The sequence below is a fragment of the Amphritea balenae genome, assembly GCF_003858655.1.
GTDB classification, from domain to species: Bacteria; Pseudomonadota; Gammaproteobacteria; order Pseudomonadales; family Balneatricaceae; genus Amphritea; species Amphritea balenae.
Genome location: NZ_RQXV01000019.1, coordinates 1 through 41867 on the forward strand (window position 1 = coordinate 1; position 41867 = coordinate 41867).

The 41867-nt window shown below is 47.5% G+C and carries 35 protein-coding genes; 12 read left to right on the forward strand and 23 right to left on the reverse strand.

From position 1 onward, the window contains the following. Window positions 1-124 precede the first annotated feature (124 nt). On the forward strand, window positions 125-1642 hold the full coding sequence (ilvA, locus tag EHS89_RS20650) for a threonine ammonia-lyase, biosynthetic (protein ID WP_124928070.1): 1518 nt from the start codon (window positions 125-127) through the stop codon (window positions 1640-1642). A 71-nt stretch (window positions 1643-1713) separates the two neighbouring features. On the opposite strand, the gene EHS89_RS20655 is transcribed toward ilvA, so the two are convergent. The 11 genes from EHS89_RS20655 to EHS89_RS20705 all read right to left on the reverse strand — a co-directional run bounded on the left by EHS89_RS20655 (window position 1714) and on the right by EHS89_RS20705 (window position 12907). Then, window positions 1714-2217, reverse strand: coding sequence for a hypothetical protein (locus tag EHS89_RS20655; protein ID WP_229753788.1), 504 nt, complete (start codon window positions 2215-2217; stop codon window positions 1714-1716). Window positions 2218-2314: 97 nt separating this feature from the next. Beyond that, window positions 2315-3550 (reverse strand): transporter, encoded by a 1236-nt coding sequence (locus tag EHS89_RS20660; protein ID WP_124928071.1) that lies wholly within the window; start codon window positions 3548-3550, stop codon window positions 2315-2317. Between the two features lie 99 nt (window positions 3551-3649). Then, window positions 3650-4468, reverse strand: a complete 819-nt coding sequence (locus tag EHS89_RS20665) for a hypothetical protein (protein WP_124928072.1) — start codon at window positions 4466-4468, stop codon at window positions 3650-3652. A 24-nt stretch (window positions 4469-4492) separates the two neighbouring features. Then, window positions 4493-5221 carry a C39 family peptidase gene (locus EHS89_RS20670; RefSeq protein WP_124928073.1) on the reverse strand — a complete coding sequence of 243 codons (729 nt, stop codon included), beginning with the start codon at window positions 5219-5221 and terminating at the stop codon, window positions 4493-4495. A 60-nt stretch (window positions 5222-5281) separates the two neighbouring features. Beyond that, entirely contained in the window at window positions 5282-6625 is a 1344-nt protein-coding gene (locus tag EHS89_RS20675; protein ID WP_124928074.1) for a hypothetical protein, read from the reverse strand. A 55-nt stretch (window positions 6626-6680) separates the two neighbouring features. After that, entirely contained in the window at window positions 6681-7316 is a 636-nt protein-coding gene (locus tag EHS89_RS20680) for a hypothetical protein (protein ID WP_124928075.1), read from the reverse strand. Window position 7317: 1 nt separating this feature from the next. Continuing rightward, window positions 7318-7674 carry a hypothetical protein gene (locus EHS89_RS20685; RefSeq protein WP_124928076.1) on the reverse strand — a complete coding sequence of 119 codons (357 nt, stop codon included), beginning with the start codon at window positions 7672-7674 and terminating at the stop codon, window positions 7318-7320. Window positions 7675-7962: 288 nt separating this feature from the next. Next, on the reverse strand, window positions 7963-9327 hold the full coding sequence (locus tag EHS89_RS20690) for a sigma-54-dependent transcriptional regulator (RefSeq protein ID WP_124928103.1): 1365 nt from the start codon (window positions 9325-9327) through the stop codon (window positions 7963-7965). A 253-nt stretch (window positions 9328-9580) separates the two neighbouring features. Then, window positions 9581-10978, reverse strand: a complete 1398-nt coding sequence (locus EHS89_RS20695; protein WP_124928077.1) for a TRAP transporter large permease — start codon at window positions 10976-10978, stop codon at window positions 9581-9583. Beyond that, complete coding sequence (locus EHS89_RS20700; protein WP_124928078.1) at window positions 10975-11565, reverse strand: TRAP transporter small permease; 591 nt, start codon at window positions 11563-11565, stop codon at window positions 10975-10977. Before EHS89_RS20700 ends, EHS89_RS20695 begins: the two co-directional genes overlap by 4 nt. 358 nt (window positions 11566-11923) lie before the next feature. After that, entirely contained in the window at window positions 11924-12907 is a 984-nt protein-coding gene (locus tag EHS89_RS20705) for a TRAP transporter substrate-binding protein (RefSeq protein WP_124928079.1), read from the reverse strand. Window positions 12908-13310: 403 nt separating this feature from the next. Between EHS89_RS20705 and EHS89_RS20710 the strand changes: the two genes are divergently transcribed. Further along, a complete protein-coding gene (locus EHS89_RS20710) occupies window positions 13311-14906 on the forward strand; it encodes a methyl-accepting chemotaxis protein (RefSeq protein ID WP_124928080.1) in 1596 nt (531 codons plus the stop codon). Between the two features lie 40 nt (window positions 14907-14946). Here EHS89_RS20710 and EHS89_RS20715 read toward each other — a convergent pair whose 3' ends face one another. Continuing rightward, the gene (locus EHS89_RS20715; RefSeq protein WP_124928081.1) at window positions 14947-16323 is read right to left on the reverse strand and encodes a sigma-54-dependent transcriptional regulator; all 1377 of its coding nucleotides are present in this window, start codon (window positions 16321-16323) and stop codon (window positions 14947-14949) included. Between the two features lie 30 nt (window positions 16324-16353). Further along, entirely contained in the window at window positions 16354-18597 is a 2244-nt protein-coding gene (locus EHS89_RS20720) for an ATP-binding protein (RefSeq protein WP_124928082.1), read from the reverse strand. 161 nt (window positions 18598-18758) lie between these two features. Here EHS89_RS20720 and pyk point away from each other — a divergent pair, with 161 nt between their 5' ends. Beyond that, complete coding sequence (gene pyk, locus EHS89_RS20725) at window positions 18759-20195, forward strand: pyruvate kinase (RefSeq protein WP_124928083.1); 1437 nt, start codon at window positions 18759-18761, stop codon at window positions 20193-20195. A gap of 78 nt (window positions 20196-20273) precedes the next feature. Here pyk and EHS89_RS20730 read toward each other — a convergent pair whose 3' ends face one another. Further along, entirely contained in the window at window positions 20274-20495 is a 222-nt protein-coding gene (locus EHS89_RS20730) for a hypothetical protein (RefSeq protein WP_124928084.1), read from the reverse strand. Between the two features lie 76 nt (window positions 20496-20571). Here EHS89_RS20730 and EHS89_RS20735 point away from each other — a divergent pair, with 76 nt between their 5' ends. Further along, the gene (locus EHS89_RS20735; protein ID WP_124928085.1) at window positions 20572-22722 is read left to right on the forward strand and encodes a Tex family protein; all 2151 of its coding nucleotides are present in this window, start codon (window positions 20572-20574) and stop codon (window positions 22720-22722) included. A gap of 138 nt (window positions 22723-22860) precedes the next feature. Next, entirely contained in the window at window positions 22861-24426 is a 1566-nt protein-coding gene (gene gshA / locus EHS89_RS20740; protein WP_124928086.1) for a glutamate--cysteine ligase, read from the forward strand. Window positions 24427-24505: 79 nt separating this feature from the next. On the opposite strand, the gene EHS89_RS20745 is transcribed toward gshA, so the two are convergent. After that, window positions 24506-24913 carry a flagellar basal body-associated FliL family protein gene (locus EHS89_RS20745; protein WP_124928087.1) on the reverse strand — a complete coding sequence of 136 codons (408 nt, stop codon included), beginning with the start codon at window positions 24911-24913 and terminating at the stop codon, window positions 24506-24508. A 260-nt stretch (window positions 24914-25173) separates the two neighbouring features. On the opposite strand from EHS89_RS20745, the gene rsd reads away from it, so the two are divergent. After that, window positions 25174-25656, forward strand: coding sequence for a sigma D regulator (gene rsd, locus EHS89_RS20750; RefSeq protein ID WP_124928088.1), 483 nt, complete (start codon window positions 25174-25176; stop codon window positions 25654-25656). Window positions 25657-25700: 44 nt separating this feature from the next. Beyond that, on the forward strand, window positions 25701-26681 hold the full coding sequence (locus EHS89_RS20755) for a WD40 repeat domain-containing protein (protein ID WP_124928089.1): 981 nt from the start codon (window positions 25701-25703) through the stop codon (window positions 26679-26681). Window positions 26682-26792: 111 nt separating this feature from the next. Here EHS89_RS20755 and EHS89_RS20760 read toward each other — a convergent pair whose 3' ends face one another. From EHS89_RS20760 to EHS89_RS20785, 6 genes are all read right to left on the reverse strand, one after another. Continuing rightward, entirely contained in the window at window positions 26793-27554 is a 762-nt protein-coding gene (locus EHS89_RS20760; protein WP_124928090.1) for an amino acid ABC transporter ATP-binding protein, read from the reverse strand. Window positions 27555-27573: 19 nt separating this feature from the next. Beyond that, entirely contained in the window at window positions 27574-28674 is a 1101-nt protein-coding gene (locus tag EHS89_RS20765; RefSeq protein WP_124928091.1) for an amino acid ABC transporter permease, read from the reverse strand. Between the two features lie 11 nt (window positions 28675-28685). Further along, window positions 28686-29912 (reverse strand): amino acid ABC transporter permease, encoded by a 1227-nt coding sequence (locus EHS89_RS20770; RefSeq protein ID WP_211340389.1) that lies wholly within the window; start codon window positions 29910-29912, stop codon window positions 28686-28688. A 92-nt stretch (window positions 29913-30004) separates the two neighbouring features. Continuing rightward, the gene (locus tag EHS89_RS20775) at window positions 30005-31018 is read right to left on the reverse strand and encodes an amino acid ABC transporter substrate-binding protein (RefSeq protein ID WP_211340390.1); all 1014 of its coding nucleotides are present in this window, start codon (window positions 31016-31018) and stop codon (window positions 30005-30007) included. Window positions 31019-31362: 344 nt separating this feature from the next. After that, on the reverse strand, window positions 31363-32088 hold the full coding sequence (locus tag EHS89_RS20780) for a BamJ family beta-barrel-assembly machinery protein (protein WP_124928093.1): 726 nt from the start codon (window positions 32086-32088) through the stop codon (window positions 31363-31365). A gap of 141 nt (window positions 32089-32229) precedes the next feature. Continuing rightward, complete coding sequence (locus EHS89_RS20785) at window positions 32230-32739, reverse strand: TIGR02444 family protein (RefSeq protein ID WP_124928094.1); 510 nt, start codon at window positions 32737-32739, stop codon at window positions 32230-32232. Window positions 32740-32759: 20 nt separating this feature from the next. On the opposite strand from EHS89_RS20785, the gene EHS89_RS20790 reads away from it, so the two are divergent. Further along, window positions 32760-34673: an ATP-binding cassette domain-containing protein gene (locus EHS89_RS20790; RefSeq protein WP_124928095.1), complete on the forward strand. Its 1914-nt coding sequence runs from the start codon at window positions 32760-32762 to the stop codon at window positions 34671-34673. A gap of 35 nt (window positions 34674-34708) precedes the next feature. On the opposite strand, the gene EHS89_RS20795 is transcribed toward EHS89_RS20790, so the two are convergent. Beyond that, on the reverse strand, window positions 34709-36031 hold the full coding sequence (locus tag EHS89_RS20795) for an aminoacyl-tRNA deacylase and HDOD domain-containing protein (RefSeq protein ID WP_124928096.1): 1323 nt from the start codon (window positions 36029-36031) through the stop codon (window positions 34709-34711). A gap of 295 nt (window positions 36032-36326) precedes the next feature. Between EHS89_RS20795 and ggt the strand changes: the two genes are divergently transcribed. Continuing rightward, on the forward strand, window positions 36327-38075 hold the full coding sequence (gene ggt, locus EHS89_RS20800; protein WP_124928097.1) for a gamma-glutamyltransferase: 1749 nt from the start codon (window positions 36327-36329) through the stop codon (window positions 38073-38075). Window positions 38076-38113: 38 nt separating this feature from the next. On the opposite strand, the gene EHS89_RS20805 is transcribed toward ggt, so the two are convergent. Then, window positions 38114-38380 (reverse strand): DksA/TraR family C4-type zinc finger protein, encoded by a 267-nt coding sequence (locus EHS89_RS20805; RefSeq protein WP_124928098.1) that lies wholly within the window; start codon window positions 38378-38380, stop codon window positions 38114-38116. 334 nt (window positions 38381-38714) lie between these two features. Between EHS89_RS20805 and fabI the strand changes: the two genes are divergently transcribed. The 3 genes from fabI (at window position 38715) to moaA (ending at window position 41407) form a co-directional block, all read left to right on the forward strand. After that, window positions 38715-39485 carry an enoyl-ACP reductase FabI gene (fabI, locus tag EHS89_RS20810; protein WP_124928099.1) on the forward strand — a complete coding sequence of 257 codons (771 nt, stop codon included), beginning with the start codon at window positions 38715-38717 and terminating at the stop codon, window positions 39483-39485. A 225-nt stretch (window positions 39486-39710) separates the two neighbouring features. Continuing rightward, the gene (locus tag EHS89_RS20815; RefSeq protein WP_124928100.1) at window positions 39711-40406 is read left to right on the forward strand and encodes a Crp/Fnr family transcriptional regulator; all 696 of its coding nucleotides are present in this window, start codon (window positions 39711-39713) and stop codon (window positions 40404-40406) included. Then, complete coding sequence (moaA, locus tag EHS89_RS20820) at window positions 40403-41407, forward strand: GTP 3',8-cyclase MoaA (protein ID WP_124928101.1); 1005 nt, start codon at window positions 40403-40405, stop codon at window positions 41405-41407. The genes EHS89_RS20815 and moaA overlap by 4 nt, the downstream gene beginning before the upstream one ends. Window positions 41408-41867 lie beyond the last annotated feature (460 nt).

A 41867-nucleotide genomic window follows, 5' to 3' on the forward strand; every position in this document is an offset into this window, starting at 1 on the left:
CAGGCAGAGATTATACGCCTTATCATCGATATCTTATAGACGAAAACCGTCTCAGCGATTACCATTTGTTGTTTAATTCACACTGTTGTTCATCTTAACAACGACAACCAACTGAAAGCATCCGATGGCACACCGATATATAAAGAAAATTCTTGATGCCCGCGTTTATGATGCAGCAATCGAAACCCCGCTGGACGAGGCAACAAGCCTGAGCAAGCGGCTGGATAATCGCGTGTTGCTCAAACGGGAAGATCTACAACCGGTGTTCTCCTTCAAGCTGCGTGGCGCCTACAACAAAATGGCTCAGCTGTCTGAAGCAGAACGTCAGCGCGGTGTTATTGCCGCTTCCGCCGGTAACCACGCTCAGGGCCTGGCGCTGTCGGCTAAAATTCTGGGAGTGCAGGCGACCATCGTAATGCCTAAAACCACTCCCGACATTAAGATCAATAATGTCCGGGCGCTGGGGGCCGAAGTCATACTGCATGGTACCGCCTTCGATGACGCGGCAGCTCACTCTCGTAAGCTAGTTAAAGAACAAGGTATGACCTATGTTCACCCTTACGATGATGTTGACGTTATCGCCGGTCAGGGCACGATTGCGATGGAACTATTGCGTCAGGAAAGCAACCCAATCGATGCGGTCTTTGTACCGGTCGGCGGCGGTGGTCTGATCGCCGGTATCTCTGTGTATATCAAGTATCTGCGCCCGGAAACTAAAATTATAGGTGTAGAATCTGAAGACTCTGCCTGCCTGAAAGCAGCCTTAGAAGCTGGTGAGCGGGTTATCCTGCCTCAAGTCGGCATCTTTGCCGATGGTGTCGCCGTTGCACAGATTGGAGAGAATACCTTTGACCTTTGCCGTCAGTATGTCGATGAAGTGATCACGGTCACCACCGATGAGATCTGTGCTGCAATCAAAGACATCTTTGAAGATACCCGTTCAATTACTGAACCCGCCGGTGCCTTAGCGGTTGCTGGCCTGAAAAAATATGTGGCGCGCGATGAGATTAAAGATGAGACGCTGATCGCAATCGATAGCGGTGCAAACGTCAATTTTGACCGGTTACGCCATATTGCTGAACGCTCCGAGCTGGGCGAAAACCGTGAAGCGATCATTGCGGTAAAGATTCCTGAAAAGCCAGGCAGCTTTAAACAGTTTTGTAATGATCTGGGCAACCGTAACATTACCGAGTTTAATTACCGCTATGCCGATGATGAAGACGCGCAGATATTTGTCGGTGTTCAACTACGTACGGGTGATGACGGTCGCAAAGAACTGATTGATGAGCTGAAGCATGAAGCTTATAAAGTGATCGATCTGTCCGATAACGAGATGGCTAAACTCCATGTTCGTTATATGGTGGGCGGCCGGGCACCGGAGTCGGTAACCAATGAAATTCTGTATCGCTTCGAGTTTCCTGAAAGGCCTGGCGCGTTGATGAATTTCCTGAAGAAGCTGGGTGGACGCTGGAATATCTCAATGTTCCACTACCGTAACCACGGTGCAGCTTATGGCCGGGTATTAGTTGGTATGCAGGTCCCGGAACTGGAACGTCCTTTAGTTTCAGAATTTCTCAATGATATCGGGTACAACTATTGGGAAGAGACTGACAACCCGGCTTACAAACTGTTTCTTGGCTAACAGAAACCATTTGCCTATATATCAAAAAACGCACCTAAAGGTGCGTTTTTCATTCTATAGTGCCGTATGAATTACCTTGTAGGCATTTCCGGAGAGTGCTCAAACTTATCAGTGAAGAATGCTTTTAAAGTAAAGAGTACGATAGAGATGCTCCCCCAGGTAAGGCCGACCACCACCCCCAGATCAACGATACCCCGCCAGGGCTGATCCAGCAGATGAACTAATTGCACCAGCACCAGAATACCGCCTAACAGGCAGTAGCTTACAATCATACGTTTACGCTGAATATCAAAGAATCCCATACAAAACAGTGGCGCAAGAATTATCCGTATCGGTGTTGCGTTATTTTTTAAAAATAACAGACGCGCAGCTACACGGGGTGCATAGCCCTGCTGAAAACCACGATAACCTTCAGAAAACCCCATAAACAGGACGCTCACAACCAGAGCCAGCCAGTGCAACCAACTCAACGGGTATGAGAAAGTATCAAAACCGATTTCACCTAAACGCAGAATCGCATTGCCAAAGATAAAACTGATACCGAAAAAGCCCCAGATAACCGCCAATAATCCCAAAATTAAATCCACTCAAAAAAACAGGAGGCAGAATTATAGTGGATTACTGCGCCAGAAAGAATATCCGGGCAGTTAACTGCCCGGATATTTGCTTAGCTTAAAAACGGTAAGGGAACTTGATTCCAATACTGAAATCAGGCGCATCAGGTGTTAAGCCGATCCCCAGGGAAGTGGACATAGACAGGTTTTCAGTTAGCGCATAGGTCAGGCCGGTATTGAAAGTAGCCGCATTACCATCACTACCGATGATTTTACTCCAGCTTTCACCATCCAGACGGGTTTGGCTTTTCTGACTGATTCGCTGAGAAAGCGAAAAGCTCATACTCATCCGCTCGCTCATGGCAAAAGCCATACCCAGACCGTAGAAAATCGAATCACCTAACTGTACATCCCCGGGCTGATTACCATCAGAAGCACTAATATCTCTAAAGCTTCCTTCGACATTGTAGGTATAACCCAGATTGGCAAACAAAATTGCAGGATCTGCTGTTTTAACAAATGACAGACTATTACTGATACTCCATAAACCACTGCCTGTAGGTAATTCTTCAGGATATGTTAACTGTTCTGAGGTATCCGGATCCGTTATGGTGATTGTAGGGGTACCGTAAGGATCACTACCCGTCGGTGCCTTAATACTAAGATTCCATACGATATCCGGACGATTTTCAGTTTCTGAGAAAAGCTTATATGCAGAAGTAAGGCCAATATCACCAATATTTGCCTCCTCTACTCTTTCCTCTAAACCCGAGTTAACATTACGCTGAAAGTTAGATGTGCGATAAACAAAAGGTAATGTCGCTCCTAGCTGCCACCTATCATTAACGTTATAGCGCCCTGTTGCTTCAAAGGTAAAAATATCCGCTGATATATCATCAACCGAAATATCTCCCAGAAAAATCGCATCCAATGCAAGAAAGCCTTCTAATACTAAATCCTTGCGATCGTAATGGCTGTAATTCATCCCTAGTTCAAGGGTGAATTTATCGCTAAACAACGCATGTTCTTCCTGCAAGATATTTTCAACACTTGAGCTGGGCGCAGCCTCTTTAACTACCTCTCCACCGCCGCTAGCAACGGTTTGCTGCTGAGGCACAGGTTTTGGCTGAGCCTGCGGCTTACCTCGCTCAAGGCTATACAGACGACGTTCCATCTGCCGAAGTGTTTGTGACTGACGTTCATTAATCAGTTTTAGCTGTTGTATCTCAAACTTAAGCTGCTCTGCTTCACTAACCGTAGCGGGCTCTGCCCCCCAAACAACCTGACTGATAGCAAGGCTTAATACACTTATAGATATGCCAGAGCATCCAAGCATGTACCTTTTATTAAACATTATCCTTCCCCTGTTCCCAGATATAACTACAGAACCATTTGCAGGCGGCTCTGCAGGCCCGCACCATTAAATGTAGCAACTGTCTGACGGGCTGCAGTATTAAAGCCCCCGCAGATTATCCAGAGTCCGGTGGAACCGCTCTAACCTGATACCAGATATTGCCGGACTTAATTCCACAGTTAGTCCGATCCGATTCAGTACCTGATTCAGGTCACTATTCAACTGGGTACTTTGTAAAATATTGCCCCCAGAAAATTGCGAACGAGTAATCTGTTGCGTAACGGTTCCTACGTCAGGTATATCAATCTGATAACCAATACCCTCAGATTCCACAGCAACCTGAGTGTTAACACCGTCATCACTGGTATGATTCTGGGTACCTACACTAACCAGTTCAACCAAACCTTCTATTTCTATTTCGGTTTCGGATTCAGTCGGTTGATCAGTAACCGTCCACTCCACTCCGTTATGTACAGTATTACTGTCACCCGCAACCTGAATATTCTGAACAACGCCAGAGACACTTTCTAAAGAAGCAGCGTCACTCACATTATCCAAAGTAGAAGTAGATGAGGTCTCAGAGAGGTCTCCTATATGACGACTGCGATACATCGTCATCTGAGGACGATAGCGGCTCTTTGAGAGATCAAAATTAACTTTCATCTCCATATCAAACGGGTCACTATTTTTACGTAACCATTTCGTTTGCATTTTGATACCAAAAAACATCACTTTGCGACCTTCAACAAAGCGCCCTCGCATTTCTGCCAGTTCAGCATCGCTGACTACATTACCTTGTAGTCCAAAAGGCCCCTGAGTAACGGCTGCACTTAAAACAGCTGGCGCTCCCCCAAGCACCCCGATTAAAGCAAGGCTGGTTGTTATACCAGTCGGCTTGATCCATCGCCGGATATTCATGACTCACTCCTCCCTTTCGGGAAGTCAGAACAGTTCAGCATGGTTAAAACCATGCTCGAGTAACTGCGCATTTGTCAGGGGCGCAAAGGTATTATTCAAAGTTCTTGCGGTTAACTGCCGTTGAGGCCTGATCAGAACAGAATTACGATCAAAACCTCTGCCGATCACGGCAAATACAATACCGTTCCAGCTGGCTAGAAAATCTTCCATTGGCATAATTTTATTGCCTAAGGCCGGATCAGCCAGGTACACCTGATCAGCCTCAGTTTTTTTAAGAACTACAAAGTGCTTATACCCTTTCAGATCCAATAAAACGATGGTTGGAATCTTAATTTCTTTTAGGGTATCAGGCTCAACATTGTAGCCTCGACCACGCAAACCCATACGCTCGACATAATGCTTAATATTTAATAAGGAAAAGCCCTGACGTTGCACCAGTTCAGGATCACTTACCGCAAAAAGTCCATCCAGAATGTCTTCTTCTGCCACTTTATAACCGTAGGCATAACGTAATACCGTTGCTAAAGCAGCAGCTCCACAGCTGAAATCTGTTTGTTGTCGAATAAGATGAAGATAACGTTGCTCCCGCATACTGATAACAGACTTATTAACAACTGTTATTCCGGGAATGACATTAGTAAAACCGATATTTGCAGCATGCAAAACAGGGCTAACAAGTATCAACAGAGAAACCAGACTGCAAAGCAGCCCGGTTACTCCGCTATTGATAAGACGCTTTATCCATAAACTCATAGCTAAACCTTCGAAAATAGCCGGTGATGCAGCTCTCCTGCATCACCATTAAGGAATAGTCTATTCATTACCAACAGGCGGCTCAGGCATCGTATCCAGAGCATCAATCTTGGTCATAGCCAGACTGTTGTTCTGGAGATTGCTGGTCCCTGCTGTTACGTTAACGCCGATATTACCTTTAGCACCACGTAGCGCGTTGTCACCCAGAGAAGCATTATTTTCATGACGAACATAACGGGTTATCAGGTGTTCAACACTGCCTGTGAAGGTACCACTGAGTGACTGTGTACCTGCTTCAGAGAAATTAAGAGTACCTCTCTCTGTGCTCCTGCCGATACGACCACTCTCACGATGAGCACCAACAACACCGCCTTCTGATGAGCCTGAGATAGTACCGCTTTCGTCAAACTCAAAGCGACCAGGGTCATCATTTGCACCACCAGGTGAGACATTATCGTTATCATAATCAATATGCCCCCAGTAAGAGGCGCCACCCTGCTCATGACCGGAACCATTAATCCAGACTTCCGGATAAACATCGTTACTCTGACTGGATGTTCCTGAATAAGTGGCAGGGCCATTCCTACCGCTATATCGAGCAGCATGGTTAACACCGCTATAGCCAGCACCATAATTCGTGCCACTGTAGCTGCCATTACCATTACCGCTATAGCCACCACTCATACCACCACTCATGGTTACCCGGGTAGTAATTACCTCATAGGTCTCTTCAGGCAGGTTATGAACCATATTGTTTTCAGTTTCCTGTTTTACAGATACGGTTGCTTCACCCATAGAGCCGGATGCTACTGACGCAGCAAAGGAGTTAGCCTGCACGTTACTGCTACCAGCCGTTACGTTAACACCGATATTACCTTTAGCGCCGCGTAAAGCATCATCACCGAAATCGGCATTATTAATGGTACCCCAGTTGAAAGCGACGTTATCCTCAGCGTTCTGATCCATAAAGATTTCAGCATCGGCAGAACCAAACACAAAGCTGGCATCCGCAGCTGAAAGAGCAGCCGCATTACTCTGAACGTTATGATCACCTGCACTCACGTTAATACCCATATTACCTTTAGAGTCCCGAAGCGCATTACCATCTAGAGTGGCATTGTTATCCACCCGATCATTAATTGTCAGATTGCCATCGCTATCCTGTTCCTGATCAATAACCGACATACCTAATGAATTAACCCGGATCCGTCCATCAATAGCAACGTCACCTTTGTATTCAACTTTTTTACTGACATGCACGTGTTTACTCAGATGAGCACCATCTCTGTGATGTTTCCGTGGGCCATCATTAGACGGGCCATCAGAACCCGCAATGGCTACGCCAGATAAACTTAATGCGGCAACTGCAACTGCCAACGGAGCAAGTTTAAATACCTGTTTCATGATCCTTCTCCTTATTTTTATAATTATCAGACAGACCTCTGGACAGCCTGACACTTTATTCTTCAGCGCCCAGTGAAACACTGAGACCAAAACTGTTATTGGTTACATTTCCTGAACCTGCCAACTGATTAATCTGGACTACCCCGCTGGCTCCGCTAAATGCCCCCTCACCAATACCGACCTCGCGATGTTGTATGGCATCGCTAGTGGCTATCTGGCTGACAGGTTGTCCGGTTACTGTGAGGCTTAACTCACTTTCAGAAACCGCAATCCCACCCAGGGCAAAGCCGATCGTAATATCGTTTAACTGAGCATTTCCGGAACCACTGGCGTGGTTAATAGAGATAAGGCCTGATGCATTTGAAAATGCATTACCTTCAATCAGACTGACAGCTGAATCAACCTCCCCCCCAGAAAGGCCAACATGTTGTGAAGCTTTGATCCTTGCCGTTGCCCCCAGTCCCTGACCTATACTCACAGCAAGAGCACGAGCATTTAGCTGGGCATTAGAATCTCCGGCAACAATGTTTACACCGATAATTCCGCGACTACCTTCAAGAACAAAGTCACTAATAACTGCCTGAGCACTATATCCCAATCGATCTGCTGCCTGCGGCGCTTCGGCAGCGATGTGTGTTGCCGCAGACAAAAACAAAAGACCAATTGAAAGCCGGGTACAGAGAGTGCTCATATCAGCGCCCCCCCATTCGAATCTGAACAGTTACTATTGAATTGCCCTGACCCGAACCTTTATGGCCGCCAGAACTACTTTCACCCTCATCCCAGAGAATAATTCCGAGCTCTTTTGGCATTGTTGGCAGTGAAATCGCAGCTCCCTGGCCTCGTACAGACTCAAGTTGCTGATCAGTAACAGGCTGCTCTTTCGCCAGCTCTGTTGTCATTGCCAATTCAAGTGCAGATGAAGACCAGTCTGAAAGATTCATACTTTCATCTGCATGAGCGACAGGCACCAAAAACAACACAGCAACAATCAGTGACATAAGCACTGAACGTTTTTGCATTAATATAAGATGTTTACTGCGACTCATTCTGATCTCCAAAGCGTATTTTCTACACCATGGGACAACGCAAACTTCAGACCAGAATTATTAAGAATTTGATTCTTAAGACTATTTTATAAACAGGCGAGCTAGAGAAGAGATATCGATGAATCAAACTGTTACAACACTGAAACAAGTAACCTACACAGAGCACAATACTTATTCAATATCAGTAGTTTAGATGACAAGTCAGAACTGTTAATTAAGTGAATCACTATTTTCTAAAAGTAAAAAAAAACCGCCTATTGCGATTTAACTAACTGTATTAATTATAATTTATCTGTCATCTGGTATTTTTCCTAACTGATACTTTTCGATCATCCGATATAAAGTAACCCTGGAAACCCCCAGTACTTTAGCTGATTTAGTCATATTGTTTCGGCAATAGCGCAAAGCAGAGATAATTGCATTCTGCTCGGCATCTTGCCTGGCCTGATCCAGAGAGATCACAGAACAGGAGTCAGGCGGACCTGAATTTCCCAGTCCTAAATCAGTTGTGCTGATCATACGACCTTCAGACATAACGATCGCTCTTCGAATACGATTAATAAGTTCCCGCACATTACCAGGCCACTGGTACTGCTCTATCGCTATCAGCGCACTATTTGAAAAACCTTTAAGTCGGTTATTACCTTCCGGTTTAAAACGATTAAAGAAAAACCGGGCCAAGAGTTCAATATCCTGCTCTCTTTCACGTAGCGCTGGTGATTGCACCTGCAGCACATTAAGGCGATATAGAAGATCTTCCCTGAAGCGCCCCTCACTCACCGCTAAATCAAGATCAACATGGGTCGCGGCTAATACCCTGACATTAACACCGATCTCTGACGTTGCTCCTACTCGTTGAATGGCTTGTTCTTGCAAAAAACGAAGTAAATTCACCTGTAGAGTGAGAGGTAGATCACCGATCTCATCAAGTAACAGAGTCCCCCCATCAGCGGCTTCAATCTGTCCTATTTTTAACTGATGAGCACCAGTGAAAGCGCCTTTCTCATGACCAAACAGTTCTGACTGAATCAGATTTTCAGGAATAGCCCCGCAATTAACAGCAATAAAAAGCTCATTATTCCGTGCTGAACGTTCATGAATAGCTCTGGCTATAAGTTCTTTACCAGTACCACTTTCTCCGGTAATAAGCACTGAAGCATCGACCGATGCTACTTTTCGAATTGAAGCAAACAGGCTCAGCATCTGCTGGCTGGTACCCACCATTTCGTAATCATCATAACTTTCAATGGTGTTTTCAGAGTTAAGAGAGGCCATTCCATAGGCATGACCCAGAGTGGACTGCAGGCTGCTTTCAGCGGTTGAATTAAATGGCAGGGTATAGAAATCGTAACAACCTTCACGAATCAGTTTACAAAATTTATGCTGTTTTAGGCATTCATTATTAGTGAGCAAAACCCACTCAATCGCGCTGTTTTCATGAATCAACGCTTCTGCATCACTGATCCCATTTCCATCTGATTGTTCAAGATGAATCAGGCCTACATTATATTTATTTTCTTTAATAGTTCGTCTGGCATTCTGAATACCATCAACAGCATTAACACTCCATCCCTTTAAAAAACTAACCTGATCAGAATGGTTCTCACAATTTTCTGCGCTCACAAAAAGCACCGGACGGGGATTAGATGTCATCCCTAATTGATTCACATTAGTACCTCCTTATCCGGTAACCATAGCTCCTCCCTAAACTAAGACTTTCGTTTAGCACATAAAAAGCATGCTGCAAGAATTGAGAATAGTTTAAAAAATGAACAAATCTACCGAAATGAGATCTATGAATCGAATACTGCTTGACAATATTTCATACAAAAAAAGGCCGCTAGATGCGGCCCTGAAGAATGCTTATCCCGATTGGGAGGGATAAACGACTGACAAACAAAGATATTTAATAACCATTCAACTGATCGATATACTCCGGCAAGAACAGCGATATCTGCGGGATATAGGTGATCAGAATCAGGAAGAACAACAGTAACGACAACCAGGGCAGGCAGGCCTTAATTACCCAGATCATATTCTTGCCGGTGATACCCGCCGTAACAAAGAGATTGAGCCCTACTGGCGGTGTCAGCATGCCTATCTCCATATTCACCACCATGATAATACCCAGGTGAATCGGGTCGATACCCAGCTGGGTGGCGATAGGGAACAGGATCGGCGCCATGATCAGAATAATCGCTGAAGGCTCCATAAAGTTACCCGCAATTAACAGCAGGATATTTACTACGATCAGGAAACCCCAGGCTGGCAGGCCCCAGTTCACAATCACTTCGGCAATCGAATGTGGAATTCGCTCGGTCGTCAGTACATGGGCAAATAGCATTGCGTTGGCGATGATGAACAGCAACATCAGAGAGACTTTAGAGGCGTCCAGAATGACTTTTCTGACTTCCGGATGACGTATTGACTGCGGCATCGCCCACAACATCTGCATTATATTACGCATTGTCGCGGCGCCCGTTCCTTCACCCTCTTTACGCCAAAGCACACCCTTCATAGGACCAATATCCCGATAGCCCAGCACAGAAACCAGATATGCATACACCGCAGCTACGGCTGCAGCCTCAGTCGGACTGGCAATACCTCCATAGATAGAACCCAGTACGATGATAATCAGCATCAAGCCGCCCAGGGCAATAATGAAAGATTTACCCAAGTGACGGAAACCAGGAAATGGCTCGGCTGGTAATTTCATTATCCGCGCCGCTATATAGATAGCGATCATCAGAATACCGCCCATCATCAAACCCGGAAGAAAGCCGGCCATGAACATACGTGAAGCCGACACTTCAGTCGCCGCCGCATATACCAGCATAACGATCGAAGGCGGAATCAGGATACCCAGAGTACCGGCATTGGCAATAACGCCGGCAGCAAATGATTCCGGATAACCGGAGCGCACCATACCGGCAATAACAATAGTACCGATCGCCGCTACGGTTGCCGGCGAAGAGCCAGAGACCGCTGCAAATAACATGCAGGCCATAACCGATGCCATCGCCAGCCCACCACGGACATGACCGACACTATCAACCGCAAAGTTGATCAGCCGCTTAGCCACGCCACCGGTCGATAAGAATGCCGAAGACAAGATAAAGAAGGGGATAGCTAATAAGGTGTAGTGCTCAGAAGTCGCCTCAAAAAACTTCAATGCAACAGAAGCCAACGAATCATTTGAGAACAGCAGGATCGTCGTCACGCTGGACAGGCCCAGCGCAATCGCGATCGGCATGCCCATAAACATACAGGCAAACAGGATTATAAATAGCGCAGCAGTAGTCATGAGCGGTCCTCCTTATCTGAGTCCTTACGATCTTTCTCCAGCTTTTCCTGCTCTTCCATGGCTTTCAGCTCTTTAGCTATCTCCATGCTTTCTTCAGCTTCATCGGTCATGCCAAAGCCTTCCGCCTGATTGGTGAGCACTTTCCAGCCCAGCTGCAGAAAACGTACAATCAGCATGGCAAAGCCGATCACCAGAATACTCATCGCCGTCCACTTAGGAATTGGCATATCTTCCAGTTCGATACCGATCATTTTCATCTTGCTCAGGTAGATCCATGATCCGTAAAGCAGCAAACCGCTATAAACCAGGCAAAGTGCAATTGCCACCAGCGTAAAGAAACGATGAGCATTGCGCGGCAGCAATTTAACAAACACATCAACACCGATATGGGCTCCCACTTTAATCCCGTACGAAGCACCATAAAGTACAAACCATGCGGCCAGCAGCAGAGTCATCTCCTGTGCCCAGTGAATGCCTGAATTGAAGCCAAAGCGCATTATCACTTCAGCAAATACCAGTAGCGTCATTGCCACCAGCAGCAGGGAGAGAAACGTCTCTTCCAGCTTTGTCACCAGATTTCGAACCATAACGGCCCCCTTAATAACAACGGCACATTTCAGTACCTTGTTATTGTGTTTACAGGTGCTTCACAGGGCAGCCTTACAGACCAGAAAGCCGAACCGAAGGGCTCTCCTGTGAAACATAAATAGATATTTTCTTTCCAGAGGGTGCTGCGACGGGACCTATACTCCCGTCGTAGCGATCGTGCTCAAAGGTCCCGTACAGACCTTTGATAAACCAGAACTAAAACAGCTGCATCATTCGGTCAGACGATTAAGAGCAAGGCTAACCTCTTAGAAAAAGCACAATTTACTGTAGTAACTGAGCATTTTGATAAGAGGTTTAACGCTGCCATCGAGCGTCTGAACAATTATGCCGTTGTTTTTACTGGTTAGACGCTTCAGCGGCCTTAATCAGGTCAGCACCGATATCATCGGAGAACTTAGCCCATACCGGCTTCATAGCAGCAACCCACAACGCGCGCTCTTCTGCTGATATCTCAACCACTTCTGAACGCTTAGAATCGATGATCGCCTGCTTATCACTATTCGCTTTTTCAGCAGCAATGTTGTTACCGTAAGCGATCGCTTCATCCAGTGCCGCTTTCACTTCAGAACGCAGATCAGCATCCAGGCCACCCCAGAACTCAGCAGAAGTCACGATCATGTAGTCCAGAACGCCATGGTTAGACTCGGTAATAAATGGCTGAACTTCAAAGAACTTCTTGGAATAGATGTTCGACCAGGTATTTTCCTGTCCGTCGATCGCTTTAGTTTGCAACAGGGTAAATACTTCAGAGAAAGGCTTCTTCAAAGGTACCGCATCAACCGCTTCAAACTGTGCCTGCAGTACGTCAGAAGTCATGATGCGGAACTTCTTACCGTTGGCATCGGCAGGAACACGCAATACATCACTGGCAGACAGCTGCTTCATACCATTATGCAAGTAACCCAAACCAACCAGACCCTTAGACTCCAGCGAAGTCAGCATCTTCTGACCATCAGCACTACCCTGAAAGCGCTCTACCGCAGCCATATCCTTAAAAAGGAACGGTAGATCAAACAACTGCAGGGTTGGGGTATATTTCTGGAACTTAGACAGAGAAGGCGCTGCCATCTGTACATCACCCAGCAGCATCGCTTCTAAAACTTTGTTATCGCCAAACAGCTGGGAGCTTGGGAAAACATTAACTTCCACTTTACCCGCCAAACGTTCTTCGACCAGCTCAGCAAATTTATTGGCCATCTGGCCTTTTGGGGTGTTCTCAGCAACTACATGGGAAAATTTGATTTCAATGGGTGCCGCCATTGCGGAAGTTGCACCTAAGGTCAGGGCCATTGTTGTAACAGCAGCAGTAAGTAAACGCATAACGCTTCTCCAGTATTGTAATTATTCAGGCGTTTTGTTTGGACTTATTCGGGAAGCCCACACAGAATTTATTTGCGTTATGTATTTGCAAGAGACAGACCAAGAGCGAACTAATCAAATATAAATATTATTTCCTTTTCAGTTTCAAACGGTTACCAGCACTGCCTTTGCAACTATGGTTTTTACTCTTTTTAAATAATGGGTGTATGCCCACCCATTCAGGCGACTCAGGCCGAGGGATATCCACCCAAAATTCGCTCAGAGGCCCTGCTTATGGCGCATTCAGATTCAACTTATTCAAACTAGGACTACCCAAAATGAAGATTCATAGCATCGCTCGTATGGAGGAACAGGCGTATATTTGTAGCACTTAAATAGCCATCTACAGATTGCGACCCCGATTATGCCAATCAAAACCAAAGTTAATCTCAGCCTGGCATTTGTTCTGCTTCTGGTTCTTATCGCCTCAGTCTCTTTAATCTACAAAAGCGAAACAAACCTTTCCGCAGAGATTGCCTTACAAAACACCCAGAATACCGCCGACGCTTACTTCGACAGCATCAATATAATGATGCTCAGCGGCGCTATGGCTAACCGGCAAACCCTGCAAGCCAAAATCACCAGCAACCCTGAACTATCAGAAGCACGGATAATTCGCGGCAAAGCGGTCACAGATATGTATGGCGCAGGTACCCCGGATTCCGCTATCGCTGATGAATACGACCGTCAGGCGATGGCTGGTGAGACGATCGCGGTAGAGCTTAATGATGAACAGGGGCATCGCCTGACCGTCGTCCGCCCTATGCGCGCTAGCGCCGATTACAAAGGGACTAATTGTCTGGGTTGTCATCAGGTTCCGGAGGGAACCGTATTGGGTGCGGTGAGAGTCACCTACGACTTTGAAAAAATGGATCAGCAGATCGTCAGTAATATCATCAATATCGCTCTGATAGAGCTTGCACTGTTTATCTCAGCGCTGATTCTGGTTAGCTGGATGATTCATCGCATCATATTAAAGCCGATTCACCGAATGCATCAGACCATCAAAACTATCGAAGAGAGCTCTGATCTGACCCAACAACTCGAGATCCATTCAAATGATGAAATTGGCCAGATGTCGGCCTCTTTTAACAGTATGTTGAAAAACTTTCATGGCAGCATTCATCAGGTAGTCGAATCGATCGATATGTTAGGAAAATGCAGTCAGCATATTGTTGAGGTTTCTAATAATGCGACTAACGGCACCGAAAAGCAGCTAAATAGAGCAGAAGCGGTAACCAATGCCATGATCTCTATGGATGGCGCTACACAAAACGTTGCTGCGATCGCTGCTGCAACCGTTAGCGCATCGGATAAAGCGCTGGAAGAGACATCTAACGGTGTGAATATCACTTCAGCTACTGTCGGCAAAATTGAAGGCCTGCAACAACAGATTCAACACGCAACTGATGTGATTGTTCAATTAGAACAGCAAAGCTATAACATCGATGAAGTATTGGGCGTTATTCAGGGAATTGCTGAACAAACTAATCTGCTGGCATTGAATGCTGCTATAGAGGCTGCCCGTGCAGGCGAACAGGGACGTGGTTTTGCCGTCGTTGCTGATGAAGTCCGCTCCCTTTCACAACGCACCCAAAATGCAACGGTCGAGATCAATGGTATTATCAGTGCGCTACAGCAGAACGCTAAAGGGGCTGCTGAAGTAATGGGTCAGGCCAGTACCGCTACTGAAGCTAACGTTAAAGAGATTCAGCAAACCTCTGCCGTACTGGATAATATTCAAACTGAGATGCAATCAATTGCTGAGATAAACCGCAGTATTTCCGATTCAGTGAAGCAAAGCACTGAAGCTACCGGTGAAATAGAAAGTGCCGTTAGCGAGATCAACGATGGCAGCGAGCAAGCCAAAGACAGGGTAAAACGCCTGTCCGAGATTTCGACCCAGATTAATCAATTAGCCGAACAACTGGAACAACGGGCAAGACAGTTTAAGCTTTAAGCGATTTTGATAAAAAGGCACTGCGCAGGCGGTGCCTTTTTTATTTGTAATCGCGCTTGTCTAGCTCATATTTTTTCATCTTGTCGTACAAGGTTTTGCGGGGCAGACCTAAAGCTTCCTGGGTAAGCTTTAGTGAACCATTATTGCGGGACAACTCTTCTTCAAGCACGACTTTTTCAAACTGTTCAACCTGATCGGGTAGCGTCATTTTCCGATCAGAAAGCGTACTCTCCTGTTGACCTATATCGAAATTATAAGCATTGCCCAATAGCACGTATCGCTCCGCAATATTTCGCAATTCACGCACATTGCCGGGCCAGTTATGTGCTACTAATGCACGCATTTTATCGGTACTGAGCTGCGGTACTTCTTTCTGATACTGAGCCGACGCTATCAGGGCAAAGTGGTGGAATAACATAGGGATATCTTCACGTCGTTCTCTCAACGCAGGAATATCAAGACTGACAACGTTCAGACGATAGTACAGGTCTTCACGGTAGTCGCCCTGCTCACTTAACGCTTTAAGGTCAACTTTGGTGGCGGCGATAACTCTGATATCCAACGGAATCAACTCATTAGAGCCCAGTCGTTCGATAGCCCGTTCTTCTAACACCCGCAGCAATTTAATCTGCAAAGAAAGCGGCATACTTTCAATTTCATCAAGAAACAAAGTGCCGCCATTGGCATGTTCAAACTTACCGATACGCCGACTCTTCGCATCAGTGAATGCGCCTTTCTCATGGCCGAACAGTTCACTCTCTATAAGATGCTCAGGTACAGCACCACAGTTAATGGCGACAAAGTTCTTTTCCCGCCGGTTACTGTGTTCGTGAATATACCTGGCCACCAGGTCTTTACCCGAGCCGGTTTCAGCCTGAATCAGGATATCTGCCGGTGTATCTGCTATATGCTGAATCATGCTTCGCAGCTGCTGGATACCCGCTGAGTTCCCCATAATCCGTGGACCCAGGCCGCCCTGTTCTTCCAACGCTTTACGTAGCTCGCGGTTCTCCAGCGTCAGACTACGCTTTTCAGCAGCCCGGCGTACTACATCATTCAATAGCTCAGACGAAAAGGGTTTCTCAATGAAGTCGTAAGCGCCATCGCGCATAGCACCTACCGCCATTGAAATGTCGCCATGCCCGGTGATCAGAATCACCGGCAGGTCCTGATCGATCTCTTTAATACGCTGCATCATCTCCAGACCATCGATACCCGGCATATTAATATCGCTGACAACAATGCCCGACCAGTCTTTATCTAACACCTTTAACGCTTGTTCCGCGCTTTCCGCCGTCTTAACCTCATAGCCGGCTAACTCCAGTGTTTGCCCGACCGCAAGACGAATGTGCTGTTCATCATCAACCAATAACACCTGATATGCAGCATTCTGTTTAGCAGAAAGTTCAGCGCTCATTAAACACCCAGTCTTCAGAAAATTTACAGATTATTTTAACCCCAGTTCACCTTCAGGCGCATCGGACTTTGGCAAATCAATAGTAAAAACTGCCCCACCGTAAGGGTGATTCTTAACACTGAGTCGCCCTTTCATACTTTCAATAATGCGATGCGATATAGACAGGCCTAAACCTAACCCCTGTCCCACTTTTTTGGTGGTATAGAAGGGCTCAAATACCTTCCCCAGCTCCGTTTGAGGAATACCGGGACCATGGTCCCTGAAGGAAAGACAGATACGATCCCCCGCCGTATTTAACTCGACCTCAATCCATTTATCGGGCTGATTTTCCATCGCCTGTAACGCATTACTGATCAGGTTCACTACGACCTGCTCAAGTCTGAGCATATCCCCCATCACAAATCGTTGGTTAAGATCAGCCGGCCACTCTATACGGGCGCAGGCTTTATCAAGTCGGCCATACATGATCGACATGGCTCCGTCCTTCACTGACTTCAGGCTCACCGGTGCGGTTTGCCCGGAGGTTTTACGGGAAAACTCTTTCAGGGGCGATATGATTTTCGCCATACGCTCAGTCAACCCACTAATTTGCTCAAGGTTAGTGGCTACCGGCTCCTGTTTACCTAGCTTCAAAAACGAAGCCGCATTATCTGCGTAGCTTCTAATCGCGGTAAGAGGCTGATTAAGCTCATGGTTAATGCCCGCAGACATCTGTCCTATCACGGCCAGTTTCGCAGTCTGGATCAGTTGATTCTGGGTATTCTTATGTTCTTCTACCTCATGGACTAAACGATCATTTGCGAGGGTAAGATCCTGAGTCCGCTCAACAACCCGTTGCTCGAGCTGATCTCTGGCCTGCTTTAGCTTTTCCTCATTCTCTTTACGCTCAGTAACATCATGAATTGTCGCAACGAAACGGCTGGCATAACTATCAGACATCCTGCCTATAGTTAACTCTATAGGAAACAGTGAGCCGTCGATCCGCACCCCTGAAACCTCAACCATTAATTCTTTAAACTGATCTGACTGTTGTTCCTGGGTAATATGCTGCCAGCATACCGTTCGATCCTGCTGTGCTATGAGTTTGCTGAAATACTCACCGGCGATCTGCTCAGAGCTGAAGCCGAATAACTTCTCAGCAGTCGGATTAAACGACTCAATAACACCCTGATCATTTAAAGTAATCAGACCCGCATGGGTGTTATCAATAATGGCCCGGATTCTGGCCTCATTACGTTCTAATACCAGAGTCTGCTGCTGTTTGAAGCGAAACCGCTCCTGAGTGATTCTTCTGCGAGCCTGCAAAAACAGCAACAGCAATACTGTAGAGCCATAAATAAAGCCAACTAACATAAGATTGTTCAGCACCCGCTTTTCAACCGGTTTGAGGCTGGCCAGTATGGAGACGTTAAACCCCGCCTCTGGTACTCGCCGTAACTGCTGCAGATACCGTTGAGGCTCAACACCATCCAGTGCCGTGTTATCTATCCGTTCCCCTTCTAACAACGTTATCAGGTGATGACTGCCAAAGGGTTTACGTTCAACGACCGGTAATGATCGCAACGCCTGATCCCCATAGCGCAGACTTGAAACGATACGTTGAAGATCCTCCTGCACTAGCGGCTCCAGAGTGCGGAACTTCCAGTCAGAACGGGTGCTGATAAAAACCACCCCATCATCATCAGTGACCAGAATATCGGTCAGCGGATCATTCCAGTCGGTCTCTATATCATTAAGGTCAATCTTCACAACGATGACACCTAACACCGTACCCCGATACTGCAACGGATAAGAGAAGAAGTAGCCCCGCTTTTTAGATGTGCTGCCTAAGGCGAAATAACGGCCGGGCTTACCCGCAATCGCATCCCGGTAGTAAGGCCTGAAAGAGAAGTTTCGGCCAACGAACGTTCGCTCCTGTGACCAGTTGCTGGCGGCAAGCGTGGTGCCTTCAACATCCATCAGATAGGTATCAGAGGCTCCAATGGTATTATTCACTTTCTCCAGATACAGGTTCGCCCGGTATACCGCATCCCGGCCGGGTAGCAATAGTAAGTTAACCAGTTCTGAGTGGCTGGAGAGCAGTTTGGGCAGATCTTTATAGCGATTCAGTTCTTGCTGCAGGCTGAGCACATAACGATTCAGATCCGCCATTGAGTTCTGCTGCAACTCTTGCATCCCACTACTACGACTTATGCTTGCGGTCTGATACATAACCAGAGCAAACAGCGCCACTAGTAACAGCAAAATATATGGACGAAATCTCGTTTTAATCACTCTGTTCCTTGCGGTTAACTCAAAGATCTGTGAATAACCCTGATAGTTATGGGCATCTACGGGGTTGAAAAACTCATGACACAATCATACCTTGTAATAGATAGCGCACCTAAAGTCTAACAGGTCAGTACCTGTTTCATCGTCAACTGGATATCTGAATCATGCAGAAACGTACCAAAATCGTCGCCACACTGGGACCTTCAACTGATAAACCCGGGGTACTGGAACAGTTAATTCGCTGCGGTGTAAATGTTGTGCGACTGAATTTCTCCCATGGCAGCGCTGCAGATCATCGCCGCCGAGCGGATGAAGTACGGGATCTGTCACAAAAGTTAGCCATTCCGGTTGCCGTACTAGGCGATCTTCAGGGCCCTAAAATTCGTATCTCCCGCTTCAGCAATGACAAAATTCAACTTACTGTAGGTGATAAATTTGCTCTGGACTCATCATTAGATACCAATGCTGGCGATCAGACCCAGGTCGGTATCGATTACAAAGAGTTGCCAGAAGATAGTAAAGTCGGAGATGTACTATTACTCGATGATGGCCGGGTACAGCTGAAGGTAACCAGTGTTGAAGGCAGCCGCATCAATTGTGAAGTGACTATCGGCGGCCCACTATCGAACAATAAAGGCATAAACCGTCAGGGCGGCGGGCTTTCCGCTGCGGCGCTAACAGATAAAGACAAGCGTGATATCCAAACCGCCGCAGAGATCGATATGGATTATATTGCCGTATCCTTTCCCCGCTCGTCTGCTGATTTGATCGAAGCCCGCCAACTGCTGGACGACGCCGGTAGCAACTCTGAAATCATTGCCAAGGTAGAGCGCGCTGAAACCGTTAGCTCAAATGAAGCACTGGACGACATCATTATGGCCTGCGATGGCGTGATGGTTGCCCGGGGCGATCTGGGTGTCGAAATTGGCGATGCCGAACTGATTGGCGTTCAAAAGCATATGATCAACCGGGCTCGCGAGCTTAACCGGGTTGTCATTACCGCCACACAGATGATGGAAACGATGATTCAAAACCCTATGCCAACCCGGGCGGAGGTGTTTGATGTAGCCAATGCTATTCTGGATGGCACCGATGCGGTGATGTTATCGGCCGAAACCGCGGCCGGAGACTTCCCGGTAGAAGTGGTACAGGCGATGACTAAAATTTGCCTGGGTGCCGAAAAGCATCAGCTATCCCGTCCCGCACCAACCGGTATCACCAAACGTTGCGAACATATCGACGAAACTATCGCCCGCTCAGCAATGTATACCGCCAATCACCTGGTGGGGGTCAAGGCGATCATATGTCTGACAGAAACCGGATCTACACCGCGCTGGATGTCCCGTATTCGTTCCGGACTGCCGATCTATGCGTTAACCCGTAACGAACGCACTATGCGTCGTATGGCGTTATTCCGTGGCGTTCAGTCGATGCTATTTGATGCCACCAAGCTGGAAGATACCGAGGTTAATTCACAGGTGTTGGAAGGATTAAAAGCCAAAGACTTTCTTGAAAGCGGCGATCTGGTCATACTCACCCGGGGTGCAGTAATCGGTAGTGGAAAAGGCACCAATTCGATGCAGGTACTCCAGGTACCCTGATCTGCGCTAAAGCGGAAAAGGGGCTATTTCGAAGCAGGTACTCCAGGTACCCTGATCTGCGCCAAAGCGGAAAAGGGGCTATTGCAATGCAGGTACTCCAGATACCCTGATCTGCGCCAAAGCGGAAAAGGGGCTATTGCAATGCAGGTACTCCAGATACCCTGATCTGCGCCAAAGCGGAAAAGGGGCTATTGCAATGCAGGTGCTCCAGGTACCCTGATCTGCGCCAAAGCGGAAAGGGGCTATTTCGATGCAGGTACTCCAGGTACCCTGATCTGCATACATAAAAGAATTGGTCATAACTGCTATTATCAGCGCTACTTACAGCCCGGAACTCCCCAGGATTCCGGGTTTTGTTTTTTTCAGAGAGAGACCGATGTCTAACCTTTCACAACAGATTGCCAATCAACTCAATATCAAACAGGCTCAGGTAAGCGCCACTATTGGACTGCTTGACGAAGGCTCTACCGTGCCCTTCATCGCCCGATACCGAAAGGAGGCTACCGGAGGGCTGGATGATACTCAGCTTCGGCAACTGGCTGAAAAATTAAATTATCTGCGTGAACTGGATCAGCGTCGCCAAACAATTATTAAGAGCATCCGTGAACAAGGTTTACTCTCTGATATTTTGTTAGATTCGATCAATAAGAGCGATAGCAAAAGTCGAATTGAAGACCTGTACCTGCCCTACCGTCCTAAACGTAACAGTAAAGCCCTGGCGGCCAAAAAAGCAGGGCTCGGGCCGCTGGCGGAACAACTACTTAATACCCGGGAAAAGCCCGAACATCTGGCAATAACCTTTATCAATCCAGAACTAGAGATTAACAATGCTGAAGACGCATTAAACGGCGCGCGCGCTATTCTTATGGAGCGCTTTTCAGAACAGGCTGATCTGTTAGAAGAGCTACGTGAATGGCTCTGGCGCAGAGCTGAACTCAGCACCAAAGTTATCAAAGGCAAGCAGGAATCCGGCAGTAAATTTTCTGATTATTTTGAGTTTTCAGAACCCCTGCGCCGTATCCCCTCACACCGTGCCCTGGCAATTTTCAGAGCAGTAAAAGAGGAAGTAATACGGCACAAAATAAGACCGCTGTCAGAAGACGCCGACCGGCCTCAGCAGATAATTCAACGCTATTTTCGCTTAACGCTAAACCACTCTGCCGCCGGCCTCTGGTTGACTGAAACAGTACAGCAGAGTTGGAAACAGAAACTATTGCCTCAACTGGAAACAAGTCTGCTGAAACAATTAAAAAGCAGCGCTGACGATGAAGCGATCAAGGTGTTCTCCCGTAACCTTAAAGACCTCCTGCTGGCATCCCCAGCCGGTATGAAGGCCACCATGGGCCTGGACCCGGGCCTGCGTACCGGTGTAAAAATCGCCGTTATCGATAATACCGGAAAAGTAATTGATCATGGTGCCATCTTCCCTCATCCGCCAAAAAACCAATGGGATCAGTCGATCCATACTTTAGCTAAACTGTGCCGCAAACACTCGGTAGAGCTAATCAGCATCGGTAATGGCACCGCATCAAGGGAAACCGAAAAACTGGTCAAAGAATTGATCCAACAACAGCCTGAACTATCGCTGCAGCCAGTTGTGGTCAGCGAGTCGGGGGCATCAATTTACTCCGCCTCAGAAGCGGCCAGCAAAGAACTCCCTGATCTGGATGTAACCATTCGGGGTGCCGTTTCTATTGCCCGACGCCTGCAAGACCCACTCGCCGAGCTGGTAAAAATTGAACCTAAAGCGATCGGCGTCGGGCAATATCAGCACGATGTCGATCAAAACCAGTTGAACCGCTCGCTGGAGCATTGCGTGGAAGACTGCGTGAACCATGTAGGCGTAGACCTGAATACCGCATCGGCGGAATTACTGGCTCATATCTCCGGACTCAACAGTACATCCGCGAACAATATCGTAAGCTTTCGGGATCAGAATGGCCGCTTCCGTAACCGTAAGCAACTGCTTAAAGTGCCTCGGCTCGGGCCAAAGGCTTTCCAGCAGAGCGCCGGTTTCCTTAGGATCAATGCCGGTGATAACCCATTAGACAGCTCAGCCGTACACCCGGAAGCGTATCCCCTGATAGAGAAAATAGCCCGGCATCTAAAATGTAGTATCAGCGGGCTAATCGGCAATAAAGAACAACTTTCTGCGCTTAACCCACAGCAGTATGCTAACCAGGATTTTGGCCTCTACACAGTTCGTGATGCGCTGCAGGAATTAGAAAAACCCGGACGGGATCCCCGCCCTGAATTCAGAACCGCGCAGTTCTCAGATGCGATAGAAAAACCGTCTGACCTGATCGCAGGCATGAAGCTTGAGGGGGTGATTACTAATGTCACTAATTTCGGAGCTTTCGTCGATATTGGCGTGCACCAGGATGGCTTAGTACATATCTCACAACTGGCTGATCGGTTCGTTAAGGATCCTCACAGTCTGGTTAAAACCGGCGATATAGTCCAAACCACTGTATTGGATGTAGACCTCAAACGACAACGAATTGCTCTGTCTATGAAACAAAAATAACAGGACATCTCACCTCAACAAGGTAACAAAACGGGTAGATGGTCGCTTATGTGTATAATCCTGCGCTTTTCATAGGGTTATGTTTAGCCATCTCTGCGCTATAATGGCGCTCTTTTTCTCCGGCAAAGGTATGGAGCTGTGTCTGCTACACTGGAACAGAATCTTAAATTATTAACCGAATCAGGCCAGGTACTGGCGCTGGACGGTATTCTTCACGGCATCGAAAAAGAGGGCCTGCGAGTAGACCCTATGGCATCAATCAGTCAGACAGGGCACCCTGCTGAGCTGGGTTCTGCGCTGACTCATAGCCATATCACGACCGATTACTCCGAAGCATTAATGGAGTTCATTACCCCGGCATTTAAAGCCTCCGGCGATGCGCTTAGCTTCCTTGAGCAACTCCATAGCTATACTTTTCAGAAGCTGGGAGATGAGCAACTCTGGTCTGCCAGCATGCCTTGCCATATCGATAACGAAGATGCGATTCAGATTGCCCGTTACGGTAGTTCAAATGTCGGGCGGTTGAAATATATTTATCGTATCGGGCTTGAGCACCGTTACGGAAAAATGATGCAGGCAATTGCCGGTATCCACTATAACTTTTCCTTACCCGAAACCCTCTGGCCGGTACTGCAAGAACTGCAGGGCAATAAAGATGATCTGCAGCAATTCCGATCGTCCGGTTACTTTAAACTGATCCGTAACTTCCGCCGCTACTCCTGGTTACTGCTTTATCTGTTTGGCGCATCACCAGCGCTGTCCAGCAGCTTTCTCTGCGGCCGTCAGCATGATCTGGACCTATGGGACGATCAGACGCTTTACCGACCATACGCAACCTCACTGCGAATGAGTGACCTTGGCTATTCCAACAAGGCACAGGCGGACCTGAGTATCTGTTTCAACCATCTTGATACTTATATCAAGACCCTGACTAATGCGATCAATACACCCTACCCGGCTTATCAGGAGTTAGGCGTAAAAACCGATCAGGGCTATAAACAGTTAAACAGTAATGTACTGCAGATTGAAAATGAATATTACAGTGATATCCGACCAAAACGGGTAGCGCAGTCCGGAGAAAAACCGGTGCATGCTCTACAGGATCGTGGCGTCGAGTATATCGAAGTGCGCAATACAGATATCAATCCGTTACTGCCACTGGGTATTGATCAGGAACAAGCAGACTTTCTCGATGCTTTTCTGGTTACCTGCTTACTGTCAGATCCCAGCGAAGTATCTGATCATGAGTGTGAGCTGATCAATCAGAACAACAACCTGATCGTTAACCGGGGCCGCGAGCCGGGTCTGACATTAACCCTGAATGATACCCAGGTTAGTGTTCCGGAATGGGGTAAAAACATCCTGACTGATGTTAACAAAACCGCTGAGCTGTTAAATCAGATCAGTGGCGACCAGCGTTACTCTGACGCAGTAAACGCACAGCAGCTTAAACTGGACAACGCGGATCTAACGCCTTCGGCACAGATTCTGGCGCAAATGAAAGCTGAGAACCTGAGTTACGAAGCATTCATTTTGCAACAGAGCAAAACTCATCGCGAGGCTCTCAGCCGCAATACCTTGTCGCCTGAGCAACAAAGTTACCTGGAACATATGAGTATTAGTTCAATGGAAGAACAGGTCCAGATCGAGCAAGCGGACAATCAAAGCTTTGATCAGTATCTTGCAGACTATCTGGCACAATAATTTTCATCTTAGAAAGCGCTAGTGAATAAAAAAGCCCCGCATGGCGGGGCTTTTTTGTATCTGATTGGCTGTCGAAATATTACTGAATAACAAAGCTGGTAAAAAACAGGTCCGCTACAAACGCTTCGCCTTCCTCAGCTAGCAACACCTTTTGCACTTTCTCTAATGCCTCTTGCCCCAGCACATGCTGAGCATCGACTGTTTTCAACTGATCTTCCCCTTTCGAACTCAGCAACATGAGCAGTTCATGACGGATCTCAGGCTTATGATAGTTCACCGCATGGTGTGCCTCAGGGCTGGTTACCTGGATAGTAATCTCACATTTCAGGAAACGTAGCTTACCCGGGCTGATAAAGTTAGAGACGAAAGGTTTCAACTCTATATAGTTTACATAATCATCAGCAGCTGCATCCGCGTCTTCATCTGCAGCCCAGGCAGGCTGTAGCAACGCCCCCAGAAACAAAACTAATAAAAAACGCTTCAGCATCTTTCTGTTTCCCTATCCAGTAATCGAAGGTTAAAACTAAGGAAGGTGCGAACAAGCCCCTAAGGTTTTAGACCATGAAAGAATTAAAAATCATATAGTTATCCGTAGTTGTAGCATCTTTAGCAAAAAAGATCAGCGCTGATATCCTCAGTTTAGTGACCTGTAGCCAAAATTTTCATGAACTATTGCTACTGTTACGACGTTAGGATTAGTATGGAAAGCATGCAATCTGAATGTGCTGACAGAGAAGGAGGCCTGCTATGCTAGAAAAATGCCGTAACGCCCAGGAACGCTGGGGTGGTGTAAGCGAAATTATTGATAACTGGTTAGAAGAAAGACAGCAGCTGATCAGTATCTTTGTCGCCCTGCCACAGCAGAGCGTACACGAAGGACTCACTGATCGTATTCAAGAGTTCTGCCAGGTGATGATGGATTACATATCCTCGGGGCACTTTGAAGTGTACGAGCAGCTATTGAAAGAAGGCAGCGAGTTTAATGATGGCAGTCTGGAAAAAGCTCAGGCGCTATTTCCACAAATTCAGGACAGCACCGATGCCGCTCTGGATTTTAATGACAGCTACTCAAATTTCGCCGGCCAGACGCTACATGAGATGCATGAACTTACCGTTCAGCTATCAAGCTTAGGTGAAGCACTGGAAGAGCGCTTTTCACTCGAAGATACGATGATCGAAATACTCCATACTGCCCATCGTGACCAGGTTTTCACTGAAGCGCCGGTATAAAGCGATATACTGACTCTCAGAAAGAGTATTAGTAGGATTAGTCTATGCCTATCAGGTTTGGCGCGCCAGGATGCGCCCTTATTCTCTCAGTAGTATTAACTGGCTGCGGTAGTGGTGATAGTCCTGAGAAACACGTCGAATACGCTCTGCAAGGTGCCTATTCCGCAACGATTTCACCCCAGGCTAAATATGCTGCAATAGGCTCTTTTAACCATGGTGGCAGCCTTTGGGATATTACCCAGCACGAGCGGCTCTATAACTGGAATCATAAGGCCGGTGATTTTAGTATCATCGCAGCCAGTGCTTTCTCTCCAGATGAGCTTTATGCCAGCACGGCCAATCAACAGGATCTGGTATTGTGGAACCTGAGCAATGGTCAGCCGGAAGGGTTCTGGAGTTCCCCCGCAGAAATTCTGGATATGGATCTTTCGCCCAATGGCGATTACGCCCTGCTAGGCTTAGCCGATCACACGGCGGTCTATTTTGATGTAAAGAATGGCGGCGTAATTCAAACCTTTCGTCATGATGCCAGGGTAAAATCGGTCGACCTGAGTGATGATGCATTGCTGGCTCTGACTGGCGACGACGCCTATAACGCCACGCTCTGGGATGTTCAGGGTAACCGTATTCTGCACAGCATAAAGCTGGGTAATATCGTTGATACCGTCGCATTATCACCTGATAAGCAACTGATATTCAGCTCCGGCAGTCTGGATAAAGCCGTAATCTGGAGTGCTCAGGACGGTAAAGTTCTGCACACCCTATCGGATAACAAAGACCTGTTTGGTAAGCGTTTGAGTTTTACATCAGCCCAGTTTTCATCGGACAACAGCAAGCTACTGACCGGAACAGCCTCCGGCTCCGTTCAATTATGGAATACGACTGACGGCAAGATGCTGCGAAACTGGGGAGTGCATAAACGCGATCCCTACGGCCCTAACAGCACCGGCGTTTATGCGGTTGGCTTTGGTCAGGGCAAATATTTTGCGGTTGGCTCTAACGGCATAATTAATGAGCTGAAATAAATCTTTGATTCAAAACATCGCTATGCGACGAAGTTAAAAACCGCCTTTCGGCGGTTTTTAACTTTTTCTACTAGCCGGGCAACGCCCGGCAATCGCCCCACAGGAACAACCTTAGTGTTGAAGTATCTGACTCAGGAACAGCTGGGTTCGTTCATGCTGTGGATTTTCAAAGAACTCGTGAGGTTCATTCTCCTCAACAATCTGTCCACCATCCATAAAGATAACCCGGTCCGCTACTGTTTTGGCAAAACCCATCTCGTGGGTCACACAGAGCATGGTCATACCTTCATGCGCCAGCTCGACCATTACATCCAGCACCTCTTTGATCATCTCGGGATCAAGTGCCGAAGTAGGCTCATCAAACAGCATCACATCAGGATTCATACAGAGTGAACGGGCAATGGCCACCCGCTGCTGCTGACCGCCGGAAAGCTGACCCGGATACTTCAGCGCCTGATCAGGAATTTTTACCCGCTCAAGCAACTCCATCGCCTGCTTTTCAGCTTCCTTACGCGGCAACTTTTTCACCCAGATCGGTGCCAGTACACAGTTTTCCAGTACCGTTAGGTGAGGGAAAAGATTAAAGTGCTGAAACACCATACCCACATCTTTTCGTACCAGCTCGATATTTTTCAGATCCTCAGTCAGAGGTACATCGTTTACAATAATATCCCCTTTCTGATGTTCCTCAAGCCGATTGATACAGCGAATCATGGTTGATTTACCCGACCCCGAAGGACCACATATAACAATCTTTTCACCCTGTTTGACCTGCAGATTGATATTTTTTAATACATGAAACTCGCCGTACCATTTATTTACGTCGCGTAGTTCCACCATCAGATGATCTGTAACAGCTTGTGGATTACTCATAATTAAAGTCTCTCTGTAATCAGGCACGGTTGCTATGGCCAGTATGTAATTTATGTTCCAGATGCATCGAATAACGAGACATACTGAAGCAGAAGACCCAGAACATCAGCGCAACAAATATATAACTTTCAGTGGAATAACCGATCCATTTCGGATCCTGATTCGCCGCCTGGCCTATCGCCAGCAGATCAAACAGACCGATAATCAGGACCAGACTGGTATCTTTGAACAACGCAATAAAGGTGTTCACTATTCCAGGAATCATCAGCTTCAGCGCCTGCGGCATAATGATCAGTATCATCTTCTGCCAATACCCCAACCCTAATGCATCAGCCGCCTCATACTGCCCCTTAGGGATCGCCTGAAGGCCACCACGAATAACTTCGGCCATATAAGCTGACTGGAACAGAGTGATACCGATCAGTGCTCGCAACAGTTTGTCGAAGCTCATATCCTCAGGAAAAAACAGCGGCAACATCACCGACGCCATAAACAACACAGTAATCAGCGGAACACCCCGCCAGATTTCGATGAAGATAATACAGACCGACCGTACTATCGGCATTTCCGATTGCCGCCCCAGCGCCAACAATATCCCCAGCGGCAGCGACGCAACTATACCGACTACAGCCAAAACCAGAGTCAGACTTAACCCTCCCCACAGATGCGTTTCCACTTGCATCAGACCGAAGCTGTTGCCATACAGCAAGAAGTAAGCGATGACCGGGAAAACCACCAACAAGAAGAGGGCCATCCACCCCTTAAATGGGGTTCTGGGTAGAACCAACCAGATAATCGAGCCGATGAGCAGCACAAACGCCAAATTGAGACGCCAGTATTCCTCAGCCGGATAAAAGCCGTACAGGAATTGGTTCAGGCGTACATTAATAAACACCCAGCAGGCACCGCCGCTGGTACAAGCATCCCGTGATTCACCGAACAGATCGGCATCAAGAATAGTCCACTGAATAATCGGAATCAGCCAACTAATCAGAAAATAACCAAGAACAATGGTCGCTACAGAGCTAATCGGACCGTTAAACAGATGCTTACGCATCCAGGCGACGACACCGATGGTGTTCGACGGCGCAGGTAGTGTTGGTTGTAAGTCATATTTCATTGCATCCCCTCCTAGCGCTCAGTTAACTGAATTCTGGCGTTATACCAGTTCATAAACATCGAAGTGACCAGACTCAACGTCAGATACACCGCCATAGTCATCGCTATCACCTCGATCGCCTGTCCCGTCTGGTTCAGGGTAGTCCCGGCAAACACGTTAACCAGGTCCGGATAACCGATAGCCGTCGCCAGAGAGGAGTTTTTAGTCAGGTTAAGGTATTGACTGGTCAAAGGAGGAATAATGACCCGTAGCGCTTGAGGAATAACGATAAAGCGCAATGTTTTTGCTTTAGGTAAGCCTAGCGCAGATGCCGCTTCCGTCTGTCCATGGGAGACGGCCAGAATGCCCGCCCGAACAGTTTCGGCGATAAAAGCAGCGGTATAGATACTCAATGCTAACCACAAGGCGATCAGTTCAGGAATAACCGTAATACCACCACGGAAGTTAAATCCTTTCAGTTCAGGATGTTCCAGCACCATCGGCATGCCAGAGACCAGGAATAACAACAATGGTACCCCAAGAATCAAACCAACACTGGCCCAGAATATAGGAAACTGTTGGCCGGTATCTTCTTGTCGCTTTTTAGCCCAGCGGGACATAAACCAGCTGCCAACTAATGCCGCAAAAAAGCCAAAAATGACAATACCAAAACCATCTTCCGCAACCGGTGCCGGAACGATCAGCCCCCGGTTATTCAGAAAAGAACTGAAAAACTCGATACTCTGACGCGGATGAGGCAATGTTCGCAGCACCGCAAAGTACCAGAAGAATATCTGTAACAGCAGAGGTATATTTCGAAAAATTTCAATGTACACAGCTGAAATCTTAGAGATCAGCCAGTTATCCGATAGCCGGGCAATCCCGATCAGAAAGCCTAGTATAGTTGCCGCGATGATACCCATCGCAGCAATAAGAACAGTATTCAGTAAACCAACAAAAAAAGTAGCGCCATAACTTGAGGCTTCAGTGTATTCGATGAGACTCATCGCAATACCAAATCCAGCTTCCTGGGTCAGGAAATCAAAACCGGTGGTAATACCACGTTGTTCAAGATTGGTAAGGGTGTTATCGACAACACTGTAGAAGAAGTAACCCAGTACAGCTAATAACAGGGTTTGAAATAGTAACGACCGTTTCTTGGGGTCGTTCCAGAATTTTGGCTGGTTCGCTGGTGGCGCTTTTGGCTGCGCGGAACCACCATCAGGCTTGTGACCTGAATTCGACATGTCAGAGGACATTGTAAACTCCAGAGATCAGTACACAGATCATTCTGCTTACACACAAGCAGAAACTACAACGGCCAGCCCTATGGCTGGCCGTTGACCGGTGTTTAACGCATTGGAGGCGCGTACTGCAAACCTCCCTGGTTCCACAGCGCGTTGATGCCACGATCAAGACCCAGAGGCGAATCCTTACCTACGTTACGCTCATAAGCTTCAGAGTAGTTACCGACCTGCTTAACGACCTGGAATGCCCAGTCATCAGCCAGTCCCAGTCCTTTACCTTTTGGCCCATCCAGACCCAGCAGACGCTTAACGTTCGGATCACTGCTTTCAGCTTTCATCTTATCGGCATTACCTGAGCTCACACCCAGTTCTTCAGCGTTCAACATTGCATTATGGGTCCACTTCACAATATTGAACCATTGATCATCACCCTGACGTACAACCGGACCCAGAGGCTCTTTAGAGATAACTTCTGGCAATGCTCCTACAGCAGAAGGATCCTGCATACGGGTACGCAAACCAGCAGCCTGCGACAGGTCCGTGGTAAAGGAATCACAACGACCGCTATCAAATGCCTGAGCCGCCTGATCATTAGTATCAAATACTACAGGCGTGTAACTGATACCGTGGGTACGGAAGTAATCCGCCATATTCAGCTCAGTGGTAGTACCAGACTGTACACAAACCGTTGCACCGTCGAGCTCTTTAACGCTTTTCAGGCCCAGCTCTTTTTTCACCAGGAAGCCCTGGCCGTCGTAATAGTTTACCCCCGCAAAATTGATACCCAACTGAGTATCACGGGTCTGAGTCCAGGTGGTTACCCGGGACAACATATCTACCTCACCGGATACTAGTGCGGTAAAGCGTTCTTTAGCATTCAGAGGCACAAATTTTACTTTAGTAGCATCGCCCAGCACTGCTGCGGCAACGGCACGACAGAGATCCACATCCAGGCCTTTCCAGTTACCTTTATCATCAGGCACTGAGAAACCCGGCACACCACCGGTTACACCACACTGTACTGCGCCACGTTCCTGCACAGTTTCCAGAGTACCGGCCATAGCCGTTCCAGACATTGCAACCATCAGGGCCGTAGCTGAGATTAGGTTTTTCTTCATCGGATGTTTCCTCTTCATATGTCACGCATTAATTAAAAAAGCGGGCCAATTTAATGACTTATATACATGAGTGAGGCTCTGCAAAGAGCATTCCACTTTTTTATTTTTGTTATCAGTTTAGTTAACTTCGCAAGTTCTCAGTGTAGCAAGTGATTTACACCTGTACAGAAAACCGCTTATTAATCTTTGTCTTGCAGCTTTCAATAATGTTGAAATCGATTCACAAATGAACTGTCATATTCGTTCATTGTTACTAACAAAAACGCTCACGCGTATTCTTTTCAATAAATAGCGCCCAAAAAAAAGCCATCCTCATGGATGGCTTTTTATTCTGTGCCAGTGCATCACTCAGCCGGATTCACTTCAAGTAGCTCTATCTCAAATACCAGGGTCGCATTCGGGCCAATGACTTCACCCCGACCACCCGGTCCATAGGCAAGATCAGCGGGTATTACTAAACGCGCTTTTCCACCCGGCTTCATCAGTTGCAGACCTTCGGTCCAGCCAGGGATAACGCCATTCAGAGGGAAAGATACCGGCTCATTACGGCTATAAGAGCTATCGAAATCGGTACCGTTAGTCAGATGACCACGGTAATGTACTTTAACGGTATCTGTCGCGGTTGGGTTCTCACCCTCACCGGCGGTCATCTCTTCGTACTGAAGACCAGACTCGGTAGTAGTGACACCCTCTTTCTTAGCATTCTCAGCCATATATTCCTGGCCTGCTTTCAGGTTATCGTCAGCCAGAGTCTCAAACGCTGCCTGCTGCTCCTGAACTTTCTTCTGCTGGAAAGCCATCATAGTCGCTTCCACCTCTTCAGGTGTTAGCAACGGATCTGTACCCGCGTAGACAGATTCAACCGCACGGCTCAGCGCATCAATGTCCAGCTCGCTAACATCGGATTTCAGGCGCTCGCCTAACATCAGGCCCAGGCTATAACCCAGTTTCTGCTCATCTGTTTCCAGGGTATAAGGCTTTTCAGCCGGTGCGACCGGTTGCTCTTTATCTGAGCCACAGCCCACCAGCATCACACTTGCTACGGCAACAGCCACCAGCGTTTTTTTCATTATCATTCCTTAATCATCATGATCAGTTAACAGCAGTAAGGAAGCTGAAGCCCTAATTAAATAGCGCACGGCACCTTGCATCTGCGAGCTTCAGGACTTGTTCGCAGGCTCCTTAGTATGCTATTAAACTTAAAAGTTCCGTCAATTACTACTACCTGCCCCGGCTTTATCAACTAACTTAAGGACTAAAGCGGATAATTCACTATTTATCTGCCCTTCGGGATTAACCACCAGGGACAGATTTTGATACGCCAGGCCTGACCCAGTAGCATTAGTCGAACCATTTATAGTGTTGCTTTCGGCACAGCACTCCAAGAGTTGGTACAACAATTCAATTTCTACCTTTTCAGCCGCCAGCTCAGCTTTTTTCAATGACTGATAACACTGTTTTTGTGTTGTAGAAGCTGAATATTGACGTGCCTGATATCTTAATTGCCTTAATGGTTCTAAATGTTCAGTACGCCACTTCCTTGCCTTACCGTCATCCAGATTAGCCGGCAGTAAACGCCCCTGCTGCGCCAGCCAAAGTGCAAACAATAACTGGTTTACACTGAGCCCATACCGGTTTTGCAGTGTCAGACAAAGCTCCGCTACTCCCGGTTCAGAATAGATCCTGACCGCATAATTCCAAAAGGCATTTTCTTCAGACATCTGTGCTAAAATCCGCCGCCATGATTCAGTTAAACCAGCTTAGCTTACAACGAGGACACCTGCGTCTGCTAGAAAAGGCGCAGTTGACCATTCACGCCAATCAAAAAGTCGGTATTGTCGGAGCCAATGGTGTCGGCAAATCGTCGCTTTTCAAACTCATTCTGGGTCAGTTACAACCCGATGAGGGAGACCTGCAACTGCCTGGCAATCTGACCATCGCCCACATGGCACAGGAAGTAGCCGACAGTGACCGGCGTGCCATCGATTACGTACTCGACGGCGATCAACGATTACGTGAAATCCAACAGGCACTAGCCACTGCAGAACAAAATGGTGATCACCATCGTACCGGTGAAATTCATGCAGAATTAGATGCTGTTGGCGGCTATACCGCTGAATCCCGCGCTCACCAGCTGCTCAATGGTTTAAGCTTCAGTACTGCAGATGCCGAACGTCCGGTAAATACTTTTTCCGGTGGTTGGCGTATCCGGCTGAACCTGGCCCAGGCACTGATGTGTCATTCTGATATTTTATTGCTGGATGAGCCGACCAACCACCTGGATCTGGATGCGACTATCTGGTTGGAACAATGGTTGCGAAGCTATCCTGGCACCCTACTGTTGATATCCCATGACCGGGACTTTATCGACTCTGTTGCCAGCCATGTTGTTCATATGCATCAGCAGAAAACCGAACTGTATAAAGGCGGTTACAGCGACTTTGAAGTACGCCGGGCTGAACGGCTGGCACAACAGCAGTCGCAGTTTGAGAAACAACAGGTTCGTATCGCCGAGATCGAAAGCTTTGTTCGCCGCTTTAAAGCCAAAGCGACTAAAGCTAAACAGGCGCAGAGCCGGGTAAAAGAGCTTGAGCGCATGGAGATGATTGCGCCTGCCCATGTCGACAGCCCTTTCAGCTTTAGCTTTCAGGCATCCGATAAGATTTCATTCCCGCTGTTGAGCTTAGAAAAATGTAACCTGGGATATAACGACCCCATACTGAACAGCGTCAACCTGATACTGTCACCCGGCGATCGAATTGGTCTGTTAGGCCCAAACGGTGCCGGTAAATCGACCCTGATTAAAAGCCTGACAGCAGATCTGCCCCTACTGAATGGTGTATATAAGGCCGGAGAGCATCTCAAAATAGGCTATTTTGCTCAGCATCAGCTTGAAGCTCTCGATCTTGAGGCATCGCCGGCACTGCATATACAACGGATCTCACCGAAAGCCACCGAGCAGGAGATACGCAATTACCTCGGCAGCTTTGACTTTAACGGCGATCGGGCTCTGGAGCCTGTAAAACTATTTTCCGGCGGCGAAAAGGCCCGGGTTGCGCTGGCATTGATCGCCTGGCAGAAACCTAACCTGTTACTGCTTGATGAACCAACTAACCACCTCGACCTTGAAGTGCGCCATGCGCTAACGCTGGCGTTACAAAGCTTTGAGGGTGCTCTGATTCTGGTATCCCACGATCGCCACCTGCTGCGTAATACCGTGGATCAGTTTGTCCTGGTTGCCAACGGCGCCGTTAAAGTATTCGACGGCGATATGGATGACTATCAACAATGGCTCAGCTCCCAACGCCGGCAACAAAACCAATCGCAGCAACCTGAACGGGAAAACCGCTCTCTCAGTGCGACCGAAAAGAAAGAACAGAAGCGACTCGAAGCGGAGCGCCGAAGCGCTTTACGTCCATTGAAAAAAGCGATTGAAAAGCTCGAATCTCAGTTAGATAAAATTACCGCATCCCTGACAGATGTCGAAGCACAACTGGCAGATATCAGTCTTTACGAAGATGCCAACAAAGGTAAATTAAAACAGCTACTGCAAACCCAGGGTGAGTTGCAGCAAAGCGCTGATAACACAGAGATGGAGTGGCTGGATAAACTGGAAGAGCTAGAAGAACTGGAAACCGCTACCACCGCTCCATAACGGAGCGGTGACATGCAAAAGCTGATTACATTGACTCAGATCGCCTGAGCATGTGTGATCGTGTGAACCAGGGAGTCCAACTCTCCGCGGCATTCCATGACAGTACTCAGCGCCCCATCAATATCCTGCTGCGACAGTTTTAACTCATCTAATACCCAATCAGGTATCTCCTCTATTGGCCCATCAGCCAGATTTTGAGTTCGCAGTGCCCGATTAGCCACATAAAGCAGCCTGACTGCCTGCGCAAATTCACCATCGTATTCCAGATCATTATGAAACCGTACGGTATCAACAACGGCCTCAGGCAAAGACCAGTTTTCCAATAACCAGGCGCCTACCTGTTCACGGGTTACACTCAGCACCTGCTTCTCGACATACTCCAGCGCCATATGGGGATTGGCTTCCAGATAACGGGATAGCAGTGAAAAGTGCGGCGGAAACAGATGTCCAAGTACCAGATAACCGAAGTTCTGCAACAGCCCGCTCAGATAAGCCAGCCCGGGTTTCGGCCTGACCTCAACAGGTATCTTTTTACACAGTAGTTCAGACATGGCTGCCGTATAAACAGACTGCTGCCAGTATGGAACACCATCCCGGGGCGTATCGTCCGGCACTTTAAGGGTCTTACCCATGGCAACACCCAGCGCCAGGTTAAGTACCAGATCAAAGCCCAGCACCCTGATAACCGCATCTTCAACTGAATCAATATCCCCCGGAGCTGCATAATAAGGCGATGCTGCCCAACTCATTACCTGAGCGGCAAGGCTTGGATCAATACGAACGATAGGTACCAGGTCATCGATCCCGGCAGAAGGATCTGAACGCAGCTCCACCAGTTTCTGCATCGAAGCAGGTAACGAGGGTAAACCCAGTGTATCTTCCAGACGCTGTTGAATACGTAAAGTAGTGAAACGTTCAACCGCCCGGGTAATAACCTGCTCATCATTACCTTTCGGTTGCTGATGATCGATCGACAGAGCCGTTAGCCCTAGGGCACAGAGTGAAACATGGTCCTGATACCACTGCCGCTCTGCAGTGAAAGTCAGCCCGGTATAAGGCTCTACTACTTCAAGCTGCTCCAACGATGCGATTGATTCATCAATGTATATCGGTAGTTTAAATAATTTTTTCTGACCGGCAGTACTTTGCAACGCAGTCTGGCTAAAAAATTTAATAGCATCACTACCCTTTACAGGTTGCAAGTGCCGGCCTGAGTGCTTCCATATACTTACCAGATTCAGCAACATGTGAGCCGGCAACATGACCAGGGCTTTACCCTCATGGTCATTAAGCAACAACACCCTGATCTCTCCGGTATCTTTATCAGCACTGTAAAATGAGTTTACTGCAACAGACAAAGTGTTATCTCCAATTCATTTCCAATGTAACAAGCATCGGCTTAATTCCGTCTATCTTTAGCTTATGCTCAGTATAAGAAGAGACCCGCTCTGAAGCACATATACTCTACTCATTTCGTGTTTTCCAAAAACTTCAGCGACTCAAAAAACGAACCCCAGCCGCCTCTATACACTAAGCTCAAACTCAACCGCATGATTTTAAAGAGAGAATATCTGAAAGGTAAAAAAACAAATTAGCTATATACTCAAGATTGCTTCGTTATATCTAAGATCAAAACCAGCAGAGGAACGGGATATGCGGTACATTTTACAGTCTGTCATTTTGGGTAGTTTACTGCTAAATCCTTTACCATTGCTGGCGGTAGATGAAGACCTGGCCCCGGAATCAGCTACCGGACTAATGCGTCATACCCCGATCAAAGCGGATCAGGAACTGGTCGTCACGGCTCACCCTTTAGCCACTCAGGCAGGCTATAGCATTTTACAACAAGGTGGCAGTGCAGCCGATGCAGCCGTCGCCATTCAGGCGATGCTAACCCTGGTTGAACCCCAGTCATCGGGCTTAGGCGGCGGAGCATTCATGCTCTATTGGGATAATGTTAATCAACAACTGCATGCCTTTGACGGCCGTGAAACCGCCCCCGCTTACGCAGATGAAACATTGTTTCTGAAACAGGATGGCGCCCCCATGAAGTGGTGGGATGCGATGGTCGGCGGCCGTTCAGTAGGTACACCGGGTGTATTAGCAATGCTCAATCTGAGTCAGGAAACGTTCGGCAAATTAACCTGGAATAAGCTCTTTGATGACACCATCAACCAGGCAGAGCAAGGCTTTAACGTTTCTCCCCGCCTACATCAGTTATTAGCTAGCAATATAAATCCTGGATTGGGTCGGTATCCCGCAGCCAAAGATTATTTTTTTACGGCGGCTGGCGACCCCCTACCTGTTGGTCACCTGTTAAAAAATCCTCAATTGGCGCAATCCCTGCGTCAGATTGCTAAACAAGGCGTGGAAAGCTTTTATCAAGGTGAGATTGCGTCACAGATAGTTACCTCGGTTAAGGCCGCAGAAGATAATCCAGGCAAACTTAGCATTAAAGATATGGCTAGCTACCAGGCAAAGTTACGTAAACCGGTATGCATGCCCTTCAGGGCCTATCGGGTCTGTGGTTTTCCGCCGCCAACGTCCGGCGGTGTAACCACGTTACAGATTCTGAAACTACTTGAGCGCTTCAGTAATGAGCAGTTGCAGCCGGGAACCACCAGCCAGCGCCAGCTCTTTACACAAGCGAGTCGACTGGCCTATGCCGATCGGGCACGCTATCTGGCCGATAGTGATTTTGTTGATGTACCGGTTAAAGCTCTGTTAGACACCCACTATCTACAACAACGCAGCCAGTTAATCTCTACAGACCAGGATATGGGTAAAGCCGAAGCAGGACAGCCTGATCTGGTACTCAGTCGGGCCGATGACCGCTCACCTGAACTGCCATCCACCAGCCATTTTGTCATTCTGGATAAATGGGGCAACGCGGTCTCAATGACCAGTAGTATAGAGATGGCATTCGGATCGACGTTAATGGCCGGCGGTTTTTTACTGAATAATCAGTTAACCGATTTCTCCTTTGTTGCCAGTCAAAATGGCAAGCCCATTGCTAACCGGGTGGAAGCAGGCAAGCGTCCGCGCAGCTCGATGTCTCCCATCATGGTATTCGATCAGAACAATCAGTTAATTAGCGCCCTGGGATCGCCAGGGGGCAGTCGTATCATTAGTTATGTCGCCGAGAGTTTGTTGGTTAAACTAACCTCTGATATTAGCCTGCAACAAAGCTTTGAGCTGCCTCATGTGGTCAATAGAAATGGTACAACCGAGCTGGAAGCAGGAACCTCAGCTGAACAGCTAGCGCAACCCTTGCAGGAACTTGGGCACCAGATCAAAGTTCGCGAACTTAATAGTGGCCTGCACGGCTTTTACCGCTCTTCTGGAGGGCCATGGGAAAGTGCAGTCGATCCTCGCCGGGAAGGCAGTGCAATGGGAAATTAAGAATACTGCAATCAAGCTTTCTTTCCTAATACCGCGACTCACCGTAACTGGCTGTCTTTACTACCGCGTCGGTTAATCCCTGAAGTAGCACTTTGCTGTTTTTCAGTGCTGGACTGACAAGCTATACACAGACGTACACCCGATATCGCCTCACGACGTGCTTGCGGTATCGGGTTATCACAGGCTTCGCAATATTCCAGGCTTTCCCCCTGATGCAGACCTTTTCTGGCCAACGCCACTGCATCTTCCACACTGGCATCAATCTGATCCTGAACAGCACCATCACGTGACCAGCCACCTGCCATAAGCTCTCTCCGTTAACTTCTCTGATAATGCTGAAGTATATAACGTTTAAGCTCCCCCGCTTTTTTGATAACGACATCGAACAGCATCAGAGACAGGCTGACAAACACACCCTGGCTTTTCAATGGCCTGCAACCCCTGAATAACAGATACCCATTTTGGGTCTAATTTGTTCATAAAAACCTCACAGTAGTCGATATAATAACCATAGAAATTGTGCAGAGCACAAAAGAAAAGCCCGGCACAACCTGAAGCTATTACGAATCATCTACAATCAGTTTGAAACATTCTTCAGGTATCTTAAATTATTGATTTATTTATATATGGTGAGCAAAGATGTCTGAATTATTGATGGCTGGAAAAAAAGTATTAGTTGTGGGCATTGCCAACGATAAAAGTATTGCTTACGGCGTTGCAAAAAAACTACAGGAACAAGGTGCTGAGCTGGCAATTACCTACCTGAATGACAAAGCTGAACGCTTTGTCCGACCACTTGCTGAAGAGTTGGGTGCATCTATTATTATGCCACTGGATGTTACTCAGGAAGATCAGATGCGCCATCTGTTCAAAGCGATTGAAGAGGCTTGGGGAACACTGGATGGCGTGGTCCACTCACTGGCATTTTGCCCACTAGAAGACCTACACGCACCTATTTCTGAATGTTCCCGGGAAGGCTTCATTCAAGCGATGGACGTGTCCTGCTTCTCATTTATCCACATGGCTTCCTACGCAAAAGAGCTAATGAAAGATGGCGGCTCAATGATCAACTTCTCCTATCTGGGCAGTGCGTTGGCCACCGGTGATTATAATGTAATGGGCTGCGCCAAAGCGGCACTTGAAGCGGCCACCCGCTATCTTGCAAGGGACCTTGGACCTAAGCGTATCCGTGTTAACAGCATCTCACCTGGCACTATCGCAACCCGCGCAGCAGGCGGCATTAAAGATTTTGATGCTATGCTGGCTTACAACGAAAAGAAAGCCGTTGATCATCAGTTACCCACCATAGAAGAAGTCGGCGGCGCCGCGCTGTATTTCCTAAGTGATCTTTCTACTGGTACCTCCGGTAGTATTCACTATGTTGATCACGGTGTTTGCATCGTTGGCTAAGCAATTGGTTAAGCTTTACCCATAAAAAGCACCGCCCTGGCGGTGTTTTTTATGCCTGTTCATAAGTTTTCATAAATTATCATCCCTGTTCATTTGCCAGAAGAACGTCATTCATAATTGATCTCTATCATCTGTGTTAATCAGGATACCTTGCGCTGATCTATCCCCCAAAACCGGGGTGCCAGCCATTGCTGTATCGCAACACCAACCGGATAAGGAGTCATTATGCACTGCCCCCGACTCAAATTTTTATTACCCACTGCCCGGCAGCACTCTCTATTCCGTGCTTTTGATAATGAGCAGTTCTTAAGTCTGTCCGGGTCTGCCCGGGTTCATGAAATGAAAGCTGGAGATACCCTATATCTACAGGAAGCAGAAATAGACCGTTTCTATCTGATTATTCAAGGCGTGGTTAAGCTATATCGTGTTAGCTGTGACGGACGTGAAATCGTGCTGAATGTATTCACGGATAAGGAGTGTGTCGGCGAATCAGAGATTTTTACCGACAAACATACCCACTCAACCAATGCTGCTATTGTTGAGAATGCCACTTTACTAAGCTTCAGCAGTCAGGCCTATAAGCTGTTATTACAGCAATCCAGCGCTTGTTGTTACGGCGTTCTGGTAGAAATAGCAGCACGCCTGCAAGAAAAGCAAAATGAGATTGAAGCCCTTTCTCAACAAAGCGCGACTGATCGGGTGATCCGCTTCCTATTAAGCCAGGTAAAAGATACTGACAACAAAAAGGATTCAGTTGTTATCAAATTACCGTTAGCTAAACGCCTGATTGCCGCCCGGCTCTCGATGCAGCCTGAAACATTTTCCAGAGTGATTACAGACTTCAAACGTAAAGGCTTAATGGACGTGAAGGGTAGCCAACTTAATATTAATTGTCTGGCGGATCTGAGGCAGATGGTATGAATACGGCCGCCGCTTCAGATTTAACAGATGGCTTTGGTCGCCGCATCAACTATCTCAGGCTTTCAGTGACTGACCGCTGTGATTTTCGTTGTGTGTACTGCATGAATGAAGATACACAATTTTTACCCCGGGCAAAGGTACTGAGTATTGAGGAGCTATATTCCTGCGCTAAGGCCTTTACCGAACTGGGTGTGGATAAGATTCGCCTTACCGGTGGTGAGCCACTTGTTAGGAGCGGTATCGTTGATCTATGCAGATCAATAAGCAACCTGCCAAACCTGCGCGAGCTGGTTTTAACCACTAATGGCTCACAGCTGTCTCACTATGCCGAGCCATTACGTCAGGCGGGGGTAAAGCGGCTCAATATAAGTCTGGATTCGCTATCTGAGCAACGTTTTGCCCGGTTAACCCGTCGTCACAAACTAAGCCAGGTAATCGATGGTATTGATGCTGCAATTGCAGCAGGGTATGAAGGTATCAAGCTAAACGCCGTGATCATGAAAGGTCGAAATGAAGACGAGATACTGGATCTGGTAGCGTTTAGCCGCGCCAGAGCAATCGATATCACCTTCATCGAAGAGATGCCGCTGGGAGATATTAATGCCCATTCGCGCGCCCAGAGCTTTTGCTCTAGCGATGAAGTGCATGGTGTCATCAATCGTGAATTTCCATTACTGGCCAGCACCGAAAAGAGTGGCGGTCCGGCACGGTACTTCCGTATGGCTGACAGCGTCAGTCGAATTGGTTTTATATCACCCTATAGCCATAATTTCTGCGCCAGCTGCAACCGTCTCCGAATGACTGTCGAAGGCCAACTACTCCTCTGCCTGGGTAATGAAAAATCTCTGGATCTGCGCAGTTTGCTGCGGCGCTTTCCGGGTGAACCTGAACACCTGAAAACGGCCATTAAGGCAGCCCTTATCAATAAGCCTGAAAGCCATCTGTTCTCGCATAATGATGAAACTCAGGTAGTCCGTTTTATGAATATGACGGGAGGCTGAAAAGCCTTTCGTCCGAAACTTCCTGTCTCCATCATCGCTCCTCCTTCTACCGCTAATCACCCTCACCTTCTGCCATTAAACCAGGCCATCTGGAAAACGGTACATTCAGCATCCATAGCTTCAACTCCCGTGCGTTACCCCCTTTTGAGCTTGCAGTTAAGCTATGTTGAGAATCCTATGCTTAGAGCTTGTGCTTTAAGCCCGGTACGTTAATCCCTGTTAATTAAGCGCCTTGTTTTTCGGATAGCCCAGCTGATCCTTAGCTACTATTAAGTGCGATCAAGCAGACCTCGGCTCTGTCAAAAGAGTATTTAGCTACAGATAGTGATCTCTGAAACACAGGTAAGCTGGTATTCGAATAAGCGGATAAGCGGATAAGCGGATAAGCGGATAAGCGGATAAGCGGATAAGCGGATAAGCGGATAAGCGGATAAGCGGATAAGCGGATAAGCGGATAAGC

Excerpts from the sequence above, each read along its gene's own strand:
- ilvA (WP_124928070.1), top strand. The coding sequence starts at position 125 with ATGGCACACCGATATATAAAGAAAATTCTTGATGCCCGCGTTTATGAT.
- EHS89_RS20660 (WP_124928071.1), bottom strand. The coding sequence starts at position 3,550 with ATGTTTAATAAAAGGTACATGCTTGGATGCTCTGGCATATCTATAAGT.
- EHS89_RS20665 (WP_124928072.1), bottom strand. The coding sequence starts at position 4,468 with ATGAATATCCGGCGATGGATCAAGCCGACTGGTATAACAACCAGCCTT.
- EHS89_RS20670 (WP_124928073.1), bottom strand. The coding sequence starts at position 5,221 with ATGAGTTTATGGATAAAGCGTCTTATCAATAGCGGAGTAACCGGGCTG.
- EHS89_RS20675 (WP_124928074.1), bottom strand. The coding sequence starts at position 6,625 with ATGAAACAGGTATTTAAACTTGCTCCGTTGGCAGTTGCAGTTGCCGCA.
- EHS89_RS20680 (WP_124928075.1), bottom strand. The coding sequence starts at position 7,316 with ATGAGCACTCTCTGTACCCGGCTTTCAATTGGTCTTTTGTTTTTGTCT.
- EHS89_RS20685 (WP_124928076.1), bottom strand. The coding sequence starts at position 7,674 with ATGAGTCGCAGTAAACATCTTATATTAATGCAAAAACGTTCAGTGCTT.
- EHS89_RS20690 (WP_124928103.1), bottom strand. The coding sequence starts at position 9,327 with ATGACATCTAATCCCCGTCCGGTGCTTTTTGTGAGCGCAGAAAATTGT.
- EHS89_RS20695 (WP_124928077.1), bottom strand. The coding sequence starts at position 10,978 with ATGACTACTGCTGCGCTATTTATAATCCTGTTTGCCTGTATGTTTATG.
- EHS89_RS20700 (WP_124928078.1), bottom strand. The coding sequence starts at position 11,565 with ATGGTTCGAAATCTGGTGACAAAGCTGGAAGAGACGTTTCTCTCCCTG.
- EHS89_RS20705 (WP_124928079.1), bottom strand. The coding sequence starts at position 12,907 with ATGCGTTTACTTACTGCTGCTGTTACAACAATGGCCCTGACCTTAGGT.
- EHS89_RS20710 (WP_124928080.1), top strand. The coding sequence starts at position 13,311 with ATGCCAATCAAAACCAAAGTTAATCTCAGCCTGGCATTTGTTCTGCTT.
- EHS89_RS20715 (WP_124928081.1), bottom strand. The coding sequence starts at position 16,323 with ATGAGCGCTGAACTTTCTGCTAAACAGAATGCTGCATATCAGGTGTTA.
- pyk (WP_124928083.1), top strand. The coding sequence starts at position 18,759 with ATGCAGAAACGTACCAAAATCGTCGCCACACTGGGACCTTCAACTGAT.
- EHS89_RS20730 (WP_124928084.1), bottom strand. The coding sequence starts at position 20,495 with ATGACCAATTCTTTTATGTATGCAGATCAGGGTACCTGGAGTACCTGC.
- EHS89_RS20735 (WP_124928085.1), top strand. The coding sequence starts at position 20,572 with ATGTCTAACCTTTCACAACAGATTGCCAATCAACTCAATATCAAACAG.
- EHS89_RS20745 (WP_124928087.1), bottom strand. The coding sequence starts at position 24,913 with ATGCTGAAGCGTTTTTTATTAGTTTTGTTTCTGGGGGCGTTGCTACAG.
- rsd (WP_124928088.1), top strand. The coding sequence starts at position 25,174 with ATGCTAGAAAAATGCCGTAACGCCCAGGAACGCTGGGGTGGTGTAAGC.
- EHS89_RS20755 (WP_124928089.1), top strand. The coding sequence starts at position 25,701 with ATGCCTATCAGGTTTGGCGCGCCAGGATGCGCCCTTATTCTCTCAGTA.
- EHS89_RS20760 (WP_124928090.1), bottom strand. The coding sequence starts at position 27,554 with ATGAGTAATCCACAAGCTGTTACAGATCATCTGATGGTGGAACTACGC.
- EHS89_RS20765 (WP_124928091.1), bottom strand. The coding sequence starts at position 28,674 with ATGAAATATGACTTACAACCAACACTACCTGCGCCGTCGAACACCATC.
- EHS89_RS20770 (WP_211340389.1), bottom strand. The coding sequence starts at position 29,912 with ATGTCCTCTGACATGTCGAATTCAGGTCACAAGCCTGATGGTGGTTCC.
- EHS89_RS20775 (WP_211340390.1), bottom strand. The coding sequence starts at position 31,018 with ATGAAGAAAAACCTAATCTCAGCTACGGCCCTGATGGTTGCAATGTCT.
- EHS89_RS20780 (WP_124928093.1), bottom strand. The coding sequence starts at position 32,088 with ATGAAAAAAACGCTGGTGGCTGTTGCCGTAGCAAGTGTGATGCTGGTG.
- EHS89_RS20785 (WP_124928094.1), bottom strand. The coding sequence starts at position 32,739 with ATGTCTGAAGAAAATGCCTTTTGGAATTATGCGGTCAGGATCTATTCT.
- EHS89_RS20790 (WP_124928095.1), top strand. The coding sequence starts at position 32,760 with ATGATTCAGTTAAACCAGCTTAGCTTACAACGAGGACACCTGCGTCTG.
- ggt (WP_124928097.1), top strand. The coding sequence starts at position 36,327 with ATGCGGTACATTTTACAGTCTGTCATTTTGGGTAGTTTACTGCTAAAT.
- EHS89_RS20805 (WP_124928098.1), bottom strand. The coding sequence starts at position 38,380 with ATGGCAGGTGGCTGGTCACGTGATGGTGCTGTTCAGGATCAGATTGAT.
- fabI (WP_124928099.1), top strand. The coding sequence starts at position 38,715 with ATGTCTGAATTATTGATGGCTGGAAAAAAAGTATTAGTTGTGGGCATT.
- EHS89_RS20815 (WP_124928100.1), top strand. The coding sequence starts at position 39,711 with ATGCACTGCCCCCGACTCAAATTTTTATTACCCACTGCCCGGCAGCAC.
- moaA (WP_124928101.1), top strand. The coding sequence starts at position 40,403 with ATGAATACGGCCGCCGCTTCAGATTTAACAGATGGCTTTGGTCGCCGC.